The following is a 56,118-nucleotide window of genomic DNA, read 5'->3' as shown; positions in this document are numbered from 1 at the left end:
CGCAATCTGATGCCCGTGCAGCTGAATGCAAAAGGCAAAAGGGAAGCAAGGTCGCAATCTGATGCCCGTGCAGCTGAATGCAAAAGGCAAAAGGGAAGCAAGATCCTAATCTGATGCTCGTGCTGCTGAATGCAAACGGTGAAAGGGAATCAAGGCCGCAATCTGATGCCCGTGCAGCTGAATGCAAAAGGCAAAAGGGAAGCAAGGTCGCAATCTGATGCCCGTGCAGCTGAATGCAAAAGGCAAAAGGGAAGCAAGGTCGCAATCTGATGCCCGTGCAGCTGAATGCAAAAGGCAAAAGGGAAGCAAGGTCGCAATCTGATGCCCGTGCAGCTGAATGCAAAAGGCAAAAGGGAAGCAAGGTCGCAATCTGATGCCCGTGCAGCTGAATGCAAAAGGCAAAAGGCAAAAGGGAAGCAAGACCCTAATCTGATGCTCGTGCAGCTGAATGCAAACGGTGAAAGGGAATCAAGGCCGCAATCTGATGCCCATGCAGCTGAATGCAAAAGGCAAAAGGGAATCAAGGCTGCAATCTGATGCCCGTGCAGCTGAATGCAAAAGGCAAAAGGGAAGCAAGCATCGAATCTAAGAGTGATAGGTACCCAAAATGGATAAAAACCGTCCCCATGTATCATTGGAATTTTTGAGAAAGGTAGTTTGTTATCATTGTTACATCTTGATTATTGCCGGAATGATTGATATCTTCGTTTAGCTTATAGTCATTAGTGAATGACCCATCAGTCTTTTGAAAGTAGACATTAGCAATATGCTCGCCAGAACCATTATAGTTATCGGCTACAATAATGATGATATCCTTTAGCCCGTCCTTATTCACATCTTGAAGGGAAACGGCCTTGACATCTACACTATACGGAAAGTTTTCTACATTGATAAAATCATAAAGGATATCTCCGTTTTCATTTGTTAGGTAAAATACGGTCGGTACATGGTTGCCCGTTTCAAGTGTTCCTGAAACAAATGTAACGTTTCCCCAAGAATTTAAATTCACATGAAAAGATTGACTTTCAATTGGTTGAAAATACTTTATATCTTTAAGATTCTCTGGTGCAAACTCAAAGGTTCCTTCAGGTGGTTGAGAGTCATAGTACTGACATTCAGCAATATCTTTGTTAATGGTTCCTTCAAAATCTGAACCAAAATAAGGTAGTTTCTGATCCTTTTGATCATAGCTTTCTACGCTGAATTTCCCCGAGATTTTCCCGTTCTCGATTTTTAAAATAGAAAAATAAACTTTTTCTAGTAAACTCTCCTTCTTCATCCAGGTTTTTTTAATATATTGACTATAATCAAAGGTTTCCCTTGCTGTCGTTGATGTTGGGGGTGTTGTCTTCGCTGATGAGTTTGGAGCTGTGTTAATTGATGGTACGGAGGGTTCCTGTTTATTTTGTTGTGAAAGATTGGTGGAGCCATCTTTACTACAACCTGACAATAGGAGCAAAAGTGTGATGATGGTTACTAGTATTATTTTATTCATGTTTACACCACCTTTACCGTTCTTATCGGAACATGAAAGCATGTGTGGAATAAGAGTACCTCTATCGTAATTATAATACTTTAAGAAGATAAAAGCAGTGAAAGTTCTGTCAACGGGAATCACGAAAATTCTACTAAGTTAGTTCCTCCTTCAATCATTGGTTAATATATTGTTGTATTGAGTCCAAAACGCTTGGAGGTGAACCGATGTATCTTTTCAAATCAATTGCGGATGATATTCGATTGGCTCAATTAGAGTTCCGTAAACAAACAAAAGCGAGGAGGCTTGTTATAGGGTCCTTGCTCGCCTGCATGGCTGCGATATTTCAATCAGCAGGAGACCTTTTACCAGGGATTGGTTATTTTATCAGCCCTTTTGCCACCTTACCCATTCTCATTGGGGCTATGCAATCCCTTCGAAATGGTGTGATGTCGTATTTTCTTACCATCCTGCTGCTATTCATTCTATTTCCAAGTGAACTAATTGTTTTTCCCTTTACAACCGGGTTGTTAGGGATTGGGATAGGGGCAGCTTTTTCTTTTTTCAAGAAGCGATTAAGCATTATTTTAATAGGTGCTATTCTTTTAACGCTAGGAATTATGTGTCTCTTATACATTTTTCATTTTCCAGTTCTGGGACCAATCGGAACCGATTCCGTTTCATTTCTAACTGCAGGAGGGATAGCAATATTTTCATTCCTTTATAGCTGGTTATGGGCTGAGCTGGGTTTATTCTTTTTTAAAAAATTGGCTTTGTTTAAAGTAAATGGCGATAATTGAGGGTTAAACACTATGTTTAGCCTTATTCCTCTTTTCGATGAAAGGAGTGAAGTAGGCTTCAAGGAAGGAATCGAATGCCCTCATTGTTCATTAGTTTATGTTGTTATGTTCGGATATACATATTTAGTTCGGTAAGAAAATTTTTATTGCAAAAAATATGTAAGGTAATGTAACATATAATTATTAATTTAATTGAAATTAGTAGTAAGGAGCTTTTTTATGTCAGAAAAAATTACATTTAGAATTGCGAGTATAGAAGATTTACCTATTATTGTGGAGATATATAATTCAACAATACCAAGCAGAATGGTAACGGCTGATACTGAGCCTGTAACAGTTACTGATCGATTAGATTGGTTTCATGATCATAACCCTTCCAAAAGACCATTATGGGTTGTAGAGTATGAAGGAGAAATTTGTGGTTGGGTGAGTCTTCAATCGTTTTATGGCAGACCGGCATATCATGCAACTGCCGAAATTAGTATTTATCTCCATGGTGATTTTAGAGGGAAAGGACTTGGCAAAGAGATCATAAGCAAAGTGATCGAAGAATGTCCTACATATGGAATTGACACCTTACTTGGATTCATCTTTGGACACAATGAGCCTAGTATTCGGCTGTTTTCAAGCTTTGGGTTTGAGCAGTGGGCACACCTGCCAGAAGTTGCTGAATTAGATGGAATCAAGAGAGATCTGTTGATTCTTGGAAAAAAGATTTCTTAGCAAACTAGAAGAAGAAAACCCCAGTAACTGGAGTTTCCTTCTTTTAGATTAGTAATTGATCATCGAATAATTTCAAACACACTTCCTTGGTGTAAATCATTCACACTCGAAGAGCCGTAAATCCCTAAATAGAGTCTGGTTTGATTCAGGTCCGTTCCCAAACTAGCATAATAAGCGGATTGTGTCCCAAAGTCATAATCGATTTCAATTAAGCTGTAGTCATTTAACTTGCCATCCGTTCTTACCCGACTATAGGCCAATGCACCTCTAACCGGAGATTGAGATTCTTCCTTCTTAGCAAAATCGGTAAACAACACACTGCCTGTTAATTGGGGGATTCCATTCCCCATATAGGCCTGCACTCCTGTAAGGGCCGTTCCGCCAAACTTATCGGGACGGGAATCACGATGATAATAGGTGGTTAGAGGCGGAAGACGCTTCACGGAAGTATGTACTGCTTCATTGTAATAAGCAACTGTTTTCTCAACCAGCTGCGCATTTTCCGTGCAATCCCGTATAACCGGCGTCGGGAAAGCCCCTTCCCATCCTCGCCAGCCAAGGTTAATAAAGCCTTCTTGGTTAGGTTCAGTTTCCCTTACATAGGCTTGAACAAGCTGGGTCACAGGGATTGGTTTATACTGAACGAATGAAAAAATTGATTCGGCAAAGTCCTGTCCGACATTTCCTACATATTTAATCGTTTGATGATAAAATCGCTGAAAGGAAATACCTGGTATATTGCGAACTCCTTTAGCTATTACCGTTAGTGTTTCTTGGATTGGTGCGGGAAGCTCATGAAACCTTGTTACTACAGGTGGATCCTGGATAAATGTATTCCTATTCACATCTATCTCAATAATTTTTCCGGAAATTTCCATATTGTCCTGACTTAAATTAAATGGATCGTAGCCAGATCCACCATCCCCGGTTGTTAGTACGAGCTTCCCTGTTTCCGGTGAAAAGTTCAAGCTATTCACACCATTATGATTGAAAAAGGGTCTTCTTAGGTTAAGCAAGGTCCGTCGTTTTTGAGGCTGACCATTATTCGTTAGTATCCATTCCTCAACCGTATCCACATGATCATATTGTGTCTCTCGATTGCTCCACTTGAGGTTTAGTGTAGCAGGATCACAGGGGTTGGGCTCAAAGGGTTCAGAAAGTGCGCCAAGACCTTGTGTTCCAGCTACTGAATAATGAAGATAAAACAGACCGTTTTGATAAAACTGAGGATGAAACGCCAGCCCCAGCAATCCCCGTTCATCATACCCGCCGCCAGAAGCGCCTAGTTTGAGGATTCGTGTACGGATATCGAGAAAAGTCCTTAAGCCTCCGTTTCCAATGTAAAAAATCTCTCCTGTCTGAGTGGCAATAAACAATCTTTCCACTGAGTCACCTGGAAGGAAAGCGGTTTTTATAACAGTAGGTAAATTGATGTTCCTTACAAGCGGTCGTAAACGAACCTTAACTTTTATCAATGAACTTTGCACTTCCTTTTTATAGTTCTCTTTTATAAAGAATATGGTTCGAACAGTGCGGCTAGTACCAAATAAGCTGTATGAAGGGGAAGAAGAACATAGTGTGGTCATTTCTAATTAGGAGAGAATAAAGGAGGAGGGAATGTATTTGAGTTTGAACTAACTTGTATATACAAGTATAGTAGAAGTAGCCTTTTTGAAATATAGATGAAAGTAGGTCATGAAATGAAAACAGAAAAAGAAAAAATGATTGCGGGGGAACTGTATAATCCAGCTGATCCAGAATTAGTAAAGGATCGAATTGAGGCAAGACGAAAGGTTAGGATCTATAATCAAACGTTAGAAACGGAGGGTGAAAAACGGACTGAATTATTAAGGGAGCTACTTGGTTCAACTGGAGAAAATATCTATATGGAGCCAACTATCCGGTTTGATTACGGCTATAACACATACGTAGGAGAAAATTTCTATGCAAACTTCGATTGTACGATTTTAGATGTTTCTGAAGTGCGGATTGGAGATAATTGTTTGCTTGCACCGGGAGTCCAAATCTATACGGCAGCACATCCACTCAACCCAACAGAACGTAATTCCGGGATAGAGTTTGCAAAGCCGATTACGATTGGAAACAATGTATGGATTGGAGGAAGTGCCATCATTAACCCAGGCGTAACGGTAGGAGACAATGTTGTGATTGCATCAGGTGCCGTAGTGACGAAGGATGTACCCGATAATGTAGTCGTTGGAGGGAACCCGGCAAGAATTATTAAAGTAATTGAATAATAGTGAGAAGCAAGGAGGCGGTGAAGGAGGAAAACGTGAATCTGTTAGAAGTAGGTCTGTCTATTGATAAAGATTTGCTGAAAAATGGCAATTCCGTCCAAAAAAGGGGAGCCTTCTGAAACGGGGTCGTCGAAAAATCTCAACTCTGTCCAAAGAAGAGCTGCCTTTTGACAAGGTACCGCTGAAAAATCCCAACTCTGTCCAAAGAAGGATCGTCTTGGGACAAGGGACCGCCGAAAAATGGCAACTCTGTCCAAAGAAGGGTAGTCTTGGGACAAGGGACCGCCGAAAAATGGCAACTCTGTCCAAAGAAGGGTCGTCTTGGGACAAGGGACCGCCGAAAACCCCCAACTCTGTCCAAAGAAGGGTAGTCTTGGGACAAGCGACCGCCGGAAAATGGCAACTCTGTCCAAAGAAGGGACGTCTTGGGACAAGAGACCGCCGAAAAATGGCAACTCTGTCCAAAGAAGGGACGTCTTGGGACAAGGGACTGCCGAAAACCCCCAACTCTGTCCAAAGAAGGGACGTCTTGGGACAAGGGACTGCCGAAAACCCCCAACTCTGTCCAAAGAAGGGACGTCTTGGGACAAGGGACTGCCGAAAACCCCCAACTCTGTCCAAAGAAGGGACGTTTTGGGACAAGGGACTGCCGAAAACCCCCAACTCTGTCCAAAGAAGGGACGTCTTGGGACAAGGGACCGCCGAAAAATCCAAATTCTGTCCAAAGAAGGATCGACTTCGGACAAGGGACCGCCGAAAAATCCAAACTCTGTCCAAAGAAGGGTCGCCTTGGGACAAGGGACCGCCGAAAAATCCAAACTCTGTCCAAAAAAAGGTCGTCTTGGGACAAGGGACCACCGAAAAACCCCAACTCTATCAAAAGAAAGCCTTCCAACACCCCCAAACGAATAAAGGCTAATCACAGCAACTGACGTTTTACCATATACACAATATCTTACGACACAATTTCTGCATACTTTCTAACAATATAAGGAAAATTAACTATATATTGTGAAGGTAGAGGAGGGAATTGACGTGATTCGAATACGAAGGCAGCCACTAAAGAGGAAAGTAAAAAATGAAAAAGCGTCACAACTGTCTTCATCACAGGACATTCCCTTGTCGAATAATCTTGAGGAGAATATAAAATATTTCACATCGATCTACCAGGAAAGTGAAGATGTTATTTTTCGTTCTTTTGTTGTGGATCAAACAGCTGCCGCTATTATTTATATAGAAGGATTAAGTGATACGCAAAAGCTTGACGAACAAGTGCTTGTAACTTTATTAGATAAAAGCTTTCATGAACAAGACTTTCTTCGTTCTGTTAAAAACCAATTACCGATTTCTAATATAAAAACGATTACAACATTCTCAGACTGTATCGATGCTATAGGAAATGGAAATCCTATTCTGCTATTTGACGGGTTTGAGGAAGCTTTTTCTCTGGGGTTAGTGAAATTTGAAAAGCGGTCCATTGAAGAACCTCAAGCGGAAACCTCTATTCGAGGTCCAAGAGAGGGCTTTACGGAATCGCTTGGTGTTAATACATCTCTATTACGTCGAATCATTAAAGACCCTGCACTTAAAATGAAGAGCGTCCATGTTGGTAAATACACAAAGACGAAGGTTGTGATTTCTTATATTGAGGGTGTAGTAGATCAAACGCTGATTAAGGAAATCGAAAACCGGCTGAATCGCATAAAAATTGATGGTGTGTTAGAGAGTGGGTACATTGAACAATTCATTGAAGATAATCCCTATTCTCCCTTTCCGCAGGTATTGTATACGGAGCGGCCTGATGTGGTTTCTGCTAATTTACTAGAGGGCAGAGCGGTTTTGATGATTGAAGGGACACCCTTTTCCTTAATTGCGCCGGTGAGCTTTTTTAGTTTATTTCAATCACAGGAGGACTATTATGAGCGGTTTTGGATTGGGACCTTCATCCGGACGCTAAGGTTTCTTTTTTTAGCCATAGCCTTATTTCTTCCTTCGATATATGTGGCCATTACAACGTTTCATCAGGAAATGGTCCCAACCAATCTGCTGATAAGCATTGCTTCCGCTAGAGAAAGCGTCCCTTTTCCTGCTATTGTGGAAGGGCTTATGATGGAACTTGTCTTTGAAGCGTTAAGGGAGGCGGGGATACGCCTTCCGAAGCAAGTTGGTTCAGCTGTTAGTATCGTTGGAGCACTTGTGATTGGACAAGCGGCTGTTCAGGCGGGGATTGTAGCTGCACCTATGGTGATCGTGGTGAGTATTACAGGGATTGCCTCATTCATGGTCCCTCGTTATTCGATTGGACTTGCCATCCGATTGATACGGTTCCCAATCATTATCCTTGGTGGTTCTTTAGGGTTAATAGGAATAATACTTGCATTAATTCTGATTATTATCCATCTATCAACTTTAAGATCATTTGGGATCCCTTACCTGAGCCCCATTAACACGCTGCAAAAACAGCCGATGAAGGATACGCTCATTCGAACTCCTTTATGGAAAATGGGCACACGTCCACATTTGACTGGAGAATATAATGCCGTACGAGAAGACACAAACTTACATCCTGGTCCTAATAAGGGCAGTGAATAAGGCAATCATGGTGGTGAAATAAACGTGCTTGAAAAGGGAAGGATATCGGCCTTACAAATGGAATTTATGATGGTTCCGACCATTATTGCTACGGGTGTACTTTCCATTCCATCCATAGCGGGGCGATTTGCTCGTCATGACATGTGGATGACACCGATTATTGGCTCTTTAATTGGTTTTTTTACAGTATACATTGCTTGGAAGCTTCATCAATTGTTTCCAAGGCAGACACCCATCCAATATAGCGAACAAATCGTAGGGAAAGTAATTGGAAGGCTTTTTAGTCTTTTTCTTGTTTTCTTTTATATCCATGATACAGGTCTAATCATTAGACAGTATTCTGATTTCATTACCGGCAACGTGATGCTTGAAACGCCTGCGGTTGTATTTTCCATCGGCATCCTGTTTGTAAGTGCCCTTGCGGTGCGTGGTGGGATTGAAGTCATTGCAAGGTCTGCCGTTATTTGCACGACACTATTCCTATGCACATCTGTAGCCCTCATTTTTTTAATTAAGGATCTTGATGTTAGCTACATGCTGCCGATTCTAGAGAATGGACCTCTCCCTGTGATCAAGGGAGGATTTGTGCATAATGCATGGTTCAGTGAATTTTTTCTTTTGGCATTCATTTTTCCATTTTTAAATAGTCAAAATAAAGGTCTGAAGTCAGGGATGAAGGCGACTCTATACGTGATGCTTTTACTCTTAGTTGTTAACTTTTTTGTACTCACTCTATTAGGTGTTTCATCCGTTAATCAATTCTATCCTGTATTCTCTATCGTCCGTGCTATTACGGTGTTGGGTTTTTTTGAGAATTTTGAAATCATCATTACAGCTTCCTGGGTTCTAGGGAATTTTGTTAAGGTGTCTGTTTTTTTGTATGTAGCTAGTTTGGGACTGGCACAGCTATTGCGGTTGTCTGACTATCGCCTAATTGTATTTCCTTTATGTCTGCTATTAATTTTACTAAGCTATTGGGACATTCCTAATATTGTGGTTTTAGTAGATTATATGACAAAGGTACAGCCTTTTTATTTCCTTCTTGTTCAGACTGTGCTCCCCTTATTCTTACTATTCATTGCTTTAGCACGTAAGAAAAGGAGTGAGAGCGGTTGAAGAGAAAACTGCTTTGCATTATGTGTTTTTGTTTTCCGTTGCTTTCCGGCTGCTGGGACCGTGTGGAATTACAGGATCTCGCCATTATTACGGCGGCCGCGATCGACCGTATGGAGGATGGGGAAATTCAAATTTCGGTGCAGATGTTTATTCCCCGCGCCATTACAAGCGGACAAACCGGGGAGGATCCAAGCTTAGGCTCCACGTTTGTTCGTGAAGGAAAGGCAGAAAACCTTGCAAAAGCTATTTCCATGTTACAAATGAATGTACCGCGAAAATTGTTTTGGGGTCAATGTAAAATCTACATTTTTGGAAGTGAATTAGCAAAAAACGGAATTCGTAAGCCAGTTGACCTTTTGGCTCGTCATCCAGGACCAAGAGGGAATTCGATGTTGTTTGTAAGTAAGGGTAAAGCGAAGAACATGTTGACATTAGTCCCGCCACTTGAAAGATATTCAGCTGAAGCACTGAGAAAACTAACAGAAGATGAAATTGGACTGCTGTCGACTTTAAGGGATGTTGATATCGGGTTAATGGGGGAAAGCGAAAGTGTTTCTATTCCTTTAATAAAAAAACTGGTATCAAAAGAAGAGGCAAGGAAATCGCATGAAACCATACCCGTTATTGATGGGATGGCTGTTTTTAAAAAAGATAAAATGGTCGGAACGTTAAATCAAAAGGAAACTCGTGCCATATTGTGGTTAAAGGACGATGTAAAAAATAGCACAATATCCATAAAGCTTCAAGATGTGGATGGAGACATCACGATGACACCGTCGTTAGGAAAGATTAAATTTCGTCCACAAATTAAAGGGAATCGCTGGATTATGAATCTTAACATCGCAATTGAAGGAGATATTGTTCAAAACGAAACCAATTTAAATTTAATGAATAAAGAAGTCATGATGAACATGAACAAAGAATTCGAAGCGGCCTTAAAAGAAAGAGTAGCTCAAACAGCAGAAAAGCTCCAACAGGAATTCAATGCGGATGTCGTCAATTTTGGTAGGAGGTTTCATCAAAAATACCCGAAGGAGTGGAAGAAGGTAAGGAACAGCTGGGATGAAAAGTTCCCAGAGGTAGAGGTTACAATCAATGTTCATGCAAAGGTAAGGAGACCTGGTTACATTGGCCCGCCTGTAGCACTTCCAAGAGATGAGGTGAGGGAATAATGCAATGGAATTGGACTACGGTATTTTTAGTACAAGTTGTTATTTGGTTCATTGTGTTATTCGAGTGGAAGCAGTTGAAAAATAGGTCAAAGGCTGACAAATTCACATTGGCTGGAATTTTGATTATTTCAGCTCTCCTGTCTTTCTTAAATCTAGAAAACGTACCAGGACCTATGACGTTTCTTCAATACATCTTTGGCCCTCTAGGAAGGTTAATGGAGTAAAAGGCACTGGATGAATGGCGTAGGATAGCGTAAGCACGCAAAATACCTTATACTTGTTAAAAGTTACAAAGGCAAAAGGAACAATGTATATGCAATAAGGGGGAAATAAACATGGCAAATGAAAGTATAATCAACAAGGAGTTGTCACTCGAACAACGTGAAGAATTGCTCGCTATATTGAAAGACCGTTTTGAGAAAAATATGGACCGCCACCAAGGTCTTGAATGGGCTAAGGTCCAAGCAAGGCTGGAAGCTAATGCAGAGAAACTGTGGTCTCTCAATGAAATGGAAAGAACCGGCGGCGAACCCGATGTGGTTGGATATGAGGAAGGGAAGGACGAATATACTTTTTATGATTGCTCAGCGGAAAGTCCTACAGGACGCAGAAGTGTTTGTTACGACCGAAAAGCGCTGGATTCAAGGAAAAAAAATAAGCCGGAAAATAGCGCGATGGATATGGCCGCGGACATGGGCATTGACATGTTAACGGAGGAACAATACCGAGCGTTACAGGAGGTTGGAAATTTTGATATGAAGACCTCCAGTTGGGTGCAAACCCCCTCTGATATTAGAGAACGCGGCGGTGCTATTTTTTGCGATTATCGTTACGGACATGTCTTTGTGTACCATAATGGAGCAGATTCCTACTATGCTGCTAGGGGATTTCGTGGCTTGCTAAGGGTCTAAATGACTGTTCAATCATTTACTTTCTCAAGAAAGCTAAAAGGCAATCCTCATAAGGTGAGGATTGCCTTTAGTTGATTATTTTAGAATCCAGTCACATATTGTTTAGGTATAGAGGTCTCTTTTTTAAGTGTAGCTGCAGCTTCTAATGCCCAATAAGGGTTTCGTAACATCCCTCTTCCTACAGCTACAAGATCGGCTTCTTCATTTCCAATAACAGAATTTGCTAAAATAGGGTCATCCAATCTTCCAACTGCAATCACTGGAACATGAAGGGCGTTCTTAATCTCCCTTGCAAGTGGAACTTGATAAGCAGCATGCGTACCAGGCCTACCCCCTGCACCAATAGGACCTTCTCCACCTGAAGAGACATGAAAGATATCTACTCCTGCTTTTTGATAGTCCTTCGCAAATTCAATACTTTCGTTAATACCGTAACCACCTTCAACATATTCCTTTGCGGATATACGCATGATTAATGGCATATCCTCTGGCATTTCGTCTTTTGCAGCTTCAATAATTTCCCGGCCAAACTTAGTAAGTTCCTTTCCATATTCATCTTCTCTCTTATTGGTTAAAGGAGAATGAAACTGATGAATTAAATATCCATGTGCACCGTGAATTTCAATTGCGTCAAATCCTGCTTTTACCGCACGCTGTACAGCCTTACGAAATTTTTCTACCATTTCTTTTACTTCATTCGTTGAAAGAGCTCTAGGTGTCTTTGAGTTTTCATCAAATGGAATAGCAGAAGGGGCAACAGGGACTTCTGCATCCTCAGCTTTACGTCCGGCGTGAGCAATCTGGATCCCTACCTTGGCTCCATACTGATGACAGGCTTCAACCATTCGTGCTAATGGAGGGATTTGTTCGTCTGACCATAATCCTAAGTCAAAGTCAGAAATACGGCCGTCAGGTTCTACATCTGTCATCTCGATGATAATAAAACCAGCTCCACCAATTGCTCGACTTACATAGTGTAAATAATGCCAATCAGTAGCAACACCATCTTTCTTTTCCACTGAATATTGGCACATTGGAGGCATAACGATCCGGTTTTTTACTTCCAGACCTTTGAAATTAAAGGGACTAAATAAATGTTCCATGATAAAAACTCCTTTTTTACTAATAAAATTTATCTTACCCACAATTTTAGGGGGTAAATGAATATGATTGCTACCTTATGAGGCAGCATTTTTGTATGATTTTACAGGGTGTGCCTCTTTTTCTTCACTTGAGCGCTTATTTCCTTTATAGATAAAATATAGGGCAAACACCATAAAAAGTAAGGCGAATGCACGTTTCATATCTAGCTCAATTACTAAACTATTAAACCACCTAAAATGATAAATAAGTATACCGCTGACAAGTTATACCGTAAGTAGTCCTCCAATGTAACTTATATTTATATATCTAGAATAATCGATATAAGGTTTCGTAAAAAACAGAAATCATTCAACTTAGATTTCTGTTTTAAAGTATTCAGCAAACTGACGAATAACTTCTTCGTTCCGTCTATAATACGTCCACTGACCATGACGAACGGATTCAAGCAAACCAGCCTTCTGCAATATGGTTAAGTAGTGGGACACCGTAGATTGAGAAACATTAGCCTTTTCTTGTATATCCCCTACACAAACCCCGCCTTTGTAGTTTACCTCCTTCGGCAGGTGAGCCCCTTGTTTAGGGAAATGCTTCTCCGGTTCCTTCAACCACTGTAAAATGTTAAGTCGAGTTTCGTTCGATAACGCCTTAAAAATATCGATTGGTTCCATTTTTAAATTATATATCGATTTTTTTCGATATGTCAATCTAAAGAATGATATTCAGCTCCTTATGGTCATATCCATATTTTTAGCCAAAATCATAAAAATACTATTTAGGAAGATACTAATGAATATCTTTCTGAAATTGAATAACTATAATCATTCTTTTATGTTAATCAGCCATTATGTATGAAAGGATATATAGTATGAACCTATTTAAAGGGATTAAAAAGGGCTTACATGCAGACCGTTCAAATACCAAGCCACAAAAAAGTGATATAGAATCCAATAAACCTCTTACAGGTAGATTGGAAGTGGACTTAACGTCTATTCGAGAGACTTTCGAAAAAAGCTCAGATGTGATTATTAGGGAATTCCAAATAGGAAAGGAAACGAACAAAAAAGGAGCCATTCTCTATACTAGTGGTTTGGCAGATACGAAAACCATTCATAGTTTTATTATGGAATCATTAATGTTTGAAACCGATACTTCAGACTTCCACAATTTTAATAGTCAATCATGGAGGTTTTTTTATTGGATAAAAAATCGCATATTAACAATCGGAGACGTTACGGAAATTTCATGCTTGGAGGAGCTTTTTACTGAGGTATTATCAGGAAATACAGTTATTATAATCGATGGTTTTCAACAAGCAATCTCCGCATCTACAACTGGATGGGAAGATCGAGCGGTAACAGAGCCTACATCGCAGACAGTTGTACGAGGCCCACAAGAGGGATTTACTGAATCCCTACGGAAAAACACCGCTTTGATTCGTAGAAAAATCAAAGATTCTAATCTCTGCTGTGAACAATTGCGAATTGGCCGAGTAACTAAAACAAGTATAGCAGTTATGTACATTGAAGGAATTGCCAATGATAAAATCGTCCAAGAAGTCCACGAACGCTTGAATCGGATTGACGTCGATGGAATTTTAGAAGGTAGTAATATAGAGGAACTAATCCAAGATAAAACATTCACTCCATTCCCTACAGTTTATAATACAGAGCGGCCGGACGTAATTGCAGGAGGGCTTTTGGAGGGTAGGATAGCGATCATTGTTGATGGAACTCCTTTTGTTCTATTAGTTCCTGCTTTATTTATTCATAGTTTTCAATCGGCGGAGGATTATTATCAACGGGCAGATATTAGTACCCTACTTAGAATTCTCCGATATATTTGTTTCTTTATCTCGCTGCTAGCTCCTTCACTATATATCGCTGTTACCACCTATCATCAGGAAATGCTGCCAACATCCCTTTTAATAAGTTTGGCAGCACAAAGAGAAGGAGTCCCTTTTCCAGCTTTTGTAGAAGCGATGATAATGGAATTTACATTTGAAGTTCTTCGTGAAGCCGGTGTTCGATTACCAAAGGCAGTAGGACAGGCTATATCAATTGTTGGAGCGCTAGTTGTCGGCCAAGCGGCAGTTGAAGCGGGAATCGTATCAGCATCGATGGTAATCATTGTTTCGATTACGGCAATAGCTAATTTTGTTTTCCCAGCTTTCAATATGGCCATTGCCGTAAGGATGCTGCGCTTTATTATGATGGCATTAGCAGCTTCCTTGGGATTATACGGAATAACCTTAGGAATATTGACTCTAATTCTTCATTTAAATTCTTTGCGCTCATTTGGTATTCCTTATATGGCGCCTATGAGTCCATTTATAATGGCTGATCAAAAGGATGCGATTATTCGTATTCCGTTCTGGGGATTAATTTCCCGACCTAAACTAATTAGTCAAAAAAATATAGTTCGTGCAGAAAATACTCCTGTTACTAAGCCAAAAGCAAATAGAGAATAGACTATAAAAAGGATGAGGATGAATGAATAGGAAAATAATTGGTCTGATTTCTATTATGATCTTGCTCATTAGTACTGGGTGCTGGAACAGGCGGGAGTTAAATGAAATTGCTTTGGTTGTTGGAATGTCTATTGATAAACAAGAAGAAAATTACCTGGTTACTGTCCAAGTGGTCGATCCTGGCGAGGTAGCAAGTCAAAAAGGAGGAGGAGGCCGTACGCCAGTTACCACTTATTCTTCGACAGGTACTCATATTTTTGAAGCGATAAGAAGGATGACAACGGTTACCCCCAGGAGATTATACTTTGCCCATTTACAAATGTTTATAGTAAGTGAAGCGATTGCTAAGGAAGGGATAAGTAATGTATTAGAACTTATATACAGAGATCCTGAATTCAGAAAGGATTTTTTTATCGTTGTAACACAAGATGTAAAAGCAAAAGAAATCCTTGAAAATTTGACTTCTTTAGATAAAATCCCTGCTATTAAAATGCATTCTTCACTCGAGGCATCTGAAAAATCTTGGGCGCCAACCGTTGCCGTGCAAATGGATGAATTAATATCAGCTCTAACCAATGATGGGAAAAATCCAGTACTAACAGGTATTACAATCATTGGGGATCAAGAAAAAGGGGAAACGAAAGAGAATGTTGAGAAAATTGATGCTTATGCTCGTTTAAAATACAGGAATATTGCTGTTTTTAAAAAAGATAAGTTGGTAGGGTGGCTCAATGAGAAAGAGAGTAAAGGCTTTAACTTTATTTTGGGTAACGTAAAATCAACGGTTGGTAAAATTCCGTGTCCAGAAAAGGGTGAGGTTATCCTTGAAATAGTCGATTCAAAAGTAAAAGTCAAAGGCGAAGTGGTAAACGGAAAACCTAAAATATATATAAATATTTTTGCTGAAACCAATATAGGTGAAGTGGCCTGTCATCTTGATTTAACAAAGCCGAATACCATCACATTACTAGAAGAAGAGGCCAATAAGGTGAATGAAGATATCCTTCATACGGTCGTAACTAAGGCTAAAACATTAAATTCAGATATCTTTGGATTTGGTGAAATCATTCATCGTGCTGATCCGGAGGCATGGAATTCGTTAAAAAAGGATTGGGATAATGAATTTAAGAATCTGGATGTTTCGGTTCATGTGGAATACAAAATCAGACGAACTGGAGTTGTAAACCAATCCTTTCTTGAAAAGGAGGAATGATGAATGGTGCTAGCATGGGTAGGAATCCTATCGGTTACAATGTTCATCCTGCTATTTGAAATGCCACGATTAGTAAGCGAAAGATTAGTTAAAGAGAGCATTATATTTAGCGTATTACTACTAATGGGCGTAACCCTTAGTGTTTTTCAAGTCTATAGAGTTTCTATACCTAATCCGATCTATTGGATATCGATGGTATTTACACCAATAAGTAATTGGATTGATCATTATTTATTGTAAAAGGAGGCCTTTTCTTTTTGGTGGAAAAAGAGAAAATATCCTATACACAATTTATTATTTTAATTATCATGTTTATTTTAGGAACTGCTAATTTGATTACACCGTCCCTGATTGTCTCACAAGCTAAACAGGATGCTTGGCTTTCCATTTTATTTGGAATCGGAATCGCGTTACTATTAGCATGGCTATATAGTACGCTTGCTGAAAGATATAAGAACATGACCATTATTGAATATAGTCAAAGGATTTTAGGGAAATGGCTAGGATGGAGTCTATCTTTCCTCTATTGTGTATACTTTTTAATTTTAACAGCAGGTCTGCTGCATATAGTCGGAGATTTTATAACAACCCACGTCCTAACTGAGACACCCTTTATTGCCATTCAAATTACTTTTATTATGATCATCATTTTTGCCGTGCGGTTAGGTCTCGAGACGTTTGCACGAACATTTGAAATGCTTTTTCCATATGTTATTTTGTTCTTTATCGTTCTAATGTTATGCCTTATCCCACAAATTAAACTTGAAAACGTTTTACCTGTCCTTGAACATGGAGTAAACCCAGTACTTCGAGGAACAATTCGATTACTTGGCGTTCCTTATTTAGATGTGGTTATTTTTTTGATGATAGCTCCCAATGTTAATCATCCTAAAATGGTGAGAAAGTCTTTGGTAATCGCCATTTTAATAGGTGGGATCATTTTGCTTTTAGTGACATTGCTATCAATTTTAGTTCTTGGCTCTGGATTAACATCAGTATTTTATTACCCAACATATGATCTTGCCCAGAGAATTGATATCGGTCATTTTATTAAAAGAATTGAAATTTTCTCAGGAGGAATAATATTCCTGACCGCTTTTGCGAAAATTACCATTAGCTTTTATGCCTTAGTAGCAAGCTTGGCTCAAACCTTCAGTTTGAAGAATTATCAATTTTTAACGTTGCCTATTGGGATGATTACTGTTTCATTATCTTTAATTATGTTTCCGAATATTGTCTTTTTCAATTTGTTTATGATGAAACCATGGACTCCGTTTATGCTTATTTTTGGACTGTTATTTCCCTTGATTCTTTTAACTGTCGATCTGATTAAAGGGATTTTCTTAAAAAATACAAAACCTCGAGGTAGGTAGATTCCGATTAATACAGAAAAGATAAGTCCTGCACAATTATTCAGTTTAATGTTTCTTTTTGAATTAGGGAGTGCCATAGTAGTAGGATTAGGGATTCCGGCCAAACAAGATGCTTGGTTAGCTATTCTAATTGGGATGACAGGAGGAATTCCATTATTTCTGGTTTATCATTATCTTTTTCGCCAATTTCCCGACATTCCTTTAACCAGCTATATAACAAAAATACTTGGTAAATTTATAGGTCTGCCATTAGCACTTATTTACGTTTTATATTTTCTTTATATTGCGGCAAGGGTGCTTAGGGATTTTGGAGCATTATTGATTACCTCTACTTTAACAGAAACACCCATTGTTGTTGTGAATGGACTCATGATGCTGTTAATTGCTTATGGAGTGTTCAAAGGGATTGAAGTGATAGGAAGAACAAGTGAAACTGCGTTTTTCATCATGATTTTATTAGGAATGATGGGATTAAGTGTCACACTCTTTTCCGGTTTGATTAAATTGGAACGGATATTCCCTATGTTGGAACATGGATTTGAACCTGTTTTGCTAACCGCTATTAAACAGACATATACCTTTCCATTTGGTGAAATGATTGCATTTACCATGGTCCTTCCATATTTAAGCCAACCGAATTTATCGAAAAAAATTGGGGTTTTTTCCATGTTTTCAAGTGGATTAGTATTAAGTTTAACGATCCTAGTTGAAATTGCCGTTCTAGGATTCCAAGGTGTCTCTCAAGCACAATTCCCCTTGCTTGAGACGATTTCGTTAGTAAATATTGGAGACTTTATTCAACGCCTAGACATCATTGTTGTCTTTACCTTGATTTTTGGTGTTTATATAAAAATTACGGTCTTTTTTTATGCAGGTGTTTCAGGTATGATTAATATTTTCGGTATTAGTAAGACAAACTATAAGGTTATCAGTATTGTGTTGCTTGGAGCAGCTGTATTGTTTAGTTCGATATATATGACAAGTAATTATATAGAGCACATTTACACTGGGTTAAACTGGGTCCCAATCTATCTTCATTGGCCATTGCAAACTGTAGTTCCATTATTATTATTTGTCGTTACGGTAACTAGAAAAACATATAATAAATGAATATATTTTAAAAAGATGATTACTAAAAAGTTCCGCATCGAATCAATCAAAGGGTTGTAAGGCAACAGCTGGTTAAGATAGGAGTGATAGACAAAATGATTACGATAAGAAATGTACAAGCTGCAGATTTAGAGCAGCTGTTATTGATAGAAAATGAGGGCTTCGCAAGAGAAGAAGCTGCCACAAAAGATGCATTTGTGGAGCGGATTAGATTGATTGCTGACACTTTTATTCTCGCTGAAAAGGAAGGGGTGATCCTTGGGTATATAAATGGTCCTGTTATCAATCAGCCATACATAACCGATGATCTTTTTAAGGAAATTCGAGAGAATCAGCGGAGAGGCGGATATCAGAGTGTGCTAGGGTTAGCGGTGTCCAAACAAGCTAGGTCTCAAGGAATTGCCAAGCTTTTACTGAAGAAAATGGAAAAGGGTGTCATCGAGAACGAACGAGAAGGAATCACGTTAACCTGTAAACAGGAATTAGTTATTTTCTATGAAAAATTTGGCTTTGTTAACCACGGCCTGTCTGAATCAACACATGGTGGTGTAAGTTGGTATAACATGGTGAAATTAAGAGAAGGTATGATTGGATTCTTTAGTGCTGAATCGGATAATGGTGTATCCTGCTAGAGAAAAAATGGAACAGCTCTGCCGGTTCTTTCTTAAAGAAAATGAAGCTGCTGAAAAAGTTACTTTGTTAGTCAATTTAGACAGGTATTGTACGAAATCCTCTGGCGCTGTCCGAAAACCATTGTGATAAGAGTTATGCGCTACCTAAAACAGAAAATTCGTCAAGCTCCGGTAGCGTAAAAGGGTGATAGGCTACCGAAAATGGAAAATTCGTCAAGCTCCGGTAACGTAAAAGGGTGATAGGCTACCGAAAATGGAAAATTCGTCAAGCTCCGGTAGCGTAAAAGGGTGATAGGCTACCGAAAATGGAAAATTCGTCAAGCTCCGGTAGCGTAAAAGGGCTTGGTTCACGTTTTGCACAATTTCCTTTGTTTCCGGAGAATCATATGATTGTAGATCAAGTAAAGCAGAATAGTCATTCATTTGCATCTTCTTAAGCATCATTCTACTAGCCTCTACTAATTCCATCTGTTGCTTTTGTACTGAGGTTTTAAATAACATTCATTTTCCTCCTTTATACAATCTAATTGATTTTTGATGGATGAAATAATTGATAAGAAACTCCACTGTTTGTAGTAGAAAAATAAAAAACCACCTAAAGAGTGGTTTTTAATCGCGCAGGCTTCCTGCCTCTCGGGAAGTCATAGCACCTTGTCCTTCACTTACATCTTTTTGAATTTCCTGTTTTACTTTTTGTGGATCTGTTCCAGCAAATCCTGGTTTCATGATAGAGCCTAAATTCTCTTGAGTTTGATTTTCTTGTTGCATAATGTCCTCCTCAATATGTTGTATAGGCTTATTATTTACTCAATGCAGTCGTAATAACCCTTCTTTTCGTGCAACCGTAGAGTTGCCTATGGTTGACAAGCAACTATACGGTTGCGTATACTCGATGTATGAATGGAGACAAAGACGCTATTTTCAAGGCACTTGCCGACTCGACACGGCGACTCATATTAGACGAGCTTTCTGATCGCAACGAGCAGACGTTGTATGAACTTACGGTGCGACTGATAATGAAGCACAACCTGTCTATTTCGCGACAAGCAATTGCTAAACATATTGCAGTACTCGAGGATGCAGGGCTTGTAAAATCAGAGCGAAAGGGAAAATATCGAGTCATTATTTTTAACAACGAACCACTGAAAGATTTGCTGGAGGGATGGATAGAGTAATATAACTTCTCGGTAATGTAGGGGGTTTTGTTTGACCATTTTGTTGCAGAGTATCAACGTGGTAAATATTAAAGGAGGCTATACATGATGAAAATTATTGTTACCAGTATATTCGTACAAGACCAAGACAAGGCACTAGAGTTTTATACACAAACATTGGGCTTTGTGAAAAAGCATGACGTTCCTTCAGGTGAATACAGATGGATCACGCTTGTTTCTCCCGAGGAACAAAAAGGTACTGAGCTTCTACTTGAACCGAATGCGCATCCAGCCGCGAAAGAGTATCAAGAGAAGCTATTTGCCGAAGGCATCCCGGTAACTATGTTTGGGGTAGAGGATATTCACGCAGAATACAAACGATTAATGGAAAAAGATGTAAAGTTTGTGATGGAGCCAACAACAATGGGCGAAGTCACTATAGCTGTCTTCGACGATACATGCGGCAACCTTATTCAGATAGCGCAGCAGTAATTGTCTGAACGATTATTTTAGCAACTTTATTGTAGTGAGCTATTGTAGAACAATTAATAATTAAGAAACCCAGCTAAACATGGATAGGTAGCTGGGTTTTTAGTATTGGAATTGCAAAATAATACTCTAAAAAAGCCCAAATTATCGGTAGAAAAGTGACACTAATTAACTATAAACTGTGCAGTATGTGGTAGATAAACGAGGATATTTAGGGAGTACTTGATAAAGAAACCGTGATCGACATCACGGTTGGAAAGTTTCTTCATTGAAATCCGGCTGATCCCCTTTTAACTTATATTAGTATTTTTTCGGATGCGGTGTATGGTGCGGATGCGGTGGATGATGCGGATGCGGTGGATGATGCGGATGCGGTGGATGATGCGGATGCGGTGGATGCGGCGGATGATGCGGGTGCGTTGTATGATGTGGATGCGGTGTATGATGCGGGTGCGGTGTATGATGCGGATGCGGTGTATGATGCGGATGCGGCGGATGATGCAGATGATGTGGATGCGGTGTATGATGCGGATGCGGCGGATGATGCGGGTGCGGCGGATGATGCGGGTGCGGCGGATGATGTGGATGCGGTGGATGATGCGGATGCGGCGGATGATGCGGATGCGGTGGATGATGCGGGTGCGGTGGATGATGTGCCATTGTCATAATTTGTCACCTCTCTTTTAAAGGATAGTACATTATATTAGATAATGTTTAAATAGACAGGGCGTACCATGTGGAAAAAAGCCAATTTTTTGGATATGTTGCACACAATCCATACGAATTTAATGCATAGTTCGACAAAAGGGAATATATCCTTTTGTAACGGTAGCAAACAAATCAAGAAGGTAGAGAATGGGTGATACACTTTCGTTCGAATGGATTCTATCGTCAAAAGGTTTTGAAAAAGTTTCGTAAAGGTTAACTCTCCTTAAACAAAAGAGGGCCATTCATTAAAAGGGCCCACATGGATATCTTTATTAAAATCTTATTACTATCTATTAATGACTGTACATTCCCTTGCTCCCCTAGCGATAAAACGACGTGCCTCAGCTAATGTGATTCTCACGAGCACTGCTTCGTCTGTGTCGCCTTCTTCCACATCGAACACGGCAAATGCATCTACGCCTACAATCAAAATACAAATAAACTCTACTTCTACGTCATTAGATCTCGGAAAACTACTTCTAATTTCACACAGTTCTATTCCTGCATTCAGCAATGTCCTAGCCTCACGTTGCGAAATTCGAATAAACACGAACTCCTCGATCTCAACATTACCTGCTTCAACTTCGATTTCTACTAAAAGAAAAAAGCGATTTCTAATTCGAACGATACAATTTGCCCCAATTGCAATAATGTCCTCCATTCGCATACATATATCACCTCCAATTTCTATTAAATGTAGGGAGTGATCGGAAAGTGTGGACAAAGCTAATCTAAATTCTTTAATTAAGGAGAAAGCCTTTCTTAAGTAAATGAGTCCCATTTTATGGTGCTATCTATTATCAATAAATACCGGTGTGATGAGCATTCTCAGGGGCATGGGGTTTGTTGGCAACGACTACCCGATGCGGGTAGAAGAGGTTCTTTCCTTGGTACCTTTTTAATGTGAGATTTATAGCATAATCACACTTTTAAAAGAGATTGTCCTCTTCGGAGGCACCCCTTTTAGCAATTCAAGAGTTTCTGAAATTCAGCAAAATAGGCTTTAATATCAGTAGCAGTAACCATCCATAGTACATATTTTGTTGAGGAGGATTCGAAATGATTATATTCACCTATATTGAAGGTGCATTTGTCATACCTCGCTTTTTGAAATTGAATCTGCCCTTGGATAAAGTATGTAGGAGGTTAAATAAATGTACGATTTTCAAAATGAACTTCAAGCGTTAAATCTCGGTGATTACCAAGCTTCTCAACCAGTGCAATACGATCCAAACCAACTCTATGGTGATCAAGACCGTATATTCCTAGGTGTGGGCGGTTTTGGCCGTTGTTCTAGTTGCTTTAGCAGCTGTTTTAATTGCTTTAACTGTTTTAACTGTTTTCATTGTTCTAACTGTTTTCATTGTGGAGGATTTCGTTGCGGCGGACATCATTGCGGAGGCGGACATCGTTGTGGTGGAGGACATCGCTGCGGAGGATGGTAATTTTCGCTCTATAAAAGAAAATCAGTTGCTTATAGAGAAGAGCCCTTGCATGGTTGCAGGTGCTCTTCACTTTAAGTATGAACATAAGGGACAAATTGACGTACATAGGATAATAGTGATGATAATGAATGATGTGGACCTAAGGAGGAACAAAAGTGACAAAATTAACCCCTTCTGCGCGTCTGAAAGTCAAAAGGGACACGTTTTTTCTCCCATATCCAAACAGCGGTGTGTTTTTTCGGAACAATGTAAGCTCCTTTCGAATGGAAGGCAGTATGATCGATAAGTGGGTTGAAAAGTTAATGCCGATGTTTAATGGCCAGCACACTTTGGAGTATTTGACAACCGGACTATCAGGTCCATACCGGGACAGAGTGTTTGAAATTGCAGAAACGCTGGTGAACAACGGATTTGCACGCGATGTAAGCCAAGACCGTCCGCATCAATTGACGGAACAGGTCCTTAAAAAACATGCTTCTCAAATCGAATTTGTCGATAACTTAATAGATTCAGGAGCGTTCCGTTTTAAATGCTATCGACAGTCGAAGGTGTTGGCGGTAGGATCCGGGCCATTTTTTATTTCGTTGATTTCTTCGTTACTGACTTCCGGTCATCCAACGTTCAAAATCCTGATAATGGATAATAATCAGAGTGATAGACGACGGTTGAACGAACTTGTGGCTCACGCTCGTAAATCTGACGATGAAGTGGTGATAGAGGAGCTTGCACAAAACAAGGAAAGAGATTGGCAGGATGTAATGAAACCGTTTGATTACATTTTGTATGTTTCAGAAAAAACTGATGTAGAGGAACTTCGACTTCTACATAAGGTTTGCAGGGATGAGAGGAAGGTGTTTCTCCCTGCTATTTCCTTGGAACAGGTAGGGTTAGCTGGCCCGATTGTGCATCCAAATACAGAGGGGTGTTGGGAGTCCGCATGGCACCGTCTTCACCAAACAGCCCTCAACAAGGACCAGTCATTTTCCGGCTATTCTCCGACGGCAGGATCTATGCTTGCCAATGTGATCGTATTTGAGATGTTTAAGCATGTGACAGGTGTGTCTGAAAAGGAACAGAAAGAACGATTCTTTCTCCTAGATTTAGAAACACTTGAAGGCAGCTGGCATCCGTTCATTCCACATCCCCTAGTAACTGGACATCTTTCTTTTAGATTAGTAGAGGATATCGACGTAAGACTGGAACAGAGAACAGAGAAACGTGATCCGAGTCCATTACTAATTCACTTTGATCAGCTGACATCCAAGGTATCAGGGATTTTTCATAAATGGGAGGAAGGGGATTTAAAGCAGTTACCATTATCGCAGTGCTCCGTTCAAGCAGTCAATCCATTAGCAGAAGGCCCTGCAGACCTATTGCAGGAGAGAGTATGTTCAGCACTAACACATCAGGAAGCGCGAATAGAAGCAGGGCTGACTGGGATAGAAATGTACGTCTCAAGAATGGCCGACATCCTTGAACTGCCGTCACATGTGAAAGTAGCTGCAGGTAGTATGTTTGCGGAAGGGGTTGGCCGGGGGCTGCAAAAATGTTTGGAAGAGGAGTTAATCAGACAAAGCCGAGAGCCGAGTTATTCCGTTTCTATCGTGAAGTTGAGGAAGGTAGAGGACCAACGCTGCCGTTTTTATTTGCAGTCTCTAACAACCATGCAAGGTGTACCGACTATTGCCTTAGGGAAGCATGTGTCGGGATTTCCAGTTGTGTGGGTGGGCACGAAAGATGGATGGTATGGCAGTGTAGATATGAATAAAACCTTGGCACTGCGAAACGCGCTGCTGCAGGCTATTGCAAAGGGCCAAAACCATGGAGAATCGAAAACATCGCGGCCATTGGAAGTTCCCTCATTATTTTTGGATGAAAAAGAACCACAAAGCATAGAAATCCCAGCGTGTGAAGACAGGATTCAGTCCGAGGACCTTCAGGAGGCAATTGCAGTCCTTGAACAGAACGGAAAGCAGCTTCAGGTGTATGAACTGGATGTGGAACCTTTTCTAAAACAGGAATTGGCAGGGGTATTTGGGGTATTGGTTCAAGAGGAGGGATTCAAGTGAGTGCTGTTGTGTTAGTGGTCGGAGAAGGAATCTTGTCAGACTTGATATGTGAAGAAATGTCCTCACAATACCTAGTGGTTCGTCAATCTAATTTCGAAAGCATCCTCCCAGCCACCATCGATTTAGCATTGGTACTGCACGATGTCTGGAATCCCTCGGTTTATCAACAGGCAGAACAGGTGTTTCGTCGTATCAACACTCCATGGATGCGCGGTTTTGTGTCTTTTGGAGAAGGAATCATAGGTCCCCTGGTTCGGCCTGGTACCCCGGGCTGTACTCAATGTGTGGAGACAAGACGTCTTTTGACAGGGAATGACCGTAGAGACATGAGGGAGATGCAGAGGCGGTTGGAGTCAAATGGGGGAATGCACCAGGAAGCTTGGGCATCACGCACGGGACTCCAACAGTTGGCGCACATAATCGGAGCAGAGGTAAAAAAAATCCTGCTAGGAGAAGAGGCGGCCTCCGCAGGAAAAGTCTGTTTTCTCAATCTGAAAACCTTGAATAGTTCATGGCATAAGTTCCTGCCTGATCCTTTGTGTTCCGTTTGCAGTTCCATACCAGACGATTCACCCGAACTGGCAAGTATTTTATTGAGAAAAACTCCAAAGGTTAACCGAGATGATTTCCGCACCCGTTCGTTAGATAGTCTGAGTCCTGTTTTAGTGAAGGACTATCTCGATCCACGTACAGGGCTTTTAAATGATAAAATCGTCAACCTTGTTCATACATTTGCGGATGTAAGTGTTAATTTGCCTTTGTTCGAGGGAGATGAGGGAACAGCGGGCCGGACCAACTCCTTTGCGGTAAGTGAGTTAACGGCGATATTGGAAGGATTGGAGCGATACTGCGGACTTCAGCCCCGTGGTAAACGGACCGTGGTTCATGATAGTTATAATCGGTTGAAAAATCAGGCACTCCATCCGATTAAAGTGGGTGTGCACAAAAAGGAACAGTATCAAAGACCTGATTTTCCATTTGAAGAATTTGATCCCAATCGCCCCATCAATTGGGTATGGGGATATTCATTTTTACAGGAGCGGCCGATCCTCGTCCCCGAGCTGCTGGCCTATTACAGTTTGGGCTGCGAATCGCGAGGGTTCGTCTATGAGACTTCCAATGGATGTGCGTTAGGAGGTAGTTTAGAAGAAGCAATTTTCTATGGGATTTTGGAAGTGGTGGAGCGTGATTCGTTCTTGATGACTTGGTACGCGCAGCTTCCTTTGCCACGTCTTGATCCATACGCCACGGCAGATCAAGAGCTTCTGTTAATGATTGACCGGATGAAAACGGTTGGAGGATATGATTTACATGTATATAACTCGACCATGGAGAACGGAGTCCCCAGTATTTTAGCCATCGCGAAAAATAGAAAGCAAACAGGTTTGAATCTGATTTGTGCGGCCGGAGCTCATTTAGACCCAGTGAGGGCTGTAAAAACTGCGGTTCATGAGTTAGCCGGGATGATGCTGTCATTGGATGAGAAATTGGAGAAGAACAAGTCGAAGTATGTACGGATGTTACATGACTCAACCTTGGTGAGACAGATGGATGATCATGGGATGCTGTATGGATTACCGGAGGCCGAAGAGCGACTAAAGTTTTTGCTAGAGGATAATCGCCCATTAAGAACGTTTGATGAGGAATATGGTTCTAGACGTAAACATGTAGATCTTACTGATGATCTATTGGAACTTCTTCAAGAATTTCGCCGCTTAAACCTCGATGTGATTGTGGTGGACCAGTCGACACCGGAAACGATTCGAAACGGACTATATTGTGTGAAAGTGCTGATTCCTGGAATGCTTCCGATGACGTTCGGACAGCATCTTACACGAATAACCGGACTTGAGCGGGTGCTAAAGGTCCCGAAGCTATTGGGCTATACAACGGAACCGCTGACGACCGAGCAGCTTAATCCTTATCCGCATCCGTTTCCATAGGCAGCCACCAGGAGGCGATCGATATGAATCTAGATGAGTTTCTGCACTATTTACATTTCGATATTGAGAAGGCAAGCATCCCGAATTGGGAAGTGGATTGGGAGGATGGTCCACTTGCCTATAAACTATACCGCGATTTGCCTTTCGTACCATTACCTCTAAACATACCGTTGACACTTGAAGGTTCTACAGATTGCTCAAAGCCTGATCTTCGTAATATCAGTCATTTTCTATGGTATGTCTACGGGCTGACTCAATTTAGTCAAACTGTTTTTTTAGCGGGTTCTGGAGAGAACAACGCAGACATGATGCAATCGTTCAGAAGATTTGCTCCTTCGGGAGGCGGGTTGTATCCAAACGAATTATATGTATATTTGAAATTGGATGATTTGTCCCCTGGGCTGTACCATTACGATGTGGCACACCACCGCTTGATCTTGCTGCGAGAAGGCAATTTCGATTCATATATCGCCCGGGCTCTTGGTCATCGCTGTGACATATCCTCTTGTTTTGGTACTGTTTTTGTGTCGACGATGTTTTGGAAAAATTTTTTCAAATATAATAACTTTGCCTACAGGCTTCAGGGGTTGGATGCGGGCGTATTGCTGGGGCAGCTATTGGAAGTATCGAAACGGTTTAGCTGGGAATCAGGGGTGTACTTTCAATATCTTGATCAGGCCGTCAATCATTTGCTAGGGATATCGGAAAAAGAGGAAAGCGTGTATGCAGTCATCCCGTTATCGGTAGAACCCACCATTTGGTCAGCACATGGGAGTGAAAGGGAAAGAATAGGATCCTCAGAAGAGCTGATCCGGGAATTACAAGCGATTCAGCCTGATCACTATGTCCGCTCAAAGAAGGTAAAAGAATTTCCCATGTTAACCCTATTAAATCAAGCTGCCATGCAACATTCTCCATCTTCGTTTAGCTTAGTCAAGGAAAAGCGAAAGGTGAACGCTGAAGGTCAACGGGTTGCGCTTCCAGAAACAGAGTGGATGTCATATGATTTGGCTGCTGCCTGTCGAAATCGATTTTCTCCTAGTCTTGATTTCGTGTTGGGGAAAGTCAGTCAACAGCAAGTAGCATATCTCCTGCAGGAGGCGACGGACTCCTTTTCGTATCGAAATGATTTGGAAGCTGTGCATCATAACCATGAGCAACAAGTCACTCTAAGTGTTTGTATCTATAATGTTGAAGGGATCCCTAATGGTGCCTATCACTATGAACGTCATGCTCATGCACTAAGAAGGATCCAACCCGGGGATCACCGACTCCTGCTCCAATCCGGGATGTCAATGGATAATGTTAATTTGCTCCAAGTCCCACTCTGCTTTCATGTTACAGGCGAGAAGAATTACGATAAAGATGCCTTCGGATATAGAGGATATCGTATCCAGCAGATGGAGGCAGGCATGCTCGTGCAACGATTACTCATCATTGCATCAGCGTTAGGATTAGGAGGCCACCCACTCCTCGGATATGATGTGACATTATGTGATCACCTGTATCGGTTGGATACTCAAGGGAAAACGGCTCTCATCCAAATTCCTATTGGTCCATATCAACATCGCCCATGGTTAGTAGGTGGATTACATTGGTAAAAGCTTTATTCATGAAAAAGCGTGAATTCATATACGGATTCACGTTTTTATTTTTGTTGACCTTTGGTGAGGGTATTGCTAGAAAGCAACAAAAAAGAGCATAGTTATGCTCTTCAAACATCTGAGTTTTTATTGATTTATCCCCTCTAATTTCTCGATATTCCATGTACCATCATACAACACACCATTTGCCGTCACATTTGTTTGTATCCATGCGCCAGAGTTTTTTTAATCGGAATCTGGTTGTTTTTCAAACCATCCGTGTTTAACCATAATGTTGTAAGATATAGCACCAGCCTCCATAGCGTGGGTAAATACTTTAGAATAGTTGAGCAGTATATCCGATCGGAAGTTTGAGCCTAATGATGCACCGTAGTAAGTAAGAGCCGCATTTACTAAAAATCCTGCATGAAACATGATCAATTTGTCAGAAAACGGGCTTACAGTAGAATCGGTAATCTCATCATCCCATTTTTCAGGGATTGGCAAATCATCCTGTTGTAAAATTGCATCAAAGCTGTCAGCATCTTTCCCGGCTAATTTAAAATTTTTTAACATAAAATTACGAACGTCTTCACGAACGGCTACCTGACTAAAAGCTAAACTTAACGAGCTGATAAATCCGGTTTTCGTTGAATTAAAGAACAAAGTGCTGATTTCCGAACTATATAGTGGTCTTTTGTCCCCAATTAAATTTGAAATGAATCCTGGTGATTCCACAAACTCCGCCCCATGTGGTGAAGGAATGGAGGGGACACTAGTATATTTAGGCTGATTTTTAGCCAATTGTAGTACTTTTGCAAACAATTCCCTAGATGATACCGTACATTCAAAAAAATAATTTTGAATGTCTTCCCGCTCTGTGTTTGCGATAGCTAAACTATAAGCGGTTAACCCGTGTATAGTCATAATATAGGAGTAAAAAAGTAAAAATTGATCGGAAAATAGGCGTGGTGCATGAACATTCACATCATTCTCCGTAAATCCTATTGGGATTTGGTAATTGGCACTTTTTAAAAATTCCGTAATTTTTTCTAGATGGCTTTCCGCTAACTGTAAGGAGGATTCTAAAATAGGCTTAATGTCTTTGCTTTCAACAATACTTAGAAAATATTTGTAGACACATACTGCCATACTATCGCCCATATATTGAAGCCAAAGAGCGGACAATTCAGCAGCAGTTAAACTGTTGGTTTTGGTTTTGCGAAAAATGTCCAAGGAAACACCGCCGATTTGTTTATAAGTTTACTATGAACTGTTCGTTTAGGAATGAAATAAAAGATGCCCAAGAAGAAAATAAAAGGATTTGAATCCTATTATCAATCGATTTTTTCATCCCTTCAGTATTTATAGCTTTTACAGTTATTAAGAAAAATATAAGTGAAGCAGGAGTTCCGTTCACGGGGATAGGTTCGTTGGCCAGAGCCATAATAGTTCTCGTGGGCGATGAGGGAATTGAGGTCCACTATCTCTCCCAGTTCGGCGAGGAACATGCTTATGCTGTGCACGTATCGGAAGACAGATTGAAGCTTATTTTGGCAGACCGCAGGATATTGAATGGTGTTTTTAATTGTTGATTCTCGTGTAGGCGGAGCAATTCCGGCTAATGCAAAACGGAGGGCAAAAAAAGCAGATATAAGCGGAGAATTTCCGATTAGCTGCCCTAAATAAGTCAAAATCCAAGGATTTGGATCATATAAACGGAAAAACCTCCTTTATTTTTAAGGAAATAGGTGTATTTCCTGATTTAAGCAGAATTTTTCCGTTTATTTTTCAGACCAAGTGAATAGACATCCAGTGAGACGGGCTATGTGGACGGGTACCGTGGTTCTTAAAAAGGCTTATCTACAGAAAGAACCGCGTGACCCGTCCCCGCGGCTTTCTTCGAATAATGTTTTAATTTAAACGCATATTTAAACGCGAATGTTAACACTACTATAAATAAGACGAAATATAGGAGTGAATAGATGGATAAAAACAAAGGAAAAACACCAAATCTATCAGGAAGTTTTCAAGTGATTGCAGATGACCGAAAAGATGCTATAGAAAACTTGAGAAAAGACAACAAATTAGATGAAGAAACGGAATACTACGCACGTCTTTTTATGGAGGAATAGAACACTGGTAGATCACGGGTACGGGTACCGTGGTTCATAAAAAGGCTGATCCAAAAAAAAGAGCCGCGGGTTCCGTGGCTCTTTTAACAGGTATTCTCTTTTGCAGCAATATCCTTCACAACATCCTCTAAAGTAACACTGTTTAAAACCTTCTCCATGGCCAATTGGGCTGCTGTGAATAATGGTTCAATGGTATGCTGGATGTTTCTGCCTACAGGACATTCAGGATTGGGATGATCATGAACCGTAAATAGCTCTTTTTCCTGTACAACATTCACTGCTTTATAAACATCAAATAGTGTTATTTCAGATAATTCCCTTGCGAGCTCTGCTCCAGCAACGCCAGGTCGAACGTTTACTAATCCTGCATGTTTGAGCATCCCCATAATTTTTCGTATGACTGCAGGGTTTGTATTTACACTTCCTGCAATATACTCTGAAGTACTGGTTCCATTTTTATTTAATTCAATTAGAGCTAATATATGAATGCCTACAGAACATCTGCTGCTAATGGACATAATAATCACCTTTCATAACTAAATGTATCACCATCATACGCCTGTAATTTATCTAATTACAAGTATACTTACTACTATACTTTCTAACGAAATGGGCAGAATATTAAAGGTGTTGACAAATGTCTTAAGTGTAACTATTATGATTACAGGTAATCAAGTTAGTTACAAATTACATTCATAGGGGGATTTAAAAATGAAGATTGCAATTATTGGCGCAAGTGGTAAAGCAGGAAGTCTTATTTTAAAAGAAGCAGTAAGTCGTGGACATGAAGTGACAGCTATTGTAAGAGATGCTTCAAAGCTTGATGATAAAAGCGTTGCTGTAATGGAGAAAAATATATTTGACCTTACATCGGATGATGTGAAACCGTTTGATGTAGTGGTTAACGCTTTCGGTGCGCCACTTGGTGAAGAGCAAGCACATGTTGATGCCGGACACGCATTAATTGAGGCACTAAAAGGAACCAATACAAGAGCCATTGTTGTAGGTGGAGCTGGCAGCCTTTATGTGGACGAAAGCAAAACCGTTACGGTAATGGAAACACCTGATTTTCCAGAGATCGTTATTCCGACTGCTACAGGCCAAGGACGTAACTTAAAAGAATTACAGGAAACCACGAATATTACTTGGACATTTATTAGCCCTTCTGCGGTGTTTGATGCGGAGGGAAAAAGAACGGGTTCATATCAGTCTGGAAAAGACAATCTTTTGGTTAATTCAAAAGGCGAAAGCTATATTAGCTATGCAGACTATGCGATTGCAGTAGTGGACGAAATTGAAAATCCGCAGCATATCAATGAGCGCTTTACCGTTGTTGGTGAAGCAGAATAAGTAGTAAGTAAAAACGAGCCAAGGGGACGTGTACCGTGGCTCCGGCAAGTATGCTGATTCAAGATCCGGACCGAGGGACCCGTCCCCGTGGCTCTATTAAATTATTGGTTGACAAATATCTCAGTTTAATATATTCTTAATTCAAGATAAATAAAATAAACATAACACAATTCGAGATAAAAAGGAGATTTTACTATAATGAATGTACTAGTTGTAAAAGCAAATAACCGTCCAGCATCAGAGGCTGTATCAAGCAAAATGTATGAAACGTTTATGGAAAATCTAGAGGGCGTTAACGTTACAACGTTTGATGTTTTTGCTGAAGATATGCCATACTTTGGCCAAGATTTATTTAATGCGTTTGGTAAAATGAGCGCTGGTGAAGAATTAACAGATCTTGAACAACGTATTGTAGCCGCTAAACAAAAGGCGAAGGATGCTTTATCAGCAGCAGATGTCGTAGTGTTTGCTTTCCCATTATGGAACCTAACAATTCCTGCGAAGTTACAAACATTTGTTGACTATGTGTACGAAGCAGGGTATGCCTTCAAATATGACGAAAATGGCCAAGCTGTCCAATTAATGACAGATAAAAAAGCGGTTATTCTAAGCGCACGCGGAGGCAGCTACTCCACACCTGAAGCAGCACCAATGGAAATGGCAGCTACCTATATGAAAAATGTATTTGGTGGAGTATTCGGAATGGAAATCATTGATGAAGTGATTATTGAAGGTCATAATGCTATGCCAGATCAAGCTCAACGTATTATTGCTGAAGGGTTAGAAAAAGTAGCAGCTGCTGCAAAGAATTTATCAGCTGTTAAGGCTTAATGAACAGTATCTAATATGATCGTTTTATAGAAAAAGGAGAAAGGTCTATATTTTAGACTTTCTCCTTTTTTATTATCGAGATTCAATTTTAGCATTTTAATAGATTTAAAATTAAAGTTGGACTCTACCCAAAGTAACTAATCTACAAAATGAACAAACTCACCAACTGGTTTTCTATATCCTCTTGGTCTTATTTTCTCTTTGACGGATTTGCCGATTGGAATCATTAATACAGGCTGGTGGTTCTCTGGAATATGATAAATCTCTTTGATGATGGGAACATTTTTTACATGCATCGGGCAAGTATCCCAGCCCTTATCCTTTGCGGCTAGCATAAAGAGCATAGCAGAAAGACAGGCATTTCGGATATTATCCTCTTCTCTTAATGTGAGATCGTCACTATATAGGTTATTTATCGCTTCAATCGTTTCATTATATGCACACTCGTCTAGTATTCCAAGTAGTTTCATTCCTTCGTATAATCGTGGAGCTTCCTTATAGCCCTCTGTATCACCACATACGATGATGGTTGCGGAAGCCGTAAGGGTTTTATGCTGTCCAAATGAAGCTTCTTTGACCAATGCCTTCTTTTCCTCCGATGTCACAACATAATAATGCGTGGATTGAATGTTATAGGAGGATGGGTGGGTTTTAACAATTTCAAATATCTCTTGTAATTCAGATTCAGAAATTTTCACATCTGATTGAAAATTGATCGCTGAGCGTCTAAGTTTTGCTAATTCTACAAACTCCATTTATGTATACTCCTCTTTTGGTTATTATGACAATAGTCCTAATTGTACACTAATCCCATTATATAAATAAATGTATATCTTTTATTAAAAGAAAAGGTACAATCCTGTGAAAGTTTAAAAAGTGGGTAAGGGAAGGAAAAAACTAAAATAAATAATTGACAAACAAAATGATATGTATTATTATTATCTCGAATTAAAGATATTTAAATTCAAGATTTTTTAAAAAGGAAAAGCATTATACGAAGGAGATGAATATACTACATTTATACAGGCAACTAAGCAACCTATTTTTTTAACTAATATCTCGAATTCGAGATAATTTACGAGGAGGAATTAAGATGACAAATATTGGTTTATTAATGATTCGGTTGGTGATTGGTTTACTATTCGTAGGTCACGGTGCTCAAAAATTGTTTGGTTGGTTCGGTGGTTATGGATTAAAAGGAACGGGTGGCTGGTTCGAATCCATCGGAATGAAACCAGGAGTAACGCTGGCTCTTTTCGCAGGATTAGCGGAACTTATTGGTGGGCTATTGTTTGCTTTAGGTTTCGTAACTCCACTTGCAGGCATTCTGATTGCTGGAACAATGGTAATGGCTATCGTTAAAGTACATGGTCCAAACGGGTTATGGTCTACTTCAAATGGTTATGAATATAACTTAACAATACTTGCAGTGGCTATTGGTGTTGCTCTAATTGGACCTGGTCAATATGCTTTAGATGCATTTTTATTCTAGGATATCTCGAATTGAAGATAATTGAGTTAAAATTAAAATGCATGAAATTTTTATATCTCTATTAGGAACAAAATAAGTTATTAAATTTGTATAAATGGCTGAATTTCAAATGCAAAGGAGTGTACGAAATGAGTAAAAAAACAATGGGTATTCACCATATCACGGCCATTGTGGGCCATCCTCAAGAAAATGTGGATTTTTATGCTGGTGTACTAGGTTTGCGATTAGTCAAGCAAACAGTCAATTTTGATGATCCCGAAACCTATCACCTTTATTTCGGGAATGAAGGAGGAAAGCCTGGAACGATCATTACATTCTTTCCATGGCCGGGAGCTCAACAAGGGATGATTGGCGGCGGCCAGGTAGGGGTTACATCCTATGTTGTTCCTAAAGGTGCATTGGAGTTTTGGGAAAAACGACTTGAAAAATTTAATGTTTCGTACACTAAAATGGAGCGTTTTGGAGAGCAATATTTAGAGTTTGATGATCCACATGGACTACATTTAGAAATTGTTGAAAGAGAAGAAGGAGGAGCTAATACATGGACGTTTGGAGGTGTTACTCCGGATGTTGCCGTAAAAGGCTTTGGCGGAGCTACTTTATTATCGACCCAACCTAACAAAACGGCTGAATTGCTAGAGAGTGTTATGGGACTTGAATTTGCCGGTAAAGAGGGAGATTTCGCTCGTTATCGTTCTACTGCAGATATCGGAAATGTGATTGATCTTAAATTAACTTCTATGGGACGCGGAGAAATGGGTGTCGGGACTGTACACCACATTGCCTGGCGGGCGATTGATGACCAAGATCAACTAGATTGGAAAAAGCATGTGAAAGCGAATGGATATGGTGTTACTCCTGTAAAGGACCGAAATTATTTTAACGCTATTTACTTTAGAGAGCATGGGGAAATTCTTTTTGAAATTGCAACAGATCTACCAGGATTTGCACATGATGAATCCGTAGAGACAATGGGAGAAAAATTGATGCTGCCTGAGCAGTATGAACAACAAAGAAGTCAGATCGAACGTATGTTACTTCCTCTTAAAGTAAGAGGACTTGATTGAGTGCCATTAAATCCTATTGATGAAATGGAGAGGGAATCATGCAAAAAACAGCAGGTATTCATCATATTACTGCAATGGTAAACGATGCTCAAAGAAATATTGATTTTTATGCAGGGGTACTTGGGTTAAGACTTGTAAAAAAGACGATCAATTTTGACCGCCCAGAAGTGTATCATCTCTATTTCGGAAATGATTCGGGGCAGCCAGGAACGGTCATCACATTCTTTCCATGGCCAAAACAATCAAAAGGACGCATTGGTACAGGACAGGTTGGAGTGACGAGCTATATCATCCCGGTTGGTTCCATGCGATTTTGGGAGAAGCGTTTAAAAAAATTCGGGATAAAGTTTTTCTCGTTTGAACGTTTTGGAGAAAAATACTTGGCCCTCCAAGATCCGGACGGTCTTGAAATTGAACTGGTCGAACGAAAGGAAGGTCCCGTCAATCATTGGAGCTTTGGTGACATCCAGCCAGACACTGCCATTAAGGGCTTCGGTGGAGCGACCTTAATTTCTGCAAAGCCAAATCAAACGGCCGATGTTCTCGAAACTATTTTAGGGTTAGAGTGCCTTGGGCAAGAAGAGGGCTTTCTACGTTTTAAATCAGAAGCAACGCTCGGAAATATCATTGATATAAAGCTAACGCCCTCTGTTCGTGGTCTAATGGGAGCTGGAACGGTTCATCATATTGCTTGGCGGGCAAAGGATGAGGAAGAGCATCTCCAATGGAGAACGATTTTACAAGAAAAAGGATATTATCCAACAGAGATTCTTGATCGTAATTACTTCAAAGCCCTTTATTTCCACGAAAAAGGTGGGATCCTTTTCGAAATTGCGACAGATTCACCAGGCTTTGCGGTAGATGAACCAATGAACGAATTAGGGCAAAAATTGATGCTGCCATCATGGTTTGAGTCAAAACGTGAAGAATTAGAGGATACCTTACCTTCTGTTGAGGTTCGTGTGTTGGAAGGGGACAAATGAAGATGAAACATATTTTTCAAAAAGGAGATCCATCAAAACCAACGTTATTATTGCTTCATGGTACCGGCGGCAATGAGTTAGACCTGCTGCCTCTTGCCGGAAAAATCGATGATGAGGCAAATTTCATAAGTATCCGCGGAAACGTAGTTGAAAATGGCATGCCTCGATTTTTCAGGAGAATAGCTGAAGGAGTCTTTGATGAAGAGGACCTCATTTTCCGAACAAAAGAATTAAACGAGTTTCTGGATGAAGCAGCAGAGAAGTATGGTTTTGACAGAGGTAACATGGTTGCAATAGGCTACTCAAATGGAGCAAATATTGCAGCCAGTTTATTATTCCATTATCAACATTCTTTGAAGGCTGCGATTCTTCATCATCCAATGGTGCCGAGAAGAGGCCTCGATCTTCCTGATTTATCAGGTAAGTCTGTTTTTATTGCAGCCGGGACAAATGATCCGATCTGCCCGCCACAGGAATCGGAAGAATTGCAATCGTTATTAGAAAAAGCGAATGCAGATGTTGAGCTTCACTGGGAAAATCGAGGCCATCAATTAACTGCCCAGGAGGTCGAAGCCGCAGCTAGTTGGTATCGTGCTAGATGCTTAAAATAGACATACTTATGGGGAAAAGGGAACTAAATGATGAATAAGGAAAGCCAAATAATAGTGTAGGCCACTCTGAAAAAACAGACGTGGCCTATTTGATGCTTGTTCAATTAGTTCATTGGCAATTGTTGAAACCGCAAAGAATGATGATTTTCATTGATCCACAAATAAATCAATGGACAAATTTCCTTTCGTCCCTACGACAGCATAGGAGATGTCATAAACTGCCAGGCTTCTTTTTTTAAGTTCAGCCAGTAACCAATCTTCATTGTAGGTGTGTTTAGATAAGTTTTCGTATAAGATCTTCCCATCATAGATCAGCTCTATCGGTATAGTTCCTGTTGAGGGCAGTATAGGTATATCCTGCTTGGTGATATTTTGATATTGAGGTTTTTTTAATACAGAGAGGGAACCATTTATCTCTAAAATGGCACATTCCACTTCTTCTATGTTGAAGATATCTTTGCCTCTTAATGCTTGTTTAAGCGAATCTAGTGAGTACCCCATTCGATTCATTTCCTCTTCGAGAATTTGTCCTTTTTGAATGAGAGTAGCAGGTTCTCCAGTAATCCATTTCCCGAAACGTGGATTTCGAACCGCAATAAGATTCAGCATAAAAACGACAGCACCCATAATGATAATGGAAATCATGAAATACATGAATTTAATTTTAATATTAAATGCTAGATTTCCTGCAATGGTCCCCATCGTAATGGATGCAATATAAAGATGATAGGTCCTCTGGGAAATCGTCTGTTTACCGAGCAGCTGGACAAATATCCACAATAAAATAAAAGCGGTAAAGGTTCGAAAGATGATTTCAACAGATCCTGGCATCCCTATTTCTCCCTTGCAGTAATCCAAACAATTCGTTTTTGATAGTATGTTCTTACAGAAAGTCCCTTATTCTGGGAAGAGCTAAGGGTTCTCTGGCTAATTTTAACGGATTTCCGAAAGAAGTCTATGATTCGGACCGAGGAACCCGTCCCCGTGGTTCACTCATCGTATACTTCAAATAAATTATTGTAATAATCATTGTTAGTAATTTTCTTTTTTATCGGATGCTTTCTTTTGTACTGTGAGATAGGAAATGATGATAATATCAGAATAGAACTGCATAAGAATAGTAAGCACATGATACCTATTAGTATGGACATCTTAGTACCCTCCTTTATTGATTACGACATCAGTGTAAATGATGAAACGCGTATCATAGCAAGAAAAAGTTTTTTAAGGAGTTATAATTGTGGCAAATATTAGAGATATTGCAAAATTAGCTGGAGTATCCGTTACAACCGTTTCTCGCGTCTTAAATAATCATCCATATGTTAGTAAGGAAAAAAAGGAAGCTGTGCAACGGGCGATGGAGGAATCTAATTATCAGCGAAATATAAATGCAGTTCATCTGAGCAAAGGAAAAACCTTCCTTATAGGGGTTGTGATTCCATATACAAATCATCCATACTTTGGCTTGCTTGTTGAAGGGATTGCGAAAGAGGCTGTGAAAAACAATTACAAGTTGGTTCTATTTCAAACCAATTATGAAGAAAACAGAGAAATTGAAGCGTTAGAGATGTTACAGCATAAGCAAATCGATGCACTTATTATCTGTTCAAGAAGCTGCGGATGGGATGTTATTGATGAATATGTGGAATACGGTCCAATTATTTGTTTCGAAGATGCGAGAGGTCGAAAGGTTTCTTCAACATTCATTGACCATTATAAATGCTTTTCCAATGCATTAGAGTATCTTTATCATAAAGGACATCAAAAAATTGGCTATTCCTTGGGAAGAAAATCAGGAACCAATAGTAAACAAAGAGAGAAGGCTTACAGAGATTTTTTGAATAAGGTAAACCTGTCATTTGACAAGGACTATATTTTTTATGACTGTCTCAAATTTGAAGATGGGGTAAAAGTAGTTCAAAAATTAACCAGCATGGACAACCCGCCAACAGCCCTGCTGGTTACCAGTGACATCTTGGCTGCAGGAATCATAACCTACTGCAAGGAAAAAAGCATCTTAATACCTGATGACCTTGCCATAATGGGATTCGATAACCAACCGATTGCAAAAATTATGCATATCACAACACTTGAAATTCCTTTGGTTGAAATAGGAGAAAAATTGTTTCTTCAAGCCATAGACAGTAACCATTCTCACGAAGAGATAGATGTGAAATTAATTGAACGGCAAACAGTATAGTAGGAATAAACTAGTAAAAGGGAAGAATATTTGGGAATTAAGAGGAAAAAGATAAGATGTGCTGCAACCGATTAGAGTAGGAAATTAGGGACTGGAAGCAAAAGTGAAAGAGCATTGCAAAATCATGGCTCTGATACAATTTTAAACGATTAAAAATACACGAGGAATTACATAACGTTCAACGAAAGAGTGATTTGATGAAACGATCAGGCAATACAGTACTAATTACTGGCGGGGCAGCAGGAATCGGATTTGCGTTTGCTGAGCGATTCATACAACGAGGCAATACAGTCATTGTCTGCGGCAGACGTGAAGCAAAGCTCCAGTTGGCAAAGGCAAAATATCCTGAACTGATTACACGTGTTTGTGATGTCACCAAAGAAGCGGATCGGATTGCCTTGTTCGACTGGGTCAAGAGCGAGCACCCTGATGTGAACGTGCTTGTTAACAACGCAGGCATTCAGCAGCGCTACCATGTTCTTAAAACGAAGGCGAAGGATGAGTGGAGCTACTACAGTCAAGAAATAGCCTCCAACATTGAGGCTCCCTTTCATTTTTGCATGCTTTTTGCGCCGTACTTTGCCCAGAAAGACTATGCGGCGATCCTTAACGTATCATCCGGTTTAGCCTTTACCCCAATGGCGATTGCGCCGATTTATTCTGCAACGAAAGCGGCGGTGCATTCCTTTACGATGAGCTTACGGCATCAGCTTGAAGAAACGTCCATTGAGGTGATAGAAATTGCGCCACCGGCCGTTAATACCGATTTAGGCGGAGCTGGCCTGCATACCTTTGGCACCCCTGTAGATGAATTTGCCGATGCCATATTTACTGGCCTTGAAGCAGGGAAAAACGAAATTGGCTACGCACGTGCTGAACAAGCCATGAGGATGAACCGAGATGAAATTGATGAGTCAGTCAAGACCATGTACGCCAAAATGAAAAACACCATTCTATAAAAAGAGCCACGGGGACGGGTTCGTTGGTCCGTTGTAATAAGAAGATTGAGTTCGAATGTTGAGTGATTTATTAGTGAAGGGACAAGAGTTTAAATTAAACTCCTGTCTTTTTTTTATTCATTCACAGTATCTTGGAATGAGTCTCTGTTAAATAGAATGTTATTAATTGATCTGGGATTAGTTAAACAAGTTTTGGTAAAAAATGGTTCATAATAAAGATTATTAAATTAATATTCACTATTATGAAATTAAATAATTGACTATTATTTGGTTTAGTTCTAAAATGTTTCCTATGGTAAATATTTTAGAACTAGGCTAACTTTGGCCGATAACAAGGAGTACATCTTATGATTCATTTTTTTCAACAGTTTAATCCAATAACACAAGCATTTATCGCTACTTTATTTACGTGGGGAATGACTGCCGTTGGGGCGACGCTTGTTTTTGCAACAAAAACAATTAACCAGAGATTGTTAGATAGTATGCTGGGATTTGCTGGAGGTGTAATGATTGCAGCCAGCTATTGGTCATTACTCGGTCCTGCAATCGAAATGTCAGAGGACAATGCGATAGGAACTTGGTTTCCAGCCGCATTTGGATTTTTATTAGGCGGGATTTTTTTATGGGGAATTGATAAGGTCCTTCCACATCTTCATCCAAATACTCCGCTTAGTGAAGCAGAGGGATACTATCCTAAAAAGAGAAAAAGAAGTACACTGTTGGTTCTTGCTATCACCCTCCACAATATTCCAGAGGGACTAGCTGTCGGGATTGCGTTCGGTGCACTTGCAAATGGGGGAACAGAGGCTTCTTTAGCGGGTGCTTTGACACTTGCCCTCGGAATCGGTATCCAAAACTTTCCTGAAGGTGTGGCGGTTTCAATGCCTTTAAGAGGTGAGGGCATGTCTCGTAGAAAAAGCTTTTTCTACGGACAATTTTCAGGGATGGTCGAACCGATTGCAGCCGTGATTGGTGCGTTTGCTGTTTCATTTATCGAGCCAATACTGCCTTATGCATTAAGTTTTGCGGCAGGAGCAATGATTTTTGTTGTAGTGGAAGAAGTAATACCAAGCTCACAAGAAAAGGGTAATAAGGACTTAGCCTCAATGAGCTTAATGATTGGCTTTGTATTAATGATGATTCTTGATGTGGCTTTAGGATAAATTGAGCCGCGGGGAGGGGTTCGTTGGCTTATTGCATAAGGCTGTATCCCTGTTTTATGTACTTATTCGGAGGATTGTAAATAGGACAGCCAGCTATTGAGTATCTGCCCTCCGCATGCGGATGTATGATAAAATATTGTAATAGTTTTTAGTGGAAGCGGAGATAGAATGAAAAAATTAATAAATGTAAAAGGACTAAAACACCCAGATATCTCTCACTACGAGTGGCAAGGGGAGTTACTAGAACAAACAGACGATTATGTAATCATTCACTGTAAACCAGGAACGCAAATTAACCATCACACCAAAAATAAGGCATACACGACAAACAATCATTGGCTTGATTTTTTCTTTAAAAAGGAATGGTATACAGTTTCAATCGAAATTGAAAACAGAAAAATCATTACCTATTATTGTAATATTGCATTGCCACCAATAATTGGTAATAGCCAAATCAGTTTCGTAGATTTAGATTTGGATTATGTAAAAAAGCATGATGAGAATTGGAAAGTCGTAGATGAAGATGAGTTCGAGCTGAATAGCTCTAAATATAACTATTCAGCTGAAATGAAACAAAGTGCCATTGAAGCATTAGAAAAGCTAAAAAAGACAGTACGTAACAAAGAATTCCCATTTCAAAACGAAGTTCTTGATTTGTTAGATTAGGTTGCAAATATGGCTAAGCTGTCGCTGATGCGGCATTTACAGAGTACAATGGTATATAAGAAAATGTATATAGTGAAATCTGGATGGCAGGAAAGAAAAAAGGTAACGATTTAGACCACATCAAGATTTTCTTCTAGAGGGGCTTAGAATATAGCCTCTTTTTGGTGTTGTTGAAAGGAATCTTGTAATCTTCATATTATTCATATCAATATAGCAATTATGGTAATAATAATTCTTCAGCCATCAGGCGTAAGCTCTGAATGACATCGAGGGTGCTTCATTATTCAAATAATAATAGTTTCGGATGGAAAGCCTCAATCATATCGTTACTAAATGAGGAAAGTTAAGTTGCAGAATCGTCGTTAGCTCTTTATCCATATTCTTGAATAATAAAAGGAAATAATAGAAAATAAAAAATGAGCTCTAAATGATACCAAAATAGGTAAAATTAGACTGATAAACTATTCCATCAAAAACATCAAATCTTTTAGGGGGAGCTTTGTAACGGGGTGAAGATAAATAATCATTCGCAGAATGGAACTTGTAATGGGAGTGGGAAAGATGAAACGTATATCGATTTTAATTGCAGATGATGAAGAGGAGATTGCTGATCTGATTGCCATCTATCTAGAAAAAGAAGGATACCATATTATTAAAGTATCGGATGGGCAAGAGGCTGTTCGTGTTGTCGAGGCTCAGACAATTGATTTGATGATTTTAGATATTATGATGCCAAAAATGGATGGATATGAAGCAATCCGTCGCATTCGTGAAAAACATAATATGCCAATCATATTTTTGAGTGCTAAAACATCTGATTTCGATAAAGTGCAAGGGTTGGTAATTGGAGCGGATGATTATATGACTAAACCATTTATCCCCATTGAATTGGTAGCACGCGTCAATGCACAGCTGCGTCGCTTTATGAAGTTGAATCAACCTATTGCCAATCACAACTCAATCTTGGAATTTGGTGGATTAACAATCTCTCCTGAACATCGTACAGTAACACTGTTTGGTAAGAATATTGAGTTAACGCCGAAGGAATTTGACATTTTATTTTTATTAGGCAGTAATCCAAATAAAGTTTATAGTGCAGAAGATATTTTTCAGAAGGTATGGGGAGATGCATACTATGAAGGTGGGAATACTGTGATGGTTCATATTCGTACGTTGAGGAAAAAACTTGAAGAGGACAAACGAAAAAACAAATTAATCAAAACTGTATGGGGTGTAGGGTATAAATTCAATGGGTAACATACTACGAGGCTTTCGTGCAAAAATGATTCTATTACTAGGTTTGAGCATGTTGTTGTCGAGCGTCATTACATACCTACTCTTTAAAGTGCTTCAATTGTATTATTATACAAGTGTGAATCATGGAGATACACTAGCATATTTTCGAAAAATCATAGGAAATATTGGAGACCTAAACGTCTTTTTATTGTTATTTATCTTGCTTTCAATAGTATTTTTCTTTTTCTTCACAAAACCCTACTCAACCTATTTCAAAGAGATTTCTAAAGGAATTCATTATCTTGCTCAGGGTGACTTTAAGCATCGAATTCAAATCGTATCAAATGATGAATTTAGTGATATTGCACAAAGCATCAATTTGGCAAGTGAAAAATTGGAAGAGGCGATTCAACGAGGAGATTTTTCAGAAAGCAGTAAAGATCAATTAGTCGTAAATTTAGCCCATGATTTGCGGACGCCACTTACCTCTGTTTTAGGATATTTGGATTTAATTCTCAAGGATGGTAGCTTGACTAAAGAACAGGTCCAACATTTTTTAACGATAGCCTTTACTAAATCTCAACGGTTAGAAAGGCTAATTGATGAATTATTCGGGATAACTAGGATGAATTATGGCATGTTACCCATTCAGAAGAAACCAATCGACTTAAATGAGCTGCTTGTTCAATTGAAAGAAGAGTTGTATCCTGTTTTCGAGAAAAACGATTTGATCGTTCGGATGAATATGATTTCTCCTTTATCTATTATGGGGGATGGAGAGTTATTGGCACGAGTGTTTGAAAATCTTCTGATTAATGCCAATCGTTATGGATATGAAGGGCAGTATGTCGACATCAACGGTATAATTGATTCAAAGGAAGTAGTTATTCAAGTGATTAATTATGGGGATGCCATTCCTCCAGCCGAACTGCCCCATATATTTGATATGCTTTATACCGGTGACAAAGCACGAACTCATCAAGAAAATAGTACAGGACTCGGTTTATTCATTGCGAAGAATATTGTAGAGCAACACAACGGGACAATCACTGCCGAAAGTGATGTAATACGCACTTTATTTGAAGTCCGATTACCAATGGAGGATTCATTAAAAGATTAATAATGTATGGAATAATTTAAGAAAAATTTAATATTTACCCCACTTTTTATTTTAATAGTTTTTCCTATCCTAGTAACAGGCTGCATCAAGGAGGAGATTAAAATGAAAAAGTGGGGATTTTTATTATTATGCTTTTGTTTAACAATCCTATTTATTGAACCAATTTTTGAATCAAAGGAAGAAAGACAAAATGAAGAACACTATGAAAAAGATAAAGTCGAGAATAGAAGTATTTCTGAAAATGTCAATAAAATTGAGATTACAGAGGAACAAACGTATCAAGGAAATCTACTTTTGGTCAACAGTGAATATCTGGTTCGCCCAAAAAGTATAAAATCGGATGTGATCAATCTATCTACGCATCATGAATGGACAAAGGGGTACGGATTGTTGGATAACAATATTTATTTGTCAGAGGAACTAGCACGTAGATTTTCAGAGATGATTACTGCAGCAAAAAAAGATGGAGTTCATAATTTCTCCATTACAAGTGGCTTTCGAGATTTTGGTGAGCAAAGTGCCCTTTATCAAGAAATGGGTTCTGCCTATGCGCTGCCAGCGGGCTATAGCGAACACAATCTGGGTTTATCGCTTGATGTGGGATCTACTCAAATGAAGATGGCGGATGCACCAGAAGGAAAGTGGATAGAAGAAAACGCTTGGAAATACGGGTTCGTTTTACGCTATCCAAAGGACAAAACAGCAATTACAGGCATCCAGTATGAACCTTGGCATATACGCTATGTTGGATTGCCGCATAGTGCGATTATGGAGGAAAAGAATTTTACTTTAGAAGAATACTTGGATTTTTTAAAAGAGCAAAAGTCCATTTCACAGACTATACAGGGTGAAGAATATAAGATTTCATACTACCCAGTAACCAAAGATACAACCATTCATGTGGCTTCCACTCTTCGTTGGGAGATATCAGGTAACAATATAGATGGTGTCATTGTGACCGTGTATCCCAATTCAACACATACTAGTCTCACGGGGAGAAGGATGTCACAATGAAAAAAAAGATAGTAATGAACAATATGATTATACTAGCCTTATTTGTCTTTTATATATACGTATTACTGAGAATCATACTATTTAAGTTCCGCTGGAGAGATATGACCTTTCTCTGGCAGCAACTTCAGAGGAATCTTGGGAATCCTGATCATCTCATGTACCAGTTGCAAAGCGGGAATTTTATCCCGTTCCAAACAATCGTCATTAATATTCAGAGTCTATCAGGGTGGCATGATTTTAGTAATTTGATTGGGAATATCGTAGCGTTCATACCATTAGGAATCTTTCTTATTCTATTGTCTAAAGATAGAGGAATGTCATTCATAGGCGTCTTAGCCCGTTCATTGTGTTTAAGTTTATCCTTGGAATGCTTTCAGGTGTTTTTTTCTCTCGGAATTTTTGATGTCGACGACCTACTACTAAACACCTCTGGAGGATTGCTTGGCTATGGTGCGATTAAGCTTTGTCGTAGGTTGATAGAAAATACATCAAACCTTGTGCAAGAAAGAGATATGGTTGAAAAATAGGAGTTTATAACAGCTTTCTCGGGTGAAAGTTTAAATGGGATGATAGGTGCTTAAAGTAAATGGGGCCTAGTTGAGGAAAGAGTTAGTATTATTTTTCTTTGACTTTAATTATTAGAGAACCTATAATTATTTTTGTACTTTTATATTTTCAGGAGGATTATTAAAAAATGACACATGCTATGAGACTTCGATTCCCAACTTTGAACCAGTAATTGAATACGTTCAAAGGCTCTGTTTTGTGCATACAGAGTAAACGGGATAAGTCTGTCCTTTTTTAATAATCTTCATTTCATATGATAAATACGCATATTTTGCTGGTTTAGCAATTACTATGTGTTTTCTATTACTATTGTTACGTAGAAATAGTGATCATATGTAATGTATAGAAAGGCGGATGATTCTGCCTTTCTTTATTTATGTCTAATTTACCTTCTATCTTACTCAATTGGAAGGTTTATTTGAGAACGGCTTCTAACCACTCTAATCCAATAAGGATGGGTTCTTCCCTTTACTCTGGAGTCACAGGCAGATCGCCTGTGACTTTTTTTATTTAACAAAAGTAAAGTGAGGTAAAGAAAATGGAAAAAGTATGTCTCGAATTGGAAAATATTCAACTTTCCTATTTAGATAAATTAGTGCTATCTATTTCCCACCTTTCCGTTCATCAGTACGATCGTATCGGGATTGTTGGTAAAAATGGAGCAGGGAAGAGTACGCTGCTGAAACTAATGGCTGGCCGGATTCAACCAGAGAAAGGTCATGTAAGACGGTTTGTGGATTTTATGTATTTCGATCAATTAGCCTCTCCAATTAATCGAGAAGTAAATTACGAGCTAATCGGGAGGTTATCTATCCCAAAAACTGAAATGGAAAATCTTAGTGGCGGTGAACAAACAAGGCTGAAGTTAGCACATATTATGTCAGACTATCATGAAGGTTTATTAATTGACGAACCGACCACACACCTCGATGAAGCTGGAAAACAATTTTTCATCGAAGAAATGACATATTATTATGGTGCGCTTGTACTTGTAAGTCATGATCGCTACGTGTTAGATAAGCTTGTTACGAAAATATGGGAAATTGAAGATGGTTGTATCATCGAATACACTGGAAATTATTCAGATTACGTTAAACAAAAAGAGCTGCAGAGAAAACAGCAGCAAGAACAGCATGAAAACTATATCAAAGAAAAGAACCGTCTTTTAAAAGCTGCAGAGGAAAAGATGAAAAAGGCCGACAAAATCACGCAAGCGAACGGACATATTTCAAAAAAGGAAACAAAAGCGAAGGCGAATAAGATGTTCATGACCAAATCAAAAGACACAGGTCAAAAGGCGGTTCAACGTGCTGCAAAAGCGATTGAAAAGCGCGTTGAACAACTGAAGAGTATAGAGGCCCCAAAGGAGGAACCACTACTCTGTTTCCAGCAATCTCCAGCACTCCTGATGCACAATAAATACCCCATCATGGGTGAACGTGTAACCCTGAAAGTGGGTGATAAGATACTTCTCAAAGAAGTTAGTTTTCAATTTCCGTTGGGTAAAACCATTGCGATTACAGGCTGCAATGGGGCAGGAAAAACAACTTTACTTGACCATATTTTAAACCGTGGAGAAGGCATCGTCCTATCCCCCAAAGCCGTTATCGGAGCCTATAAACAAATGGATTATCAATTTACTAAAGAGGAGGGTATTCTTGATTATATAAAAAACAGAAGTGATTATAATGAAAGTAAAATACGTTCGGTCCTTCACTCCATGAATTTTACAGGAAGCGATCTTATTAAAAATGTCCTTCAATTAAGTGGCGGCGAAGCGATTCGTCTAGTATTGTGTCAGCTTTTTCTAGGAAGATACAATGTGCTAATTCTAGATGAACCGACTAATTTTTTGGATGTTTTTTGTATTGAAGCATTAGAGCGCTTCTTAAAAGGATATGAGGGGACAGTCATTCTCGTATCACATGATCGTATGTTCATTGAACGAGTCACTAATTGTGAATATGTCATTGAGGAACAAAAACTACTAATCAGAAAAAATTAATACAAATCATTTACTAACGAAAAAGAAAGCTTGAAGAAATGAGTGCGGACCACAGGGACGGGTTCCATGGTCCGACTGACGAGTACTGGCTTTTCGATTTGAACCGCGGGACCCGTTTCTGTGGCTCATTGACCTCTTTACTAAAATAAACTGCATCTTTTATTTAGAAGGATTGCAACAAGTAAACAAAGGTAGAAAGTAGGCTGTTTTTGTTTCGTTATTAATGGAATTCGGTAGAAACCATTACTGTATAAAGGGGGCATCACTTCGATAAAAAGTGGAGCCCTTCTGTTATTCCACTAACGGGCATTTAGCTAAGGAAAGTTAAATTTTGTGAAACTTGAAATTCTTAGTCGTTATTTAGATGTTATGTTAAACAAAGGATTAATTTCGCCTAAGATACACATTTCAATGCAGTGCTATATAGTTATTATTTCTTCTTTAGATAATTGACTTGCTTGTTGTTTTTTAATAATAATGACAAATAAGCTTGCTAATAAACAGAAAACTCCTGCCAAGAAGAATGCCCACGTGTAAGTGTTGAAAAATTTATAGATTAGGCCCCCTCCATATGCAGCAACTGCAGCACCTACCTGATGAGATGCAAAAATCCAGCCATAAACAATTCCACTTTTATTAATGCCGAAAATTTGTCTTGAGATATTAATAGTTGGTGGAACCGTTGCAATCCAATCTAATCCATAAAACACCGTAAAGATAACTAGCATTGTAAGGGAGCCTTTCGTTAATGCAAAAGGAAGGAATACAAGAGAAGCCCCTCTTAAACCGTAGTACCAAAATAATAGCCATCGATTATCGAAACGATCTGACAACCAACCGGATAGAGTTGTTCCTACTAGATTAAAAACTCCCATCAACGAAAGAAACGATGCCGCTGTTACTAAAGGCACACCAAAACTTATACAGTAAGAAACAAAATGTGTACCGATTAAACCGTTTGTTGAGAGTCCACAAATAAAGAAACTACCAGATAATAACCAAAATTCCTTCGCTTTCACTGCTTCGAATAGACCATTGAAGGCTATAACAATAGGGTTTTCCTTTTGTCCTTCATTGCTCTCTTGTATTTCTTCCTCAAGTCCATATGGAAGAATTCCAATATCCTTTGGTGTGTTTTTCATAAATAAAAAGATAATAGTAAGCATAATGAAACTAAGGATCATAATTAAACCAATTGCTATTCGCCACGAATAATGATCTATAATAGCCGCTAAGACAGGAAGTAGAATTAACTGACCTGTCGCTGTACTTGCCGTTAATATTCCTACTGCAAGACCTCTTCTTTTCTCAAACCAATGGTTCGCTACATATGGACTTAATACGGTTAAAAAAAGACTTGATCCCAACCCAATAATAAGGCCCCAAATGATGATCATCTGCCATGTTTGATTCATAATAAAGATTAATATGACACCTGTCAGTAAAGTTGCCATAGAAGCGATCATCATTTTTTTTAAGCCCATCACATTAAGTAATGCTGCCATAAAGGGACCTGATATTCCATATAAAAACATACTAATGGCAAAAGCGAGTGCAATAACAGATCGATCCCATCCAAATTCCTTTTCGAAAGGATCGATAAAAATCCCTGATGATGATACGACAATTCCAGCTACAATAATGGAGAAAAATGTGATGGCAAGAATAAACCAGCTATAGTGTAAACGTTTCAAAACTCAAGCACCTCCGTTGTCTTCATATAATATCCTCCTGCATTTTCTTAATAGTAACTTGCAACGAATCATTAGTAAAATTGAAGTTTGCAAAGTTATCCATTGATTTTTATGATACTATAGACGTAAGAGTATGATAAAAGTGGGTGCAATGATGGAAATACGACATTTTATTACGTTTAAAAAGGTCATTGAAACGGGTAGTTTCACACAAGCAGCGGAACAGTTAGGTTATACCCAATCAACGGTGACTACTCATATTCAGACGCTTGAAGAACATTTAGGCGCACCACTGTTTGATCGGATGGGTCGAAAGGTAGGGTTAACTGATATTGGAAAGAAGCTGTTACCCTATACGAAAGAAATACTGGATACTTATGGGAAAATTGAAAACATTGCTTGTGAGGAAAAGGATATTAGAGGGACATTAAGGATTGCGGCACCTGAATCACTTACGGTCTACCGCTTAGAAGCAATAGTAAGAGAATACCGAAAGAAATTTCCTCATGTAAATATACGGTTAAGTAATGCCACATGCGGAGATAACAAGAAAGCAATACTTGATGGGAGTGCAGATATTGCATTTGTCATGTTGCCTCAGTTTGAGGATTCAGATTTAGTTATCCATCCGTTAAAGAACGAACCGATTGTTCTCGTTGGAAGTCCCGACTGTCCACTGACCAGTCTAGATGATAGTAACGAAAATCAGAAGCTGATCGAGAGTTTAATTACGAACGAGAAAGAAGCCAGCTATCGAAGAATATTTGAAGAGTTCCTACGTGATAGAGGGATAGTACCTTCCAACATCATGGAACTTTGGAGTATTGAGGCGATCAAACGATCGGTGATGAGTGGGCTTGGTATTGCTTATATACCTTTAATGGCTGTACAGGATGAAATCGAGGAATGCAAGTTGAAAATGATTTCTTTTGAAGCTGATTTAAAACAGATATACTCCCAAATCCTTTATCACAAAAATAAATGGATTTCCCCTGCATTATCAAGTTTTATAGATATTACCTTGAAACATGCAAGAGACTGGTCATGTGAGGAGACTACTTGTTGAGTTGAGTAATAAGAATGTTTTAATAATCTCATTTCGTATTACTACTAGAGGTGATTAGTTTGAAGATTAAAAAAGCAAATGAAGAAGATATAAAAGCTGTATCTAGAGTGTATGTGGATAGTTGGAGGACTACTTATCACGGTTTGGTACCAGACGATTATTTGGATAGTTTATCGTATAAAGAGGCAGAGCAACGGTGGCTTCACTTTTTAAATCATGAACATGAAGCCTTTATATATATTGCAGTTAATAATGCAGGAAATATTATTGGTTTTGCATCAGGCAAAAGCATGGATGACGAAAATTTTGATGGAGAATTATACTCCCTTTATCTATTGCAGAAATGTAGGGGACTAGGTATTGGAAGACAATTGGTTTCAGCAATTGCCAATCATTTTAAAGAAAAAGGCTTTACCTCAATAATGGTATGGGTAATGGAAAAAAATAAATCTGGACTTGGTTTCTATGAACGTATGGGAGGAAAAAAGTATCTCCGTAGGAAAAGTGAGTTTGGTGGAATGGTAGTAGATGATGTTGCATATGGCTGGAAGGATGTCTCAGTATTAATCAAATAATAATAATAAGCCCCTCCAACCGGAAAGGCTTTAATAACAGCTAGCTATTTTAATTCTTTTTGCGCATTCTCATATTTCTCTTTATGCATATGGTCAACATAATCATCTGATATCTCGCCTAGATGAAGCAGATCTTCTCCTTCTTCAACTGCTTCAAGATTTTCAAAAAACTCTTTAGGGATGGTTAAATCCATTAACAGGTTCCCTGAAATATCATAGATACTAGCAGAGAAACTTCCTGGAGGTTTCTCCATTTTCATTAAATCCTTTAGTGTTACAGCCTTTCCGTCAACCTGAAAATTGACTTTAATTTCATATAACGCAATGGTTTCTTCAAGAATTTGAATCATTTCATCTACAGCTTCATCCGTTAGTTGTGAAGGATCTTCTATATTGGCGAATTTTTCCCAAAGTGTATCATTTGTTGCCATTTGGTCAAGTTGGTCTTTATTTTTTTCCTCAACGGCTTCTAGATAATTGTTAAGTCTCTCGGATTCTTCTTCTGTTATGCCAAATTCAGCTAACCCATCTTCTATTTCTGCCATATATTCATCATAGTTCACATAAAATTCAACGGTCGAATCCAAGTCCTCGATAAATTTATATTCATTTTTAGAATCACCAAAGTGGTCCATTAAGTCATTGAATTCTTTTTCCGTCAAATCATATTTCTTTAATAACTCCTGAAAATTTGTTGAATTAATCGGTGTTCCAAGGATTGTCTTAAGCTCTTCCACTGTATTAAACTCATCCAATGGTATTTCATAATAATTCAGATATTCCATTAAATCCTGTTTCGTCCATCCTATACCAGCTAAATATTGATTTAATTCATTTTCGGGAGGAGCTGCTTGTACGGAAGAAACATTAAACATGAATAGAAACGTAGCTAAGCAAGTAAGTATAGTTTTTAAATGGCGCATTAGTACCCTCCTTAATTTGGTGCATGATTATATTTCCCCTTTAAAATTTCTTTAGAAAATGTAAATAATCCCTAAATAATTGACAATTGTTTCTATCAATTGGGATGTTGTTTTTATAAACTCATTCGAATAAAAATTGATACAAAAAATCCCTTTTGGAATACTAAATGTAAAGGGGGTTATGAAAAGTGCATGACGTAGATTTACATCATATTTTCAATCTTGGACTTATTTTAGTTATGATTGCAGCTGGAATAACAGCTATTGCAAAAAAACTTAACCGACCTTACCCGATTGCATTAGTAATTGTAGGTACAATTATTGGACTGATAAATATTCCAATAATTGAGCCATTAAAGGATTTTATAACAGAAGGTGAAATCTTCAACTTTGTGATCATTACTCTGTTTTTGCCTGCTTTATTAGGTGAAGCGTCTTTAAAGCTTCCCTATTCCCATTTAAAAGAGAATAAAAAGCCGATTCTAGCTCTAGCTTTTGGAGCAACCCTTTTATCATTTCTTATTGTCGGTTTTTCCACGATATGGCTTTTGGATTTTTCCATTCAAACAGCATTTGTTTTTGCTGCTTTAATGAGTGCCACTGATCCAGTAAGTGTACTTTCCATTTTTAAAAGCTTAGGCGTTAATAAAAGGCTGGCCATTGTTATTGAAGGGGAAAGTTTATTTAATGATGGACTTGCGGTAGTCCTTTTTAAAATCTCAGCCTTTTATTTACTTACATATCTTGAACTTGGAGTTGTGGGTATAGGTTATGGAGTATGGGAATTTTTTCGGGTGATCTTCCTTGGACTCTTCATTGGAGGGGCTCTTGGCTATGGTTTTTCAAAATTAACCAGCTACTTTGATGATTATCCATTGGAAATCATCTTTAGTGTTATCCTTTTTTACGGTTCCTTCTTAATTGCCGAAGCTGTACATGCCTCTGGTGTAATTGCAGTTGTTGTTTCTGCATTAATTTTTGGGAATTACGGAGCAAAAATTGGCATGAGCCCGACGACAAAGTTAAATATTAATAATTTTTGGGAAGTTACGGCACTGTTAGCGAATTCAATTGTATTTCTAATGGTAGGGTTGGAAATTACCAGGCTAAATTTAACAGACAAATGGGGGTACATTTTTCTAGCCATCATCATCGTACTAGTTTCAAGAAGTATTTCCGTTTATGCAAGTTTATTATTCACGAAGAATTTCCCCACCAGTTGGAAGCACGTCATCAATTGGGGAGGTCTAAAGGGGTCATTATCCATTGCACTTGTTTTAAGTCTCCCACGTGATTTTAAAGGGTGGGAGGAAATTCTCATTTTAGCGTTCAGTGTGGTTTTATTCTCATTGGTAGTTCAGGGGCTTTCCATAAAATCACTATTATCGATCTTAGGGGTAAATAAAAAAGCAGAGGGATTTAAAGAATATGAAGAGATTATAGCACGAGGACATCGATTCGAATCGGCAATTACGGAAATAAACACAGTTAGAAAAAGGTTGTTTATTACCGAAGCGATATCGAATGAGATTATTACACAATACGAACAACAACTTTTGGAATCACAAAAAAAATTGGTGCAACTTTTTGAGAAGTATCCTATCCTAAAAGAGAAACAACAAACCATCCTGGAAAAGTATGCATTATACGCTCAATACGAAACCATCGATCAATTAAATAAAGGAGACATTCTCTCTAATGAAGTCGCTGAGCATGAGCGTAGCCAAATTATGGATAGATTAGTAAAATTAGATGATTCAATCTGATAAAAGGGAGAAAGTAATGTGGAATTATTTAAAAGAAAAGGGAATTTAGTCAGTTTGCAACCTGCTAGAATCCTCGTAATTGGTTTTGGAAGTCTAATACTATTGGGGACCCTTCTTTTCATGTTACCAATAGCTACAACTGAAAAAGGAAGGGGACTTAGCTTTATAAATGCTTTATTTGAAGCAACCTCTGCTGTTTGTGTTACAGGTCTTGCAGTAGTGGATACTGGAACAACCTTTACCTTATTTGGAGAGATTGTTCTTCTTTGTTTGATTCAGATTGGTGGTTGGGGTTTTATGACTACAGGTATTTTCATGTTTATTATCCTAGGTAAAAAGATTGGATTGAAGGAACGCTTATTATTACAAGATTCATTAAACGTATTTTCTCTTTCAGGAGTCGTGAACCTTGTTAAACGCATCATTCTTATTACTTTTATTGTGGAATTAATAGGTGCCACTATATTAGCGATACGTTGGTCATTTGAAATGCCGTTGGCGAAAGCCGTTTACTATGGTATATTCCACTCCATTTCAGCCTTTAATAATGCTGGGTTTGGACTGGAATCTGACAGTCTGAGTAAATGGGTAGGTGATCCGGTCGTTAACATAATGGTTACTTTTCTTTTCATCACTGGAGGTATTGGTTTTACTGTTATTCTCGATCTTTTTTATAAAAGATCCTTTCGAAAATTATCCCTACATTCAAAAGTCGCACTGCTTGTAACACTGATACTTAACATTATAGGACCTTTAATCATTTTGATCTCAGAATTTAATAATCCTGATACTATTGGAAGTTTGTCATTAGGTGATAAGCTTTGGGCCTCCTACTTTCAAGGAGTTGTAACAAGGACTGCAGGTTTTAATACGATTGATATTGGTTCCTTGAGCTTATCTTCCCTTGTTTTCATGATGGCTCTTATGTTCATTGGTGCTTCTTCAGGCTCTACGGGTGGTGGTATTAAAGTAACTACCTTTACCATTATTATGTTAGCTTTTTGGGCAGTGGTAACGAATCGGAATGATGTAAATATATTTAAACGAAGAATCCCCTGGGAGTTGGTAAATAAATCGTTATCAATTGTGGTCACGGCACTTCTCTTCATCTTTTTGATCTTCTTTTTATTAACTTTTACAGAGAAAGCAGATATGAGCAAACTTCTATTTGAAACGATTTCCGCTTTTGGCACAGTAGGTTTGTCTGCGAATTTCACACCCGAACTGTCGCCTATAGGAAGAGTCTTAATTACAATTTTGATGTTTATTGGCAGGCTCGGACCTTTAACAATGGCATTTGCACTTTTAAACACTCGAAAAGAAGCAAAGGTAAGATATGCAGAAGAAAAAATATTAATTGGGTAGGTTGAATCCATATATAATGAATATTCTCTTGAGGTGAATGATAAACAATGGCAAAGCAAAATTATGCTGTTATTGGTTTGGGAAGATTCGGATCAAGTATTGCATCAAAGTTATTCGAAGAAGGGCAAGAAGTATTGGGAATTGATTTAAATGAAGAACGAATTGAAAGTAGTAAATTTTCACTTACACATGCGGTTGTACTTGATTCAACAGATGAGGAATCTCTAAAATCCGTGGGGATTCGAAATTTTGATCATGTAATCGTAGCCATAGGCGATGACATGCAAGCTAGTATCTTAACCGTACTTCTTTTAAAGGAAATGGGAGTACAAAAAGTAATTGCAAAAGCTATTAACAAACGTCATGGACAAGTATTAACAAAAGTTGGGGCAGACTGGGTGATATATCCAGAAAGGGATATGGGAGAACGTGTTGCCCATCAGCTTCTCACACCAAACGTGTTGAACTATATAGAATTGTCAAAGGAATTCAATATTGAAGAATTAATGATTCCTTCAAGATTGACAAGTAAAAATTTACGGGAGCTTGATTTACGAGCAAAATATAATTTGAACGCTATTGCGATTGTTCATAATGACCATATAATTATTTCTCCATCTCCTGATCAGATTATACAAGAGGGGGATAAATTGATTGTACTAGGGCATCGAGATAATATTAATGAGTTTGCAAATATCAGGTGACAAATGAAAGGCAAACAAGACATCTACCAAATGGGTGTCCTTCCTGAGTTACGTCAAGGATAAAAAATCATAGGTAAACTTGTGAAACATGACACTTAAAGTAATGGGCGTTAGGTCTTTGCATTGTAGTTCCGGCTTATCGAAGAACGTATCTTTATATGTAGAATAGGCTCTTATCCCAATCTAGAAAAACAGACTCTAAAATGAGTCTGTTCAGATTGTCGACAAAAGGGGTTCGGAATGGTCTCATTCCGAACCCCTTTTCTTGAATTTCTTGGATTTTTACTGAT

General features: G+C 39.0%; 58 protein-coding genes and 1 pseudogene. 44 read left to right on the top strand and 15 right to left on the bottom strand.

What is annotated here, in order from left to right; all coding sequences use genetic code 11:
* The first annotated feature begins 129 nt into the window (after window positions 1–129).
* Together ACHUFV_RS17105 and ACHUFV_RS17100 are read left to right on the top strand one after the other, a co-directional pair.
* The gene (locus ACHUFV_RS17105; RefSeq protein WP_394236241.1) at window positions 130–270 is read left to right on the top strand and encodes a hypothetical protein; all 141 of its coding nucleotides are present in this window, start codon (window positions 130–132) and stop codon (window positions 268–270) included.
* Between the two features lie 15 nt (window positions 271–285).
* Window positions 286–537, top strand: a complete 252-nt coding sequence (locus ACHUFV_RS17100; protein WP_394236239.1) for a hypothetical protein — start codon at window positions 286–288, stop codon at window positions 535–537.
* Window positions 538–631: 94 nt separating this feature from the next.
* Here ACHUFV_RS17100 and ACHUFV_RS17095 read toward each other — a convergent pair whose 3' ends face one another.
* Window positions 632–1,495 carry a hypothetical protein gene (locus tag ACHUFV_RS17095; RefSeq protein ID WP_394236237.1) on the bottom strand — a complete coding sequence of 288 codons (864 nt, stop codon included), beginning with the start codon at window positions 1,493–1,495 and terminating at the stop codon, window positions 632–634.
* A gap of 206 nt (window positions 1,496–1,701) precedes the next feature.
* Between ACHUFV_RS17095 and ACHUFV_RS17090 the strand changes: the two genes are divergently transcribed.
* Both ACHUFV_RS17090 and ACHUFV_RS17085 read left to right on the top strand, forming a co-directional pair.
* Entirely contained in the window at window positions 1,702–2,274 is a 573-nt protein-coding gene (locus ACHUFV_RS17090) for a hypothetical protein (protein ID WP_394236236.1), read from the top strand.
* A gap of 219 nt (window positions 2,275–2,493) precedes the next feature.
* Window positions 2,494–2,997 carry a GNAT family N-acetyltransferase gene (locus tag ACHUFV_RS17085; RefSeq protein ID WP_394236234.1) on the top strand — a complete coding sequence of 168 codons (504 nt, stop codon included), beginning with the start codon at window positions 2,494–2,496 and terminating at the stop codon, window positions 2,995–2,997.
* 59 nt (window positions 2,998–3,056) lie between these two features.
* Here ACHUFV_RS17085 and ACHUFV_RS17080 read toward each other — a convergent pair whose 3' ends face one another.
* The gene (locus ACHUFV_RS17080; RefSeq protein WP_394236232.1) at window positions 3,057–4,472 is read right to left on the bottom strand and encodes a PQQ-dependent sugar dehydrogenase; all 1,416 of its coding nucleotides are present in this window, start codon (window positions 4,470–4,472) and stop codon (window positions 3,057–3,059) included.
* 225 nt (window positions 4,473–4,697) lie between these two features.
* Between ACHUFV_RS17080 and ACHUFV_RS17075 the strand changes: the two genes are divergently transcribed.
* The 6 genes from ACHUFV_RS17075 to ACHUFV_RS17050 all read left to right on the top strand — a co-directional run bounded on the left by ACHUFV_RS17075 (window position 4,698) and on the right by ACHUFV_RS17050 (window position 11,046).
* Window positions 4,698–5,255: a sugar O-acetyltransferase gene (locus ACHUFV_RS17075; RefSeq protein WP_394236568.1), complete on the top strand. Its 558-nt coding sequence runs from the start codon at window positions 4,698–4,700 to the stop codon at window positions 5,253–5,255.
* 1,035 nt (window positions 5,256–6,290) lie between these two features.
* On the top strand, window positions 6,291–7,847 hold the full coding sequence (locus tag ACHUFV_RS17070; protein ID WP_394236231.1) for a spore germination protein: 1,557 nt from the start codon (window positions 6,291–6,293) through the stop codon (window positions 7,845–7,847).
* A gap of 24 nt (window positions 7,848–7,871) precedes the next feature.
* Window positions 7,872–8,963, top strand: a complete 1,092-nt coding sequence (locus ACHUFV_RS17065) for a GerAB/ArcD/ProY family transporter (protein ID WP_394236229.1) — start codon at window positions 7,872–7,874, stop codon at window positions 8,961–8,963.
* Complete coding sequence (locus tag ACHUFV_RS17060; RefSeq protein ID WP_394236227.1) at window positions 8,960–10,135, top strand: Ger(x)C family spore germination protein; 1,176 nt, start codon at window positions 8,960–8,962, stop codon at window positions 10,133–10,135. The genes ACHUFV_RS17065 and ACHUFV_RS17060 overlap by 4 nt, the downstream gene beginning before the upstream one ends.
* Entirely contained in the window at window positions 10,135–10,359 is a 225-nt protein-coding gene (locus tag ACHUFV_RS17055) for a hypothetical protein (protein ID WP_394236225.1), read from the top strand. Before ACHUFV_RS17060 ends, ACHUFV_RS17055 begins: the two co-directional genes overlap by 1 nt.
* A gap of 111 nt (window positions 10,360–10,470) precedes the next feature.
* Entirely contained in the window at window positions 10,471–11,046 is a 576-nt protein-coding gene (locus tag ACHUFV_RS17050) for a DUF4256 domain-containing protein (RefSeq protein ID WP_394236223.1), read from the top strand.
* 80 nt (window positions 11,047–11,126) lie between these two features.
* Here the strand turns inward: ACHUFV_RS17050 and ACHUFV_RS17045 are convergent, their stop codons facing one another.
* The 3 genes and pseudogenes from ACHUFV_RS17045 to ACHUFV_RS17035 form a co-directional block, all read right to left on the bottom strand.
* Entirely contained in the window at window positions 11,127–12,149 is a 1,023-nt protein-coding gene (locus ACHUFV_RS17045; protein WP_394236221.1) for an NADH:flavin oxidoreductase/NADH oxidase, read from the bottom strand.
* Between the two features lie 75 nt (window positions 12,150–12,224).
* Window positions 12,225–12,413 (bottom strand): annotated as a pseudogene (locus ACHUFV_RS17040) (hypothetical protein); the annotation flags it as partial.
* A gap of 90 nt (window positions 12,414–12,503) precedes the next feature.
* Window positions 12,504–12,818, bottom strand: coding sequence for an ArsR/SmtB family transcription factor (locus ACHUFV_RS17035; protein ID WP_394236219.1), 315 nt, complete (start codon window positions 12,816–12,818; stop codon window positions 12,504–12,506).
* Window positions 12,819–13,015: 197 nt separating this feature from the next.
* Here ACHUFV_RS17035 and ACHUFV_RS17030 point away from each other — a divergent pair, with 197 nt between their 5' ends.
* The 6 genes from ACHUFV_RS17030 to ACHUFV_RS17005 all read left to right on the top strand — a co-directional run bounded on the left by ACHUFV_RS17030 (window position 13,016) and on the right by ACHUFV_RS17005 (window position 18,945).
* The gene (locus ACHUFV_RS17030) at window positions 13,016–14,617 is read left to right on the top strand and encodes a spore germination protein (protein WP_394236218.1); all 1,602 of its coding nucleotides are present in this window, start codon (window positions 13,016–13,018) and stop codon (window positions 14,615–14,617) included.
* 22 nt (window positions 14,618–14,639) lie between these two features.
* Window positions 14,640–15,830, top strand: coding sequence for a Ger(x)C family spore germination protein (locus ACHUFV_RS17025; protein ID WP_394236216.1), 1,191 nt, complete (start codon window positions 14,640–14,642; stop codon window positions 15,828–15,830).
* Window positions 15,831–15,833: 3 nt separating this feature from the next.
* The gene (locus tag ACHUFV_RS17020; RefSeq protein WP_394236214.1) at window positions 15,834–16,070 is read left to right on the top strand and encodes a hypothetical protein; all 237 of its coding nucleotides are present in this window, start codon (window positions 15,834–15,836) and stop codon (window positions 16,068–16,070) included.
* Between the two features lie 20 nt (window positions 16,071–16,090).
* Window positions 16,091–17,203, top strand: a complete 1,113-nt coding sequence (locus tag ACHUFV_RS17015; protein ID WP_394236566.1) for a GerAB/ArcD/ProY family transporter — start codon at window positions 16,091–16,093, stop codon at window positions 17,201–17,203.
* Entirely contained in the window at window positions 17,204–18,313 is a 1,110-nt protein-coding gene (locus ACHUFV_RS17010; protein ID WP_394236565.1) for a GerAB/ArcD/ProY family transporter, read from the top strand.
* 95 nt (window positions 18,314–18,408) lie between these two features.
* On the top strand, window positions 18,409–18,945 hold the full coding sequence (locus ACHUFV_RS17005; protein ID WP_394236213.1) for a GNAT family N-acetyltransferase: 537 nt from the start codon (window positions 18,409–18,411) through the stop codon (window positions 18,943–18,945).
* Window positions 18,946–19,158: 213 nt separating this feature from the next.
* On the opposite strand, the gene ACHUFV_RS17000 is transcribed toward ACHUFV_RS17005, so the two are convergent.
* Window positions 19,159–19,446 carry a hypothetical protein gene (locus ACHUFV_RS17000; RefSeq protein ID WP_394236211.1) on the bottom strand — a complete coding sequence of 96 codons (288 nt, stop codon included), beginning with the start codon at window positions 19,444–19,446 and terminating at the stop codon, window positions 19,159–19,161.
* A gap of 108 nt (window positions 19,447–19,554) precedes the next feature.
* On the bottom strand, window positions 19,555–19,713 hold the full coding sequence (locus ACHUFV_RS16995; protein WP_394236209.1) for a hypothetical protein: 159 nt from the start codon (window positions 19,711–19,713) through the stop codon (window positions 19,555–19,557).
* A gap of 128 nt (window positions 19,714–19,841) precedes the next feature.
* Here ACHUFV_RS16995 and ACHUFV_RS16990 point away from each other — a divergent pair, with 128 nt between their 5' ends.
* On the top strand, window positions 19,842–20,120 hold the full coding sequence (locus tag ACHUFV_RS16990; protein WP_394236207.1) for an ArsR/SmtB family transcription factor: 279 nt from the start codon (window positions 19,842–19,844) through the stop codon (window positions 20,118–20,120).
* 87 nt (window positions 20,121–20,207) lie between these two features.
* Window positions 20,208–20,591 carry a VOC family protein gene (locus ACHUFV_RS16985; RefSeq protein ID WP_394236563.1) on the top strand — a complete coding sequence of 128 codons (384 nt, stop codon included), beginning with the start codon at window positions 20,208–20,210 and terminating at the stop codon, window positions 20,589–20,591.
* 297 nt (window positions 20,592–20,888) lie between these two features.
* Here the strand turns inward: ACHUFV_RS16985 and ACHUFV_RS16980 are convergent, their stop codons facing one another.
* On the bottom strand, window positions 20,889–21,254 hold the full coding sequence (locus ACHUFV_RS16980; protein WP_394236205.1) for a hypothetical protein: 366 nt from the start codon (window positions 21,252–21,254) through the stop codon (window positions 20,889–20,891).
* A gap of 328 nt (window positions 21,255–21,582) precedes the next feature.
* Window positions 21,583–21,963 carry a hypothetical protein gene (locus ACHUFV_RS16975; protein ID WP_394236203.1) on the bottom strand — a complete coding sequence of 127 codons (381 nt, stop codon included), beginning with the start codon at window positions 21,961–21,963 and terminating at the stop codon, window positions 21,583–21,585.
* Window positions 21,964–22,450: 487 nt separating this feature from the next.
* Between ACHUFV_RS16975 and ACHUFV_RS16970 the strand changes: the two genes are divergently transcribed.
* The 4 genes from ACHUFV_RS16970 (at window position 22,451) to ACHUFV_RS16955 (ending at window position 28,354) form a co-directional block, all read left to right on the top strand.
* Entirely contained in the window at window positions 22,451–22,741 is a 291-nt protein-coding gene (locus tag ACHUFV_RS16970) for a heterocycloanthracin/sonorensin family bacteriocin (RefSeq protein ID WP_394236201.1), read from the top strand.
* A gap of 155 nt (window positions 22,742–22,896) precedes the next feature.
* On the top strand, window positions 22,897–24,810 hold the full coding sequence (locus ACHUFV_RS16965; protein WP_394236199.1) for a putative thiazole-containing bacteriocin maturation protein: 1,914 nt from the start codon (window positions 22,897–22,899) through the stop codon (window positions 24,808–24,810).
* Complete coding sequence (locus ACHUFV_RS16960; protein WP_394236198.1) at window positions 24,807–26,753, top strand: TOMM precursor leader peptide-binding protein; 1,947 nt, start codon at window positions 24,807–24,809, stop codon at window positions 26,751–26,753. The genes ACHUFV_RS16965 and ACHUFV_RS16960 overlap by 4 nt, the downstream gene beginning before the upstream one ends.
* Window positions 26,754–26,776: 23 nt before the next feature.
* Window positions 26,777–28,354: a SagB family peptide dehydrogenase gene (locus ACHUFV_RS16955; RefSeq protein ID WP_394236196.1), complete on the top strand. Its 1,578-nt coding sequence runs from the start codon at window positions 26,777–26,779 to the stop codon at window positions 28,352–28,354.
* Window positions 28,355–28,582: 228 nt separating this feature from the next.
* Here ACHUFV_RS16955 and ACHUFV_RS16950 read toward each other — a convergent pair whose 3' ends face one another.
* Complete coding sequence (locus tag ACHUFV_RS16950; protein WP_394236194.1) at window positions 28,583–29,572, bottom strand: DUF3231 family protein; 990 nt, start codon at window positions 29,570–29,572, stop codon at window positions 28,583–28,585.
* A gap of 749 nt (window positions 29,573–30,321) precedes the next feature.
* Here ACHUFV_RS16950 and ACHUFV_RS16945 point away from each other — a divergent pair.
* Window positions 30,322–30,471, top strand: coding sequence for a hypothetical protein (locus ACHUFV_RS16945; RefSeq protein WP_394236192.1), 150 nt, complete (start codon window positions 30,322–30,324; stop codon window positions 30,469–30,471).
* A gap of 83 nt (window positions 30,472–30,554) precedes the next feature.
* Here ACHUFV_RS16945 and ACHUFV_RS16940 read toward each other — a convergent pair whose 3' ends face one another.
* A complete protein-coding gene (locus ACHUFV_RS16940; RefSeq protein ID WP_394236190.1) occupies window positions 30,555–30,989 on the bottom strand; it encodes an Rrf2 family transcriptional regulator in 435 nt (144 codons plus the stop codon).
* Between the two features lie 193 nt (window positions 30,990–31,182).
* Between ACHUFV_RS16940 and ACHUFV_RS16935 the strand changes: the two genes are divergently transcribed.
* Both ACHUFV_RS16935 and ACHUFV_RS16930 read left to right on the top strand, forming a co-directional pair.
* Window positions 31,183–31,821, top strand: coding sequence for an NAD(P)-dependent oxidoreductase (locus ACHUFV_RS16935; RefSeq protein ID WP_394236188.1), 639 nt, complete (start codon window positions 31,183–31,185; stop codon window positions 31,819–31,821).
* Window positions 31,822–32,019: 198 nt separating this feature from the next.
* Window positions 32,020–32,652, top strand: a complete 633-nt coding sequence (locus ACHUFV_RS16930) for an FMN-dependent NADH-azoreductase (RefSeq protein WP_394236186.1) — start codon at window positions 32,020–32,022, stop codon at window positions 32,650–32,652.
* Window positions 32,653–32,789: 137 nt separating this feature from the next.
* On the opposite strand, the gene ACHUFV_RS16925 is transcribed toward ACHUFV_RS16930, so the two are convergent.
* Window positions 32,790–33,407: a nitroreductase family protein gene (locus ACHUFV_RS16925; protein WP_394236184.1), complete on the bottom strand. Its 618-nt coding sequence runs from the start codon at window positions 33,405–33,407 to the stop codon at window positions 32,790–32,792.
* Between the two features lie 338 nt (window positions 33,408–33,745).
* Between ACHUFV_RS16925 and ACHUFV_RS16920 the strand changes: the two genes are divergently transcribed.
* From ACHUFV_RS16920 to ACHUFV_RS16905, 4 genes are all read left to right on the top strand, one after another.
* Window positions 33,746–34,144, top strand: coding sequence for a DoxX family protein (locus tag ACHUFV_RS16920; protein WP_394236182.1), 399 nt, complete (start codon window positions 33,746–33,748; stop codon window positions 34,142–34,144).
* A 128-nt stretch (window positions 34,145–34,272) separates the two neighbouring features.
* Window positions 34,273–35,211 (top strand): ring-cleaving dioxygenase, encoded by a 939-nt coding sequence (locus ACHUFV_RS16915; protein ID WP_394236180.1) that lies wholly within the window; start codon window positions 34,273–34,275, stop codon window positions 35,209–35,211.
* Window positions 35,212–35,249: 38 nt separating this feature from the next.
* Entirely contained in the window at window positions 35,250–36,194 is a 945-nt protein-coding gene (locus ACHUFV_RS16910; protein WP_394236178.1) for a ring-cleaving dioxygenase, read from the top strand.
* 2 nt (window positions 36,195–36,196) lie between these two features.
* Window positions 36,197–36,805, top strand: a complete 609-nt coding sequence (locus tag ACHUFV_RS16905) for an alpha/beta hydrolase (RefSeq protein ID WP_394236177.1) — start codon at window positions 36,197–36,199, stop codon at window positions 36,803–36,805.
* A gap of 147 nt (window positions 36,806–36,952) precedes the next feature.
* Here the strand turns inward: ACHUFV_RS16905 and ACHUFV_RS16900 are convergent, their stop codons facing one another.
* A complete protein-coding gene (locus ACHUFV_RS16900; protein WP_394236175.1) occupies window positions 36,953–37,636 on the bottom strand; it encodes a DUF421 domain-containing protein in 684 nt (227 codons plus the stop codon).
* A gap of 409 nt (window positions 37,637–38,045) precedes the next feature.
* On the opposite strand from ACHUFV_RS16900, the gene ACHUFV_RS16895 reads away from it, so the two are divergent.
* The 10 genes from ACHUFV_RS16895 to ACHUFV_RS16850 all read left to right on the top strand — a co-directional run bounded on the left by ACHUFV_RS16895 (window position 38,046) and on the right by ACHUFV_RS16850 (window position 47,735).
* On the top strand, window positions 38,046–39,005 hold the full coding sequence (locus ACHUFV_RS16895) for a LacI family DNA-binding transcriptional regulator (protein WP_394236173.1): 960 nt from the start codon (window positions 38,046–38,048) through the stop codon (window positions 39,003–39,005).
* Window positions 39,006–39,202: 197 nt separating this feature from the next.
* The gene (locus ACHUFV_RS16890; RefSeq protein ID WP_394236172.1) at window positions 39,203–39,964 is read left to right on the top strand and encodes an SDR family oxidoreductase; all 762 of its coding nucleotides are present in this window, start codon (window positions 39,203–39,205) and stop codon (window positions 39,962–39,964) included.
* Between the two features lie 347 nt (window positions 39,965–40,311).
* Window positions 40,312–41,127 (top strand): ZIP family metal transporter, encoded by an 816-nt coding sequence (locus tag ACHUFV_RS16885; protein ID WP_394236170.1) that lies wholly within the window; start codon window positions 40,312–40,314, stop codon window positions 41,125–41,127.
* Between the two features lie 168 nt (window positions 41,128–41,295).
* A complete protein-coding gene (locus ACHUFV_RS16880) occupies window positions 41,296–41,793 on the top strand; it encodes a DUF402 domain-containing protein (protein WP_394236168.1) in 498 nt (165 codons plus the stop codon).
* Between the two features lie 561 nt (window positions 41,794–42,354).
* Window positions 42,355–43,050 (top strand): vancomycin resistance response regulator transcription factor, VanR-F/VanR-M family, encoded by a 696-nt coding sequence (gene vanR / locus ACHUFV_RS16875; protein WP_394236166.1) that lies wholly within the window; start codon window positions 42,355–42,357, stop codon window positions 43,048–43,050.
* Window positions 43,043–44,149, top strand: coding sequence for a sensor histidine kinase (locus tag ACHUFV_RS16870; RefSeq protein ID WP_394236164.1), 1,107 nt, complete (start codon window positions 43,043–43,045; stop codon window positions 44,147–44,149). Before vanR ends, ACHUFV_RS16870 begins: the two co-directional genes overlap by 8 nt.
* Before the next feature lie 102 nt (window positions 44,150–44,251).
* Window positions 44,252–45,163 (top strand): VanY-A/VanY-F/VanY-M family D-Ala-D-Ala carboxypeptidase, encoded by a 912-nt coding sequence (vanY, locus tag ACHUFV_RS16865; protein ID WP_394236162.1) that lies wholly within the window; start codon window positions 44,252–44,254, stop codon window positions 45,161–45,163.
* Window positions 45,160–45,690 (top strand): VanZ family protein, encoded by a 531-nt coding sequence (locus ACHUFV_RS16860; protein ID WP_394236160.1) that lies wholly within the window; start codon window positions 45,160–45,162, stop codon window positions 45,688–45,690. The genes vanY and ACHUFV_RS16860 overlap by 4 nt, the downstream gene beginning before the upstream one ends.
* Before the next feature lie 167 nt (window positions 45,691–45,857).
* The gene (locus ACHUFV_RS16855) at window positions 45,858–45,902 is read left to right on the top strand and encodes an erythromycin resistance leader peptide (RefSeq protein ID WP_142301762.1); all 45 of its coding nucleotides are present in this window, start codon (window positions 45,858–45,860) and stop codon (window positions 45,900–45,902) included.
* 366 nt (window positions 45,903–46,268) lie between these two features.
* Window positions 46,269–47,735, top strand: coding sequence for an Msr family ABC-F type ribosomal protection protein (locus ACHUFV_RS16850; RefSeq protein WP_394236159.1), 1,467 nt, complete (start codon window positions 46,269–46,271; stop codon window positions 47,733–47,735).
* A 419-nt stretch (window positions 47,736–48,154) separates the two neighbouring features.
* Here the strand turns inward: ACHUFV_RS16850 and ACHUFV_RS16845 are convergent, their stop codons facing one another.
* Window positions 48,155–49,429 (bottom strand): MFS transporter, encoded by a 1,275-nt coding sequence (locus ACHUFV_RS16845; RefSeq protein ID WP_394236157.1) that lies wholly within the window; start codon window positions 49,427–49,429, stop codon window positions 48,155–48,157.
* A 154-nt stretch (window positions 49,430–49,583) separates the two neighbouring features.
* Between ACHUFV_RS16845 and ACHUFV_RS16840 the strand changes: the two genes are divergently transcribed.
* Together ACHUFV_RS16840 and ACHUFV_RS16835 are read left to right on the top strand one after the other, a co-directional pair.
* Entirely contained in the window at window positions 49,584–50,495 is a 912-nt protein-coding gene (locus ACHUFV_RS16840; RefSeq protein ID WP_394236155.1) for a LysR family transcriptional regulator, read from the top strand.
* A 50-nt stretch (window positions 50,496–50,545) separates the two neighbouring features.
* Window positions 50,546–51,070: a GNAT family N-acetyltransferase gene (locus tag ACHUFV_RS16835; RefSeq protein WP_394236153.1), complete on the top strand. Its 525-nt coding sequence runs from the start codon at window positions 50,546–50,548 to the stop codon at window positions 51,068–51,070.
* Window positions 51,071–51,114: 44 nt separating this feature from the next.
* On the opposite strand, the gene ACHUFV_RS16830 is transcribed toward ACHUFV_RS16835, so the two are convergent.
* Window positions 51,115–51,993 carry a processed acidic surface protein gene (locus ACHUFV_RS16830; protein WP_394236151.1) on the bottom strand — a complete coding sequence of 293 codons (879 nt, stop codon included), beginning with the start codon at window positions 51,991–51,993 and terminating at the stop codon, window positions 51,115–51,117.
* 188 nt (window positions 51,994–52,181) lie between these two features.
* On the opposite strand from ACHUFV_RS16830, the gene ACHUFV_RS16825 reads away from it, so the two are divergent.
* Genes ACHUFV_RS16825 through ACHUFV_RS16815 form a run of 3 tightly spaced genes read left to right on the top strand, consistent with a single transcriptional unit; the run spans window position 52,182 to window position 55,828 of the window.
* On the top strand, window positions 52,182–53,759 hold the full coding sequence (locus ACHUFV_RS16825; RefSeq protein WP_394236150.1) for a cation:proton antiporter: 1,578 nt from the start codon (window positions 52,182–52,184) through the stop codon (window positions 53,757–53,759).
* Between the two features lie 18 nt (window positions 53,760–53,777).
* Window positions 53,778–55,124: a TrkH family potassium uptake protein gene (locus ACHUFV_RS16820; RefSeq protein ID WP_394236148.1), complete on the top strand. Its 1,347-nt coding sequence runs from the start codon at window positions 53,778–53,780 to the stop codon at window positions 55,122–55,124.
* A 47-nt stretch (window positions 55,125–55,171) separates the two neighbouring features.
* Window positions 55,172–55,828, top strand: a complete 657-nt coding sequence (locus ACHUFV_RS16815) for a potassium channel family protein (RefSeq protein WP_394236147.1) — start codon at window positions 55,172–55,174, stop codon at window positions 55,826–55,828.
* Window positions 55,829–56,118: the final 290 nt, after the last annotated feature.

It is taken from the genome of Niallia oryzisoli (assembly GCF_043641075.1).
GTDB classification, from domain to species: domain Bacteria; phylum Bacillota; class Bacilli; order Bacillales; family Cytobacillaceae; genus Bacillus_BD; species Bacillus_BD oryzisoli_A.
The sequence above is the reverse complement of the archived record's forward strand: the minus strand, read 5'-3'. Positions and strand labels throughout refer to the sequence as shown.

Bases quoted from the DNA above. Each gene is read 5' to 3' on its own strand.
- ACHUFV_RS16840 (WP_394236155.1), top strand. From the start codon at position 49,584: ATGGAAATACGACATTTTATTACGTTTAAAAAGGTCATTGAAACGGGT.
- ACHUFV_RS17055 (WP_394236225.1), top strand. From the start codon at position 10,135: ATGCAATGGAATTGGACTACGGTATTTTTAGTACAAGTTGTTATTTGG.
- ACHUFV_RS17090 (WP_394236236.1), top strand. From the start codon at position 1,702: ATGTATCTTTTCAAATCAATTGCGGATGATATTCGATTGGCTCAATTA.
- ACHUFV_RS17000 (WP_394236211.1), bottom strand. From the start codon at position 19,446: ATGTTATTTAAAACCTCAGTACAAAAGCAACAGATGGAATTAGTAGAG.
- ACHUFV_RS16925 (WP_394236184.1), bottom strand. From the start codon at position 33,407: ATGGAGTTTGTAGAATTAGCAAAACTTAGACGCTCAGCGATCAATTTT.
- ACHUFV_RS17020 (WP_394236214.1), top strand. From the start codon at position 15,834: ATGGTGCTAGCATGGGTAGGAATCCTATCGGTTACAATGTTCATCCTG.
- vanY (WP_394236162.1), top strand. From the start codon at position 44,252: ATGAAAAAGTGGGGATTTTTATTATTATGCTTTTGTTTAACAATCCTA.
- ACHUFV_RS16880 (WP_394236168.1), top strand. From the start codon at position 41,296: ATGAAAAAATTAATAAATGTAAAAGGACTAAAACACCCAGATATCTCT.
- ACHUFV_RS16870 (WP_394236164.1), top strand. From the start codon at position 43,043: ATGGGTAACATACTACGAGGCTTTCGTGCAAAAATGATTCTATTACTA.
- ACHUFV_RS16990 (WP_394236207.1), top strand. From the start codon at position 19,842: ATGAATGGAGACAAAGACGCTATTTTCAAGGCACTTGCCGACTCGACA.
- ACHUFV_RS16905 (WP_394236177.1), top strand. From the start codon at position 36,197: ATGAAACATATTTTTCAAAAAGGAGATCCATCAAAACCAACGTTATTA.
- ACHUFV_RS16935 (WP_394236188.1), top strand. From the start codon at position 31,183: ATGAAGATTGCAATTATTGGCGCAAGTGGTAAAGCAGGAAGTCTTATT.
- ACHUFV_RS17030 (WP_394236218.1), top strand. From the start codon at position 13,016: ATGAACCTATTTAAAGGGATTAAAAAGGGCTTACATGCAGACCGTTCA.
- ACHUFV_RS16970 (WP_394236201.1), top strand. From the start codon at position 22,451: ATGTACGATTTTCAAAATGAACTTCAAGCGTTAAATCTCGGTGATTAC.
- ACHUFV_RS17075 (WP_394236568.1), top strand. From the start codon at position 4,698: ATGAAAACAGAAAAAGAAAAAATGATTGCGGGGGAACTGTATAATCCA.
- ACHUFV_RS16915 (WP_394236180.1), top strand. From the start codon at position 34,273: ATGAGTAAAAAAACAATGGGTATTCACCATATCACGGCCATTGTGGGC.
- ACHUFV_RS17050 (WP_394236223.1), top strand. From the start codon at position 10,471: ATGGCAAATGAAAGTATAATCAACAAGGAGTTGTCACTCGAACAACGT.
- ACHUFV_RS17005 (WP_394236213.1), top strand. From the start codon at position 18,409: ATGATTACGATAAGAAATGTACAAGCTGCAGATTTAGAGCAGCTGTTA.
- ACHUFV_RS16890 (WP_394236172.1), top strand. From the start codon at position 39,203: ATGAAACGATCAGGCAATACAGTACTAATTACTGGCGGGGCAGCAGGA.
- ACHUFV_RS16815 (WP_394236147.1), top strand. From the start codon at position 55,172: ATGGCAAAGCAAAATTATGCTGTTATTGGTTTGGGAAGATTCGGATCA.
- ACHUFV_RS17085 (WP_394236234.1), top strand. From the start codon at position 2,494: ATGTCAGAAAAAATTACATTTAGAATTGCGAGTATAGAAGATTTACCT.
- ACHUFV_RS16910 (WP_394236178.1), top strand. From the start codon at position 35,250: ATGCAAAAAACAGCAGGTATTCATCATATTACTGCAATGGTAAACGAT.
- ACHUFV_RS17035 (WP_394236219.1), bottom strand. From the start codon at position 12,818: ATGGAACCAATCGATATTTTTAAGGCGTTATCGAACGAAACTCGACTT.
- ACHUFV_RS16860 (WP_394236160.1), top strand. From the start codon at position 45,160: ATGAAAAAAAAGATAGTAATGAACAATATGATTATACTAGCCTTATTT.
- ACHUFV_RS16945 (WP_394236192.1), top strand. From the start codon at position 30,322: ATGGATAAAAACAAAGGAAAAACACCAAATCTATCAGGAAGTTTTCAA.
- ACHUFV_RS16940 (WP_394236190.1), bottom strand. From the start codon at position 30,989: ATGTCCATTAGCAGCAGATGTTCTGTAGGCATTCATATATTAGCTCTA.
- ACHUFV_RS17045 (WP_394236221.1), bottom strand. From the start codon at position 12,149: ATGGAACATTTATTTAGTCCCTTTAATTTCAAAGGTCTGGAAGTAAAA.
- ACHUFV_RS16980 (WP_394236205.1), bottom strand. From the start codon at position 21,254: ATGACAATGGCACATCATCCACCGCACCCGCATCATCCACCGCATCCG.
- ACHUFV_RS16920 (WP_394236182.1), top strand. From the start codon at position 33,746: ATGACAAATATTGGTTTATTAATGATTCGGTTGGTGATTGGTTTACTA.
- ACHUFV_RS16850 (WP_394236159.1), top strand. From the start codon at position 46,269: ATGGAAAAAGTATGTCTCGAATTGGAAAATATTCAACTTTCCTATTTA.
- ACHUFV_RS16930 (WP_394236186.1), top strand. From the start codon at position 32,020: ATGAATGTACTAGTTGTAAAAGCAAATAACCGTCCAGCATCAGAGGCT.
- ACHUFV_RS16975 (WP_394236203.1), bottom strand. From the start codon at position 21,963: ATGCGAATGGAGGACATTATTGCAATTGGGGCAAATTGTATCGTTCGA.
- ACHUFV_RS16885 (WP_394236170.1), top strand. From the start codon at position 40,312: ATGATTCATTTTTTTCAACAGTTTAATCCAATAACACAAGCATTTATC.
- ACHUFV_RS16955 (WP_394236196.1), top strand. From the start codon at position 26,777: ATGAATCTAGATGAGTTTCTGCACTATTTACATTTCGATATTGAGAAG.
- ACHUFV_RS17095 (WP_394236237.1), bottom strand. From the start codon at position 1,495: ATGAATAAAATAATACTAGTAACCATCATCACACTTTTGCTCCTATTG.
- ACHUFV_RS16985 (WP_394236563.1), top strand. From the start codon at position 20,208: ATGAAAATTATTGTTACCAGTATATTCGTACAAGACCAAGACAAGGCA.
- vanR (WP_394236166.1), top strand. From the start codon at position 42,355: ATGAAACGTATATCGATTTTAATTGCAGATGATGAAGAGGAGATTGCT.
- ACHUFV_RS17105 (WP_394236241.1), top strand. From the start codon at position 130: ATGCAAACGGTGAAAGGGAATCAAGGCCGCAATCTGATGCCCGTGCAG.
- ACHUFV_RS16995 (WP_394236209.1), bottom strand. From the start codon at position 19,713: ATGCAACAAGAAAATCAAACTCAAGAGAATTTAGGCTCTATCATGAAA.
- ACHUFV_RS16830 (WP_394236151.1), bottom strand. From the start codon at position 51,993: ATGCGCCATTTAAAAACTATACTTACTTGCTTAGCTACGTTTCTATTC.
- ACHUFV_RS17025 (WP_394236216.1), top strand. From the start codon at position 14,640: ATGAATAGGAAAATAATTGGTCTGATTTCTATTATGATCTTGCTCATT.
- ACHUFV_RS16900 (WP_394236175.1), bottom strand. From the start codon at position 37,636: ATGCCAGGATCTGTTGAAATCATCTTTCGAACCTTTACCGCTTTTATT.
- ACHUFV_RS17100 (WP_394236239.1), top strand. From the start codon at position 286: ATGCAAAAGGCAAAAGGGAAGCAAGGTCGCAATCTGATGCCCGTGCAG.